55 protein-coding genes (1 of these 55 running past the window's edge) are annotated in these 56,739 nt (G+C 60.5%); 42 read left to right on the top strand and 13 right to left on the bottom strand.

The genetic code is table 11. The features are described 5' to 3' along the window. The 6 genes from lgt to ABNP46_RS18105 form a co-directional block, all read left to right on the top strand. Positions 1-732 carry the 3' portion of a prolipoprotein diacylglyceryl transferase gene (gene lgt, locus ABNP46_RS18130; RefSeq protein ID WP_349919667.1) on the top strand. Its footprint begins 105 nt before the window's first position, so 732 of the gene's 837 nt are visible here — the last part of the coding sequence; the start codon falls outside the window, past its left edge; the stop codon is at positions 730-732. Between the two features lie 91 nt (positions 733-823). Then, positions 824-1,618, top strand: coding sequence for a thymidylate synthase (thyA, locus tag ABNP46_RS18125; RefSeq protein WP_349919666.1), 795 nt, complete (start codon positions 824-826; stop codon positions 1,616-1,618). 276 nt (positions 1,619-1,894) lie between these two features. Continuing rightward, positions 1,895-3,085 carry a Na+/H+ antiporter NhaA gene (nhaA, locus tag ABNP46_RS18120; protein ID WP_349919665.1) on the top strand — a complete coding sequence of 397 codons (1,191 nt, stop codon included), beginning with the start codon at positions 1,895-1,897 and terminating at the stop codon, positions 3,083-3,085. Further along, positions 3,082-3,486, top strand: coding sequence for a hypothetical protein (locus ABNP46_RS18115; RefSeq protein ID WP_349919664.1), 405 nt, complete (start codon positions 3,082-3,084; stop codon positions 3,484-3,486). Before nhaA ends, ABNP46_RS18115 begins: the two co-directional genes overlap by 4 nt. Continuing rightward, positions 3,473-4,405, top strand: coding sequence for a transcriptional activator NhaR (nhaR, locus tag ABNP46_RS18110; RefSeq protein ID WP_349919663.1), 933 nt, complete (start codon positions 3,473-3,475; stop codon positions 4,403-4,405). The genes ABNP46_RS18115 and nhaR overlap by 14 nt, the downstream gene beginning before the upstream one ends. Before the next feature lie 43 nt (positions 4,406-4,448). Then, entirely contained in the window at positions 4,449-4,751 is a 303-nt protein-coding gene (locus ABNP46_RS18105) for an ArsR/SmtB family transcription factor (protein ID WP_349919661.1), read from the top strand. Between the two features lie 49 nt (positions 4,752-4,800). Here the strand turns inward: ABNP46_RS18105 and rpsT are convergent, their stop codons facing one another. Further along, complete coding sequence (rpsT, locus tag ABNP46_RS18100) at positions 4,801-5,064, bottom strand: 30S ribosomal protein S20 (RefSeq protein WP_005308808.1); 264 nt, start codon at positions 5,062-5,064, stop codon at positions 4,801-4,803. 191 nt (positions 5,065-5,255) lie between these two features. Here rpsT and murJ point away from each other — a divergent pair, with 191 nt between their 5' ends. The 12 genes from murJ (at position 5,256) to ABNP46_RS18040 (ending at position 19,162) form a co-directional block, all read left to right on the top strand. Next, positions 5,256-6,815: a murein biosynthesis integral membrane protein MurJ gene (murJ, locus tag ABNP46_RS18095; protein WP_349919659.1), complete on the top strand. Its 1,560-nt coding sequence runs from the start codon at positions 5,256-5,258 to the stop codon at positions 6,813-6,815. A gap of 152 nt (positions 6,816-6,967) precedes the next feature. Further along, the gene (gene ribF / locus ABNP46_RS18090; protein WP_349922557.1) at positions 6,968-7,942 is read left to right on the top strand and encodes a bifunctional riboflavin kinase/FAD synthetase; all 975 of its coding nucleotides are present in this window, start codon (positions 6,968-6,970) and stop codon (positions 7,940-7,942) included. After that, positions 7,942-10,803, top strand: coding sequence for an isoleucine--tRNA ligase (gene ileS / locus ABNP46_RS18085; RefSeq protein WP_349919658.1), 2,862 nt, complete (start codon positions 7,942-7,944; stop codon positions 10,801-10,803). Before ribF ends, ileS begins: the two co-directional genes overlap by 1 nt. Further along, positions 10,803-11,312, top strand: coding sequence for a signal peptidase II (gene lspA / locus ABNP46_RS18080; RefSeq protein WP_349919657.1), 510 nt, complete (start codon positions 10,803-10,805; stop codon positions 11,310-11,312). The genes ileS and lspA overlap by 1 nt, the downstream gene beginning before the upstream one ends. After that, positions 11,309-11,761 (top strand): FKBP-type peptidyl-prolyl cis-trans isomerase, encoded by a 453-nt coding sequence (gene fkpB / locus ABNP46_RS18075; RefSeq protein WP_349919656.1) that lies wholly within the window; start codon positions 11,309-11,311, stop codon positions 11,759-11,761. The genes lspA and fkpB overlap by 4 nt, the downstream gene beginning before the upstream one ends. 79 nt (positions 11,762-11,840) lie before the next feature. After that, positions 11,841-12,776 carry a 4-hydroxy-3-methylbut-2-enyl diphosphate reductase gene (gene ispH, locus ABNP46_RS18070; protein WP_349919654.1) on the top strand — a complete coding sequence of 312 codons (936 nt, stop codon included), beginning with the start codon at positions 11,841-11,843 and terminating at the stop codon, positions 12,774-12,776. A 111-nt stretch (positions 12,777-12,887) separates the two neighbouring features. Continuing rightward, positions 12,888-13,295: a type IVa pilus pseudopilin TppA gene (gene tppA / locus ABNP46_RS18065; protein ID WP_349919653.1), complete on the top strand. Its 408-nt coding sequence runs from the start codon at positions 12,888-12,890 to the stop codon at positions 13,293-13,295. Positions 13,296-13,298: 3 nt separating this feature from the next. Continuing rightward, complete coding sequence (gene pilV / locus ABNP46_RS18060) at positions 13,299-13,859, top strand: type IV pilus modification protein PilV (RefSeq protein ID WP_349919652.1); 561 nt, start codon at positions 13,299-13,301, stop codon at positions 13,857-13,859. Continuing rightward, positions 13,856-14,857 carry a PilW family protein gene (locus tag ABNP46_RS18055; protein WP_349919650.1) on the top strand — a complete coding sequence of 334 codons (1,002 nt, stop codon included), beginning with the start codon at positions 13,856-13,858 and terminating at the stop codon, positions 14,855-14,857. The genes pilV and ABNP46_RS18055 overlap by 4 nt, the downstream gene beginning before the upstream one ends. Next, on the top strand, positions 14,854-15,285 hold the full coding sequence (gene tppD / locus ABNP46_RS18050) for a type IVa pilus pseudopilin TppD (RefSeq protein WP_349919649.1): 432 nt from the start codon (positions 14,854-14,856) through the stop codon (positions 15,283-15,285). Before ABNP46_RS18055 ends, tppD begins: the two co-directional genes overlap by 4 nt. 11 nt (positions 15,286-15,296) lie before the next feature. Beyond that, entirely contained in the window at positions 15,297-18,878 is a 3,582-nt protein-coding gene (locus ABNP46_RS18045) for a pilus assembly protein (protein ID WP_349919648.1), read from the top strand. Further along, the gene (locus ABNP46_RS18040; protein WP_349919647.1) at positions 18,875-19,162 is read left to right on the top strand and encodes a TapY2 family type IVa secretion system protein; all 288 of its coding nucleotides are present in this window, start codon (positions 18,875-18,877) and stop codon (positions 19,160-19,162) included. Before ABNP46_RS18045 ends, ABNP46_RS18040 begins: the two co-directional genes overlap by 4 nt. Positions 19,163-19,175: 13 nt before the next feature. Here ABNP46_RS18040 and ABNP46_RS18035 read toward each other — a convergent pair whose 3' ends face one another. Beyond that, positions 19,176-19,697: a GspH/FimT family pseudopilin gene (locus tag ABNP46_RS18035; RefSeq protein WP_349919646.1), complete on the bottom strand. Its 522-nt coding sequence runs from the start codon at positions 19,695-19,697 to the stop codon at positions 19,176-19,178. Between the two features lie 138 nt (positions 19,698-19,835). Here ABNP46_RS18035 and ABNP46_RS18030 point away from each other — a divergent pair, with 138 nt between their 5' ends. From ABNP46_RS18030 to luxS, 4 genes are read left to right on the top strand one after another with little or no spacing between them, the layout of a single operon-like run. Then, positions 19,836-21,458 (top strand): NAD+ synthase, encoded by a 1,623-nt coding sequence (locus tag ABNP46_RS18030; protein ID WP_349919645.1) that lies wholly within the window; start codon positions 19,836-19,838, stop codon positions 21,456-21,458. 9 nt (positions 21,459-21,467) lie between these two features. After that, positions 21,468-21,806 (top strand): nitrogen regulatory protein P-II, encoded by a 339-nt coding sequence (gene glnB, locus ABNP46_RS18025; RefSeq protein WP_100294159.1) that lies wholly within the window; start codon positions 21,468-21,470, stop codon positions 21,804-21,806. A gap of 26 nt (positions 21,807-21,832) precedes the next feature. Then, positions 21,833-22,456, top strand: a complete 624-nt coding sequence (locus tag ABNP46_RS18020; protein ID WP_434476159.1) for a transglycosylase SLT domain-containing protein — start codon at positions 21,833-21,835, stop codon at positions 22,454-22,456. An 18-nt stretch (positions 22,457-22,474) separates the two neighbouring features. Beyond that, positions 22,475-22,984, top strand: a complete 510-nt coding sequence (luxS, locus tag ABNP46_RS18015; RefSeq protein WP_349919644.1) for an S-ribosylhomocysteine lyase — start codon at positions 22,475-22,477, stop codon at positions 22,982-22,984. A gap of 64 nt (positions 22,985-23,048) precedes the next feature. Here the strand turns inward: luxS and ABNP46_RS18010 are convergent, their stop codons facing one another. After that, complete coding sequence (locus tag ABNP46_RS18010) at positions 23,049-24,071, bottom strand: GGDEF domain-containing protein (RefSeq protein WP_349919643.1); 1,023 nt, start codon at positions 24,069-24,071, stop codon at positions 23,049-23,051. Positions 24,072-24,204: 133 nt separating this feature from the next. Between ABNP46_RS18010 and rnr the strand changes: the two genes are divergently transcribed. From rnr to ABNP46_RS17985, 5 genes are all read left to right on the top strand, one after another. Further along, positions 24,205-26,598: a ribonuclease R gene (rnr, locus tag ABNP46_RS18005; RefSeq protein WP_349919642.1), complete on the top strand. Its 2,394-nt coding sequence runs from the start codon at positions 24,205-24,207 to the stop codon at positions 26,596-26,598. Next, a complete protein-coding gene (rlmB, locus tag ABNP46_RS18000) occupies positions 26,595-27,344 on the top strand; it encodes a 23S rRNA (guanosine(2251)-2'-O)-methyltransferase RlmB (protein WP_349919641.1) in 750 nt (249 codons plus the stop codon). Before rnr ends, rlmB begins: the two co-directional genes overlap by 4 nt. Before the next feature lie 10 nt (positions 27,345-27,354). Continuing rightward, positions 27,355-27,921, top strand: a complete 567-nt coding sequence (locus ABNP46_RS17995) for a Crp/Fnr family transcriptional regulator (RefSeq protein WP_349919639.1) — start codon at positions 27,355-27,357, stop codon at positions 27,919-27,921. A 57-nt stretch (positions 27,922-27,978) separates the two neighbouring features. Beyond that, positions 27,979-28,431 carry a GNAT family N-acetyltransferase gene (locus ABNP46_RS17990; protein ID WP_349919638.1) on the top strand — a complete coding sequence of 151 codons (453 nt, stop codon included), beginning with the start codon at positions 27,979-27,981 and terminating at the stop codon, positions 28,429-28,431. A 100-nt stretch (positions 28,432-28,531) separates the two neighbouring features. Further along, entirely contained in the window at positions 28,532-29,368 is an 837-nt protein-coding gene (locus ABNP46_RS17985; RefSeq protein ID WP_349919637.1) for a DMT family transporter, read from the top strand. A gap of 26 nt (positions 29,369-29,394) precedes the next feature. On the opposite strand, the gene ABNP46_RS17980 is transcribed toward ABNP46_RS17985, so the two are convergent. Then, the gene (locus ABNP46_RS17980) at positions 29,395-30,243 is read right to left on the bottom strand and encodes a hypothetical protein (protein ID WP_349919636.1); all 849 of its coding nucleotides are present in this window, start codon (positions 30,241-30,243) and stop codon (positions 29,395-29,397) included. 104 nt (positions 30,244-30,347) lie between these two features. Beyond that, positions 30,348-31,571 carry an Nramp family divalent metal transporter gene (locus ABNP46_RS17975; protein ID WP_349919635.1) on the bottom strand — a complete coding sequence of 408 codons (1,224 nt, stop codon included), beginning with the start codon at positions 31,569-31,571 and terminating at the stop codon, positions 30,348-30,350. Between the two features lie 235 nt (positions 31,572-31,806). Between ABNP46_RS17975 and rpsF the strand changes: the two genes are divergently transcribed. From rpsF to ABNP46_RS17955, 4 genes are all read left to right on the top strand, one after another. Continuing rightward, positions 31,807-32,193 (top strand): 30S ribosomal protein S6, encoded by a 387-nt coding sequence (gene rpsF / locus ABNP46_RS17970; RefSeq protein WP_349919633.1) that lies wholly within the window; start codon positions 31,807-31,809, stop codon positions 32,191-32,193. A 32-nt stretch (positions 32,194-32,225) separates the two neighbouring features. Then, complete coding sequence (gene rpsR, locus ABNP46_RS17965; protein ID WP_005313392.1) at positions 32,226-32,456, top strand: 30S ribosomal protein S18; 231 nt, start codon at positions 32,226-32,228, stop codon at positions 32,454-32,456. Between the two features lie 49 nt (positions 32,457-32,505). Beyond that, positions 32,506-32,952, top strand: coding sequence for a 50S ribosomal protein L9 (rplI, locus tag ABNP46_RS17960; RefSeq protein WP_349919632.1), 447 nt, complete (start codon positions 32,506-32,508; stop codon positions 32,950-32,952). Between the two features lie 112 nt (positions 32,953-33,064). Beyond that, positions 33,065-33,808 (top strand): ferredoxin--NADP reductase, encoded by a 744-nt coding sequence (locus tag ABNP46_RS17955; RefSeq protein ID WP_349919631.1) that lies wholly within the window; start codon positions 33,065-33,067, stop codon positions 33,806-33,808. Between the two features lie 19 nt (positions 33,809-33,827). Here the strand turns inward: ABNP46_RS17955 and ABNP46_RS17950 are convergent, their stop codons facing one another. Continuing rightward, positions 33,828-34,025 carry a hypothetical protein gene (locus ABNP46_RS17950; RefSeq protein WP_349919630.1) on the bottom strand — a complete coding sequence of 66 codons (198 nt, stop codon included), beginning with the start codon at positions 34,023-34,025 and terminating at the stop codon, positions 33,828-33,830. Between the two features lie 560 nt (positions 34,026-34,585). Between ABNP46_RS17950 and ABNP46_RS17945 the strand changes: the two genes are divergently transcribed. Continuing rightward, entirely contained in the window at positions 34,586-35,578 is a 993-nt protein-coding gene (locus tag ABNP46_RS17945; protein WP_349919628.1) for a Preprotein translocase subunit SecY, read from the top strand. A 94-nt stretch (positions 35,579-35,672) separates the two neighbouring features. Here ABNP46_RS17945 and ABNP46_RS17940 read toward each other — a convergent pair whose 3' ends face one another. Then, positions 35,673-35,840 carry a hypothetical protein gene (locus ABNP46_RS17940; protein WP_349922608.1) on the bottom strand — a complete coding sequence of 56 codons (168 nt, stop codon included), beginning with the start codon at positions 35,838-35,840 and terminating at the stop codon, positions 35,673-35,675. A gap of 56 nt (positions 35,841-35,896) precedes the next feature. Here ABNP46_RS17940 and ABNP46_RS17935 point away from each other — a divergent pair, with 56 nt between their 5' ends. Genes ABNP46_RS17935 through gshA form a run of 4 tightly spaced genes read left to right on the top strand, consistent with a single transcriptional unit; the run spans position 35,897 to position 41,810 of the window. Then, positions 35,897-36,862 carry an NADP-dependent oxidoreductase gene (locus tag ABNP46_RS17935; RefSeq protein ID WP_349919627.1) on the top strand — a complete coding sequence of 322 codons (966 nt, stop codon included), beginning with the start codon at positions 35,897-35,899 and terminating at the stop codon, positions 36,860-36,862. 13 nt (positions 36,863-36,875) lie between these two features. Further along, positions 36,876-37,310 (top strand): YqaA family protein, encoded by a 435-nt coding sequence (locus ABNP46_RS17930; RefSeq protein ID WP_349919626.1) that lies wholly within the window; start codon positions 36,876-36,878, stop codon positions 37,308-37,310. 27 nt (positions 37,311-37,337) lie between these two features. Continuing rightward, on the top strand, positions 37,338-40,151 hold the full coding sequence (locus tag ABNP46_RS17925; protein ID WP_349919624.1) for a M16 family metallopeptidase: 2,814 nt from the start codon (positions 37,338-37,340) through the stop codon (positions 40,149-40,151). A gap of 60 nt (positions 40,152-40,211) precedes the next feature. Next, positions 40,212-41,810, top strand: a complete 1,599-nt coding sequence (gshA, locus tag ABNP46_RS17920; protein WP_349919623.1) for a glutamate--cysteine ligase — start codon at positions 40,212-40,214, stop codon at positions 41,808-41,810. Between the two features lie 47 nt (positions 41,811-41,857). Here the strand turns inward: gshA and ABNP46_RS17915 are convergent, their stop codons facing one another. The 3 genes from ABNP46_RS17915 to aspA all read right to left on the bottom strand — a co-directional run bounded on the left by ABNP46_RS17915 (position 41,858) and on the right by aspA (position 45,605). Beyond that, positions 41,858-42,583 carry a lipopolysaccharide kinase InaA family protein gene (locus ABNP46_RS17915; RefSeq protein ID WP_349919622.1) on the bottom strand — a complete coding sequence of 242 codons (726 nt, stop codon included), beginning with the start codon at positions 42,581-42,583 and terminating at the stop codon, positions 41,858-41,860. A 128-nt stretch (positions 42,584-42,711) separates the two neighbouring features. Beyond that, positions 42,712-44,031, bottom strand: coding sequence for an anaerobic C4-dicarboxylate transporter (locus tag ABNP46_RS17910; RefSeq protein ID WP_349919621.1), 1,320 nt, complete (start codon positions 44,029-44,031; stop codon positions 42,712-42,714). 131 nt (positions 44,032-44,162) lie between these two features. Continuing rightward, positions 44,163-45,605 carry an aspartate ammonia-lyase gene (gene aspA, locus ABNP46_RS17905; protein ID WP_349919620.1) on the bottom strand — a complete coding sequence of 481 codons (1,443 nt, stop codon included), beginning with the start codon at positions 45,603-45,605 and terminating at the stop codon, positions 44,163-44,165. Positions 45,606-46,050: 445 nt separating this feature from the next. Between aspA and ABNP46_RS17900 the strand changes: the two genes are divergently transcribed. Continuing rightward, a complete protein-coding gene (locus ABNP46_RS17900; protein WP_349919618.1) occupies positions 46,051-46,524 on the top strand; it encodes an FxsA family protein in 474 nt (157 codons plus the stop codon). 27 nt (positions 46,525-46,551) lie between these two features. On the opposite strand, the gene ABNP46_RS17895 is transcribed toward ABNP46_RS17900, so the two are convergent. Then, positions 46,552-47,886 (bottom strand): MATE family efflux transporter, encoded by a 1,335-nt coding sequence (locus ABNP46_RS17895; RefSeq protein WP_349922552.1) that lies wholly within the window; start codon positions 47,884-47,886, stop codon positions 46,552-46,554. 241 nt (positions 47,887-48,127) lie between these two features. Between ABNP46_RS17895 and ABNP46_RS17890 the strand changes: the two genes are divergently transcribed. From ABNP46_RS17890 to ABNP46_RS17870, 5 genes are all read left to right on the top strand, one after another. Next, on the top strand, positions 48,128-48,421 hold the full coding sequence (locus tag ABNP46_RS17890; RefSeq protein ID WP_005309514.1) for a co-chaperone GroES: 294 nt from the start codon (positions 48,128-48,130) through the stop codon (positions 48,419-48,421). A gap of 40 nt (positions 48,422-48,461) precedes the next feature. Further along, positions 48,462-50,096, top strand: a complete 1,635-nt coding sequence (gene groL, locus ABNP46_RS17885) for a chaperonin GroEL (RefSeq protein ID WP_349919616.1) — start codon at positions 48,462-48,464, stop codon at positions 50,094-50,096. 146 nt (positions 50,097-50,242) lie between these two features. Beyond that, positions 50,243-50,689 (top strand): molybdopterin-binding oxidoreductase, encoded by a 447-nt coding sequence (locus tag ABNP46_RS17880; RefSeq protein ID WP_434476202.1) that lies wholly within the window; start codon positions 50,243-50,245, stop codon positions 50,687-50,689. A 25-nt stretch (positions 50,690-50,714) separates the two neighbouring features. Continuing rightward, a complete protein-coding gene (locus ABNP46_RS17875; RefSeq protein WP_349919612.1) occupies positions 50,715-52,646 on the top strand; it encodes a putative bifunctional diguanylate cyclase/phosphodiesterase in 1,932 nt (643 codons plus the stop codon). A gap of 59 nt (positions 52,647-52,705) precedes the next feature. Beyond that, complete coding sequence (locus tag ABNP46_RS17870; RefSeq protein WP_349919610.1) at positions 52,706-52,894, top strand: hypothetical protein; 189 nt, start codon at positions 52,706-52,708, stop codon at positions 52,892-52,894. A 60-nt stretch (positions 52,895-52,954) separates the two neighbouring features. On the opposite strand, the gene rluA is transcribed toward ABNP46_RS17870, so the two are convergent. Both rluA and rapA read right to left on the bottom strand, forming a co-directional pair. Beyond that, positions 52,955-53,623 (bottom strand): bifunctional tRNA pseudouridine(32) synthase/23S rRNA pseudouridine(746) synthase RluA, encoded by a 669-nt coding sequence (gene rluA, locus ABNP46_RS17865; protein WP_349919609.1) that lies wholly within the window; start codon positions 53,621-53,623, stop codon positions 52,955-52,957. A gap of 95 nt (positions 53,624-53,718) precedes the next feature. Further along, a complete protein-coding gene (gene rapA / locus ABNP46_RS17860) occupies positions 53,719-56,586 on the bottom strand; it encodes an RNA polymerase-associated protein RapA (protein WP_349919608.1) in 2,868 nt (955 codons plus the stop codon). Positions 56,587-56,739 lie beyond the last annotated feature (153 nt).

The raw sequence follows: 56,739 nt of genomic DNA, 5'->3' as shown, positions 1-56,739 counted from the left end.
GCCTTCGCCATGTGGCTGGCGGGTCGCCGCGCCGATGCGCCGAACAGTGGCTGGACCCGCAACGAGGTCTCTGATCTGCTGTTTTACGGCTTCCTCGGGGTGATCCTGGGGGGGCGCATCGGTTACGTGCTGTTCTACAACTTCGATCTCTTCCTCGCCGATCCTACCTACCTGTTCAAGATCTGGACCGGCGGCATGTCGTTCCACGGTGGCCTCATCGGGGTCATCACCGCCATGATCTGGTTTGCCCACAAGACGAAGCGTCACTTCTTCACTGTGGCCGACTTCGTGGCGCCCCTGATCCCGTTCGGACTGGGGGTGGGCCGCATCGGCAACTTCATGAACGGCGAACTCTGGGGCCGGGTCACCGATGTGCCCTGGGCCATCATCTTCCCGGAGGCGGGCCCCGAGCCGCGCCACCCGTCCCAGCTCTACCAGTTTGCTCTGGAAGGGGTGGTACTCTTCATCATCCTCAACCTGTTCTGGCGCAAGAATCCGCCCCGTGGAGCCATCTCCGGTATGTTCCTGCTGTGTTACGGTCTGTTCCGCTTCCTGGTGGAGTTCGTACGCCAGCCGGACAGCCAGCTCGGCCTCTACTTCCAGGAGATCAGCATGGGCCAGATCCTCTCCACCCCGATGATCATCATCGGCGCCCTGATGATCTGGGTCGCCTACAAGCGGCCACAGCTGTTCGGCAATGGGAGTGGCGGGGTCCGGGAGGCCAAGCAGTGAGCCTCTCCCTGAGTCGGTTTAAGAGTATTGTGCTGCCAGATGTTTGCTGGGTAGCGAAAATGAATGGTGATAGCCGGAAGGAGGCAACGCAATGAGAGCCTATCTCGACCTGATGCAGAAGATCCTGGACGAGGGAACGGTCAAGTCCGATCGCACCGGCACCGGCACCGTTTCCCTGTTCGGTCACCAGATGCGCTTCAATCTGGCCGAGGGCTTCCCCCTGGTCACCACCAAGAAGTGCCACCTGAGATCCATCATCCACGAGCTGCTCTGGTTCCTGAACGGCGACACCAACACCGCCTACCTCAAGGAGCACGGCGTCAGCATCTGGGACGAGTGGGCCGATGAACACGGCGATCTGGGCCCGGTCTACGGCGCCCAGTGGCGCTCCTGGCCGGCGGCCGATGGCACTGTCATCGACCAGATCCAGAAGGCGGTGGACGACATCAAGCACAATCCGGATTCCCGCCGGATCATCGTCTCCGCCTGGAACGTGGGAGAGCTGGACAAGATGGCCCTGGCCCCCTGCCACGCCTTCTTCCAGTTCTACGTGGCGGACGGCAAGCTCTCCTGCCAGCTCTACCAGCGCAGCTGTGACGTCTTCCTCGGTCTGCCGTTCAACATCGCGAGCTATGCCTTGCTGACCCACATGATGGCCCAGCAGTGCGATCTCGAGGTGGGGGACTTCGTCTGGACCGGGGGGGATGTGCATCTTTATTCCAATCACATGGAGCAGACTGCACTGCAACTCAGCCGCGAACCGCGTCCGTTGCCGACCCTGGCGATCAAGCGCAAACCGGCTTCGATCTTCGACTATCGCTTCGAGGATTTCGAGATCCTGGGTTACGACCCCCATCCCGGCATCAAGGCCCCCGTGGCCATCTGACCCTGGCTGAAGGCGCCCGGATGGCGTCATCCCCGCTGGAATCGCATCGACCTGAAAGGCGCCTGACGGCGCCTTTTTTATTGTGTCGCCATCCATATATTTATGCGAAAAACTGAATGGTGACGGAGGATGAAAAGGGAGTAAAAGGGTGCTTATAGCAGACAATGGAGGCTTTGCCTTCGGTTTTTCCGTTGTTTGTGGCAATTAGAAACGATTTTTCATTATACCGTGCCGGCTCTAGACTGAAAAAAATGCAAAATAATGGATAGTCAGACCATGAGTGATGTATTCAAGCGCTTTCTCAAGCTGGAGTCTGCCTCCGGCATCATCCTGATCCTGGCCGCACTGCTGGCCATCGCTCTGGCCAACTCGGGGTTGGCGGAGTATTACCAGAGTTTCCTCAATACGCCGGTGCAGGTGCGCATCGCGGCGCTCGACATCGACAAGCCGCTGCTGCTCTGGATCAACGACGGCTTCATGGCGCTCTTCTTCCTGCTGGTTGGCCTCGAGGTCAAGCGGGAGCTGATGGAGGGGGCACTCTCTTCCCGGGTGCAGGCGACCTTCCCGGCCATTGCCGCCGTGGGGGGCATGCTGGCTCCTGCGCTCATCTACGCCTTCTTCAACTACCACGATGAAGTGACCCGCGCCGGCTGGGCCATCCCGGCGGCCACCGACATCGCTTTCGCCCTCGGGGTGATGGCGCTGCTTGGCAAGCGGGTGCCGACCAGCCTCAAGGTGTTCCTGCTGGCGCTGGCCATCATGGATGACCTCGGCGTCATCATCATCATCGCCCTCTTCTACACCCAGCAGCTCTCTCTGGGCGCGCTGGCGGTCGGTGTCCTGGCGACCCTGACCCTGCTGTGGATGAACCGGCGTGGGGAAGACAGGATCGCGCTCTACATGCTGGTCGGTCTGGTGCTCTGGGTGGCGGTGCTCAAGTCCGGCGTCCATGCGACCCTGGCGGGTGTCATCGTGGGCTTCATGATCCCGCTCAACGGCAAGCGCTACGCCTCCCCCCTCAAGCATCTGGAGCACGCGCTGCATCCCTGGAGCGCCTATCTCATCCTGCCGCTGTTTGCCTTTGCCAACGCCGGGGTGTCGCTGGACGGGATTGGACTCTCCTCCCTGCTGAGCCCGGTGCCGCTCGGCATCATGCTGGGCCTGTTCGTCGGCAAGCCGCTCGGGATCTTCACCATCAGCTGGCTGGCGGTGAAGCTGGGGGTCGCCCAGTTGCCAAGCGGGGTTAATTTCAAGCAAATCTTTGCTGTCAGCATCTTGTGTGGCATTGGCTTCACCATGTCGATGTTTATCGCGTCGCTGGCATTCGAGCATGGCGGATTGGACTACGGTAGCTTCTCTCGCCTCGGGATCTTGGTCGGGTCCACCCTGGCGGCCGTGGTCGGTTATCTCGCCCTGCGGATATCCCTTCCCAATCGGGAGGCGGATCAGAGCACGGAGGGGTTATGAAAAAAACAGTATGGTTGGCCCTGCTGGTGAGCCCGGCGCTCTGGGCAAGCAGTCTGGCGGATTGTCAGCAGGATGCCACATCAGCCAGTTGTTCGGCCTATCTGAACGGAGTGGTCGACAGCGCCCTGATGCTGGGGGACAAGCAGGCCAAGGCCCAGTTTGGCGAGACTTTCAGCGAGCGGGCCCTGAGCAGCCGGGCCGGGGAGAGGGTCAAGAAGTCCAATAAGCGCTATTGCGGTGAGCGGATGCCGAGCCCGGCGGCCCTCAAGCTCAGCCTGCAGCGGCAGTTTGGCGCGAACAAGGTTGACTCGGTCAGCGACATGTATGACATTCTGGCAGTTGAACTCAGCTGCTACCGGAGCCCGCCTGCCGCGGGAACCCCATCGGATGTCACACCTTAACTACAACCATCTCTATTATTTTTGGATGACACAGAAGAAGGGCTCCGTCACACAAGCGGCGGAAGCCCTTTTTCTTACCCCCCAGACCGTCACCGGCCAGATCAAGCTGCTGGAGCAGCGTCTCGGCGGCAAGCTACTGATCCGCAAGGGCCGCTCCCTCGAGGCCACCGAGCTGGGCCAGCTGGTCTTTCGCTACGCCGACAAGATGTTCAGCCTCTCCTACGAGATGCTGGATATCGTCAACTACCGCAAGGAGAGCCAGATCCTGTTCGACGTCGGCATCGCCGACGCCCTCTCCAAACGACTCGCCAGCCGGGTGCTGCTCTCCGTCATCCCGAACGATGGCTCCATCCACCTGCGCTGCTTCGAATCGACCCACGAATTGCTGCTGGAACAGCTGAGTGAGCACAAGCTCGACATGATCCTCTCCGACTGCCCGGTGGACTCCAGCCAGCACGCGGGGCTGCTCTCCAAGCGCCTCGGTGGCTGCGGGGTCAGCTTCTTCTGCAAGGCTCCCCTGCCGGAGAAAGGCTTCCCCGCCTGTCTGGAGGAGCGCAAGTTGCTCATCCCGGGCCGGCGTACCGCCATGGGCCGCCAGCTGACCCAGTGGTTCGAGCAGCAGGGGATCTCCCCCAGCATCCTGGGTGAGTTCGATGACGCGGCCCTGATGAAGGCGTTCGGCTTCTTCAACCAGGGCATCTTCATGGCGCCGACCATCTATCGGGAGGAGATCCTGGAGGGGGAGGAGGTGATACTGCTGGGGGAGACCCAGGATCTGATGGAGGAGTATTACGTCATCTTTGCCGAGCGGATGATCCAGCATCCTGCTGTCAAACGGGTGTGCGAGAGTGATTTCTCCTTCCTGTTTGCCGGAGAAGAGAATCTTTCCACCATCCAGCCGGCGAGCCTGTCGTTCTGACATGGCGCAAGAGCATAGGCAGGCCGTGAAGGGAGAGGCCGGAATGCAACTGGAGGCGATGGCGGCGAATGCCGGTCGTGCGGTGGCCCTGCTCAAGGCGCTGGCCAATGAGCGGCGTCTGTTCATTCTGTGTCAGCTGCTGGAGCGGGAACTGTCGGTGGGGGAGTTGAACGAGCGGCTCGGACTGAGCCAGTCGGCCCTGTCACAGCATCTGGCGGTGCTGCGGCGCGACGAGCTGGTGGCGACACGAAAGGCGGCCCAGACGGTCTATTACTCTCTGCGCAGTCACGAGGTGCGTGCGCTGATCGGCTTGTTGCACGAGTTGTATTGCAGCGAGCCCAAATAAAAAACCGGCCATAAGGCCGGTTTTTTTAGCTTTATGCAGCCGAAGCTGATTAAGCCATAGCTTTGATCTGGGCAGACAGGCGGCTCTTGTGACGAGCAGCTTTGTTCTTGTGGATCAGGCCTTTGGTCGCCATACGATCCATGATCGGCTGAGCAACAGCGAAAGCGGCAGTGGCGGCAGCCTTGTCGCCAGAGGCGATGGCAGCGATCACTTTCTTCAGGTAGGTACGGGTCATGGAACGACGGCTGGCGTTGTGCTGACGACGTTTCTCTGACTGAAGAGCACGCTTCTTAGCAGATTTGATGTTAGCCAAGGTAAAACTCCTAAAACTGTCTTAGCGAGTGTATTGAAAAGGCCCGGAAATATGCCTTCCCAACCACATATTGTCAAATGATTTGTGCAAATAAACACCGCCCCCCGGTGGTGTGTCAGATGGGAGACGGTTAAACTGTCGGCCGATTCTACCAGCATTCTTTTCTTTCCGACAGTTCCAGAGGCCTCGTCTTGAGTAAGAAATTGATCAAATCCGGCATGATAGTGTCCGGAATGACGCTGGCGTCCCGTGTGATGGGCTTGGTGCGTGACGTGGTCATCGCCAATCTGCTCGGTGCCGGGGTTGCCGCAGACGTCTTCTTCTTCGCCAATCGCATTCCCAACTTCTTGCGTCGGCTGTTTGCCGAAGGGGCTTTCAATCAGGCCTTTGTGCCGGTGATGACGGAGTACAAGAAAAACGGTGACGAGCAGGCTGTGCGCGAGTTGCTGGCCGCGGTCGCGGGGACACTCGGCGGCATTGTCACTATAGTGACCCTGCTCGGGGTGCTGGGCTCCGGGGTGCTGACGGCCCTGTTTGGCTGGGGCTGGTTCTGGGACTGGCTGCACGGCGGACCGGCGGCGGAGAAGTTCGAACTCGCGAGCCTGATGCTCAAGATCACCTTCCCCTATCTCTGGTTCATCACCTTCACCGCCATGGCGGGGGCCATTCTCAACACCTTCGGTCGCTTTGCCGTCTCCTCGTTCACGCCGGTGTTTCTCAACATCACCATGATTGCGGCCGCCTGGTGGATTGCCCCCTTGATGGAGCGTCCGGAGATCTCGCTCGCCATCGGTGTCTTCCTCGGCGGCCTGGTGCAGTTCCTGTTCCAGTACCCCTTCCTGCGCCAGATCAACATGCTGGTGTGGCCCAAGTGGGGTTGGAACCACCCTGGGGTGGTCAAGATCCGCACCCTGATGATCCCGGCGCTGTTTGGTGTCTCGGTCAGCCAGATCAACCTGCTGATCAACACCATGCTCGCCTCCTTCCTGGCAACCGGCGCCATCAGCTACCTCTATTACTCGGACAGACTACTGGAGTTTCCCCTCGGCCTGTTCGCTGTGGCCATCAGCACGGTGATCCTGCCGGCGCTCGCCAGGAAGCACGTGGATGCGGATCCGGTGGACTTCTCCCGCACCATGGACTGGGGGGTACGCATGGTGATGCTGCTCGGCCTGCCCGCCATGGTGGGGATCGCCGTGCTGCGCGAGCCCATCTTGCGGGTGCTGTTCATGCGCGGGGAGTTCGGTCTGCACGAAGTGAGCATGTCGAGTGCCAGCCTGCTGGCCTCTACCACCGGGTTGCTCTCCCTGATGCTGATCAAGGTGCTGGCCCCCGGTTACTACGCCCGCCAGGACACCAGGACCCCGGTGCGCATCGGTATCATGGCCATGGTGGCGAACATGGTGTGCAACCTCATCTTCATCTATCCCCTCGGCTACGTGGGGCTGGCGCTCGCCACCGCCTGCTCCGGCACCCTGAATGCGGCTCTGCTGTTCAAGGGGCTCTATGTCCAGAACGTCTATCGCCCTTCCCGCCAGACCGGCGTGTTCTGCCTCAAACTGCTGGCGGCGACCCTGCTGATGGGAGGGCTGCTCGCCTACCTGTCACCGGATCTCGCCCAGTGGGGGGCCTGGAGCATGGGCAAGGCCAGCCTGGAGCTGACCCTGTTGCTCTGCGCAGGCGGTGGCCTCTACGGCATCGTGTTGTTGGCGCTCGGCATTCGACCAAGGCACCTGAAATCGGATAAGTAGTAGGACTTTTAAGGCGCCTTGTATCAGGCCAAGCCTGGCGGAAGGCGGGGTGATGGCCTCCTGGCTGCTGAAATCGGGCCATGAGGGCTGATCCTGCTGGCCGCCTGATATATAATCCGCCGATTTCCATGGCAGCAACGCACAAGGCACTGATGGAGCTTATTCGCGGCATTCACAATATCAAGCCCCGTCACCGGGGCTGTGTATTGACCATAGGCAACTTCGATGGGGTTCATCAGGGACACCATGCGGTGTTGGCCAGGTTGCAGGAAAAAGCCGCCCAGCTAGGCTTGCCCGCCTGCGTCATGCTGTTCGAACCCCAGCCCCTCGAGCTGTTTGCGGGCAGCGCCGCGCCTGCGCGCCTCAGCCGTTGGCGGGAGAAGTACGAAGCGCTCAAGGCCATGCAGATCGATCGCATGCTTTGTGTGCGTTTCACCCACCGTTTCGCCGAGCAGGCGGCCAGTACCTTCATCGAGCAGCTGCTGGTGGAGAAGCTCGGCGTTCACTACCTGGTGGTAGGGGACGATTTTCGCTTCGGCAAGGGGCGGGAAGGGGACTTCCACCTGCTGGAGGCGGCGGGACGCCGCTTTGGCTTCGAGGTGATCAGCACCCAGAGCTTCCAGCTGTCCCGCCAGCGGGTCAGCAGTACCCTGGTGCGCGAGGCCCTCGCGGCCGGCCGCATGGCGGAAGTGGAGTTGATGCTGGGGCGTCCCTACGCCATCAGCGGTCGGGTGGCCCACGGCGACAAGCTGGGGCGCACCATAGGATTTCCCACTGCCAACCTCGCCCTGAAGCGGCAGGTGATCCCGGTCGGTGGCGTGTTCGCGGTGGAAGTGTTATGTTCCGGCAAGACCTTCCCCGGTGTCGCCAATGTGGGTGTACGGCCGACCTTGAGCGGTACACAAGCCAGATTGGAAGTACATCTATTTGATTTTTCTGGTGATCTATATGGTCAGCAGGTCAAGGTGCTGCTTCGCCACAAGCTGCGCGAAGAGCAGAAGTTTGCCTCTTTCACCGCCTTGAAAGAGCAGATCGAACGAGATGCCCTGGCGGCCCGAGCCTGGTTCGGGCTGCCATCATTCAATTTACCCAGCACTCTTTTAGAAAAGAAGGGAACCCAGGACTGATGAGCGACTATAAACACACCCTGAATCTGCCGGAAACCGAGTTTCCGATGCGTGGCGATCTCGCCAAGCGCGAACCCAACATGCTCAAGCGTTGGTACGATCAGGATCTTTACGGCGCCATTCGCCGCGCCAAAGCGGGCAAGCCTTCTTTCATTCTGCATGATGGCCCCCCCTATGCGAACGGCAGCATTCACATCGGTCACTCGGTCAACAAGATCCTCAAAGACATCATCATCAAGTCCAAGGGCATGTCGGGCTTCGACTCCCCCTATGTGCCGGGTTGGGATTGCCACGGTCTGCCCATCGAACTGAAGGTGGAAGGCATGGTCGGCAAGCCGGGGGAGAAGGTCTCCGCCGCCGAGTTCCGCGCCGAGTGCCGCAAATACGCCAAGACCCAGATTGAAGCGCAGAAGACCGACTTCATCCGTCTGGGGGTGCTGGGTGATTGGGAACATCCCTACCTGACCATGGACTTTGGCACCGAAGCCAACATCATCCGCGCCATGGCCAAGATCGTCGCAAACGGTCACCTGCACAAGGGCTCCAAGCCGGTGCACTGGTGTACCGACTGTGGCTCCGCTCTGGCCGAAGCCGAAGTCGAGTACTACGACAAGAACTCCCCCTCCATCGACGTGCGCTTCAAGGCCGTCGACGAGGCTGCCGTGGCGGCCAAGTTCGACTGCCCGCAAGGTCACTTTGGTCGTGGCCCGCTCTCTGCCGTGATCTGGACCACCACCCCCTGGACCCTGCCGGCCAACCGTGCCATCGCCATGCACGCCGATCTGGACTACGCCCTGGTGCAGGTGGACGGTGAGCAGCCTGAGCGCCTGATCCTGGCCGCCGAGCTGGTCAAGGACGTGATGGACCGCGCCGGTATCGAGCAGTTCCACAACCTGGGTTATGCCAAGGGCAGCACCCTGGATCTGCTGCGCTTTAACCACCCCTTCTATCACTACGATGTCCCCGTGGTGCTGGGTGAGCACGTCACTCTGGACGCCGGTACCGGTATCGTCCACACCGCCCCTGGCCACGGTCAGGAAGACTTCGTGGTCGGACAGAAATACGGTCTGGAAGTGGCCAACCCGGTTGGCAGCAACGGCGTCTACCTGCCGGATACCGAACTGTTCGCCGGCCAGCACGTGTTCAAGGCCAACACTGCCGTGGTCGATGTGCTGACCGAGCGCGGCGCCCTGCTGCACCATCAGGTGTTCAACCACTCCTACCCGCACTGCTGGCGTCACAAGACCCCGATCATCTTCCGCGCCACCCCCCAGTGGTTCATCAGCATGGAGCAGAACGGTCTGCGCAAGCGTGCGCTGGAAGAGATCGAGCGTATCGAGACCCAGGGCATTGCCGAACACGGTCAGAGCGGCTGGGTGCCGGCATGGGGCAAGAACCGCATCCAGGCCATGGTCGAGAACCGTCCGGACTGGTGCATCTCCCGTCAGCGGACCTGGGGTGTGCCCATCTCCCTGTTCGTTCATAAAGAGACCCAGCAACTGCACCCGGAATCCGTCCGTCTGATGGAAGAAGTGGCCAAGCTGGTGGAACAGAAAGGCATCCAGGCCTGGTGGGATCTGGACAAGGCCGATCTGCTGGGTGCGGACGCCGACAACTATGAGAAGGTGCCGGATACCCTGGACGTCTGGTTCGACTCTGGTTCTACCCACTCCTCCGTGGTGGATGCCCGTCCCGAGTTCAACGGCAACCCGGCCGACATGTATCTGGAAGGCTCGGATCAGCATCGTGGCTGGTTCATGTCCTCCTTGATGATCGGCGTCGCCATGAAGGACAAGGCTCCGTACAACCAGGTACTGACCCACGGCTTCACCGTGGATGGTCAGGGCCGCAAGATGTCCAAATCCATCGGCAACGTGGTCAGCCCCCAGGACGTGATGAACAAGCTGGGTGCCGACATTCTGCGCCTGTGGGTGGCAAGCACCGACTACACCGGTGAGATGACCGTCTCCGACGAGATCCTCAAGCGCAGCGCCGATGCCTATCGCCGTATCCGCAACACTGCCCGCTTCCTGCTGGCCAACCTGAACGGCTTCAACCCGGCGACCGATATGGTGGCCCCTGCCGACATGGTGGTGGTGGATCGTTGGGCTGTGGGCCGTGCCAAGGCGGTACAGGCCGAGATCGTGGCCGCGTTTGACGAGTACAACTTCCACGGCGTGACCCAGAAGCTGATGCAGTTCTGCTCCATCGAGATGGGCTCCTTCTATCTGGATGTCATCAAGGACAGGCAGTACACCGCCAAGGCCGACAGCCTGGCTCGTCGTTCCTGCCAGAGCGCCCTCTATCACATCGCCGAAGCCATGGTGCGCTGGATGGCGCCCATCATGAGCTTCACCGCCGACGAGATCTGGGCCCTGCTGCCGGGCGAGCGCGGCGAGTTCGTGTTCACCGAGGAGTGGTATGACGGTCTGTTCGGGCTGGAAGCGGGCGAGCAGATGAGTGATGCCTTCTGGGCGGAGATCCTGGCTGTGCGCGGGGAAGTGAACAAGGCGCTGGAAGCCGCCCGTGGCGAGAAGCGCATCGGCGGTTCCCTGCAGGCCGAGCTGACCCTGTTCGCCAAGCCGGAGCTGGCTGCGCGCCTGAACGCCCTGGCCGATGAGCTGCGCTTCGTGCTGCTCACTTCCAAGGCCAAGGTTGCGGTTGCCGAATCAGCACCGGCGGACGCCGTCGCTACCGAGCGCGATGACCTCTGGCTGAGCGTGGCCCAGTCTGCCGCCGCCAAGTGCGACCGCTGCTGGCACCATGTGGAAGACGTGGGCACCATTGCTGGTCACGAAGAGATCTGTGGCCGCTGCGTCACCAACGTCGAGGGTGACGGCGAAACGCGTCAATTTGCCTGATGAACATGACTCAAGACACTCAAAAAACCGGCCTGCGTTGGCTGTGGCTGGCGGTGCTGGCCTTCGTGCTGGACCAGGGGAGCAAGCTCGCCGTGGTCAAGTTGCTGCCATTTGGTTATCCGGGGGTGGAGATCACCCCCTTCTTCAACCTGGTGCATGTCTACAACAAGGGGGCTGCGTTCAGTTTCCTGGCGGATCAGGGGGGCTGGCAGCGCTGGTTCTTCGCGGTGCTGGCGTTTGCCATCTGCGGTCTGCTGATCCACTGGCTGCGCAAGCAGTCGGTGACCCAGCGCTGGAGCGGCATAGCCTACTCCCTCATCATCGGTGGGGCGCTCGGCAACGTGTTCGATCGGCTGGTGCTCGGTCATGTGGTCGATTTTCTCGACTTCTACTGGCAGCGTGCCCATTGGCCGGCGTTCAATCTGGCGGACAGCTTCATCTTCATCGGTGCCGCCATGATAGTGCTGGACGGTTTTCGCAGTGAGAAGAAAAAGGAAGAGGCCGCATGAGCCAGCAGATTGCCGCTGACAGCAGCGTGCTGTTCCACTTTGCCATCAAGCTGGAAGATGGTTCGGTCGCCGACAGCACTGCGCTGCACGGCAAACCGGCTCGTCTGCGGATGGGGGATGGCAGCCTGACGATGAGTTTTGAGCAGTGTCTGCTGGGGCTCAAGCAGGGGGAGACCAAGAGCTTCACCCTGGCACCGGAGCAGGCGTTCGGTCTCTCCAATCCCGACAACATCTACCACCTGGACAGAGCCAAGTTTGGCGCCGATATGGAACCCAAGGTCGGCACCATCATGATCTTCGATCAGCCCAACGGCGGTGAGCTGCCCGGCATCATCCGGGCGGTGGAAGGCATGTCGGTCACTGTCGATTTCAATCATCCCCTGGCGGGTCACACCGTGACCTTCGAGGTGGAGATCCTGGCTGTCGATGACGAGGAGAAAGTTCACTGATGGATATCCTGCTCGCCAACCCCCGTGGCTTCTGTTGTGTTGGGATCGATCGTGCCATCGACATGAGCGAGGTGTGCTGATGGATATCTTGCTAGCTAATCCCCGCGGCTTCTGCGCCGGTGTCGATCGTGCCATCAGCATCGTCGAGAGTGCGCTGGAGAAATTCGGTGCGCCCATCTATGTCCGCCACGAGGTGGTGCACAACCGCTACGTGGTGAACAAGCTGAAAGAGGCGGGGGCCGTCTTCGTCGAGGAGCTCGATGAGGTACCGGACGACAGCATCGTCATCTTCTCCGCCCACGGGGTGGCCAAGACGGTGCGCGAGATGGCCAAGTCCCGCGCCCTCAAGGTGTTCGATGCCACCTGCCCCCTGGTGACCAAGGTACACATGGAAGTCCATCGTGCCAGCCGCAAGGGTTCCGAAGCCGTGCTCATCGGTCATGCCGGCCACCCCGAGGTGATCGGCACCATGGGACAGTACGAGAACCACGAGGGCGGCATGTATCTGGTGGAGACGCCGGACGATGTGGCCAAGCTGCAGGTGAAGAATCCGGACGATCTCTGCTTCGTCACCCAGACCACCCTCAGCGTGGATGAGACCTCGGATGTCATCGACGCCCTGCGCCAGCATTTCCCCAAGATCCAGGGGCCGCGCAAGGATGACATCTGCTACGCCACCCAGAATCGCCAGGATGCGGTACGGGAGATGGCGGGACTGGTGGATGCCATGCTGGTGGTGGGGTCGCGCAACTCCTCCAACTCCAATCGCCTGCGGGAGCTGGCGGAGAAGGTGGGGGCGCGTGCCTATCTGATCGACGACGCGACCATGATCGAACCGGGCTGGCTGGATGGGGTGGAGCGCATCGGGGTGACGGCCGGGGCTTCGGCTCCCGACATCCTGGTACAAAACGTCATCACTCGCCTGCGGGAGCTGGGGGGCAAGATAGTGACCGAACACCCGGGCCGTGAGGAGAACGTGGTGTTCGAGGTGCCGCCCGAGCTTAGAATTATTTGAATTTGGCCAGGATGGCCTAAGAATAAAGCATGAAGTTTCTGATGCCGGGTTTGTCGTTGCGACCAATCCGGCATTAGACTGTCAGGAGTACCAGTCACCTAAGGATGGGACATGATTGGGTTCTATCGAGGCTTTTCCCTCATCGAATTGATGATAGTCGTCGCAATCGTGGCGATTCTTGGCACTATTGCCTATCCCTCCTATCAGCGTTATCTGCTGGTCAGTCACCGTGTTGAAGCCAAAAATATGCTGCTGGATGCCGCCAACAGGCAAGAAAGCTATTTTATGGATTTCAACCAGTACGCCTCCTCTGCGGCTGCGTTGAACGTATCGGATAACTCGGGTTCAGGCCTCTATCATCTGGTTATCTCCGCGGCAGGCAATACATTTACGCTGTTTGCGACGGCATCCGGAGCGCAAGGTTCCGACAGTGATTGTGTCATCTTCTCCATCGATCAGAACGGAACCCGCAGCGCCACCCGGCTCGGCGATACCACCAATAATGCCTGCTGGGATTAGCCGATGAGAGCACAACGTCGTTCTCACATGACCGGATTCAGCCTGCTGGAGGTGATGATAGCCGCGGTGATCCTCTCTTTTGGCCTGCTGGGTCTGGTGGCCATGCAGGCGACGGCCAAGTTTTCCGGTTATGAGGCCCGTCAGCGCACCATCGCCAATTGGCTCGCCAACGATCTCGTGGAGCGTGTGCGGATCAACAAGGACAGCTGGTCTGCCCAGGGCACCGCAGTGGTTTCCAATACGGCCCTGAACCGCCCCTCCTGTGGCAATGACGACGGCACCATGGCGGGCTGCAGTCGCAGCGACAGGCAGGCGCTCGATCTCTACTACTGGCAGCGCTCTCTGGCAGGGGCGGCCGTCTCCGGTGCCGCATCATCCCTGCAGTCCCCCATTGGCTGCGTCATTCGGGGGGCCAACAACAGTTTGACCGTGGGGATCTTCTGGCGTGGCCGCCAGTCCCTCTCCGATGGGGCCACTAATGTCACCGCAGTGCGCGACAGCTGCGGCCTGAGCAATGTCGCAGATCGGCAGAGGCGTCAGTTCGTACTGACGACCACCCTGTGAAATCCCGTGGCTTTACCTTGGTCGAGTGGCTGATCGCCATGTTGATCGGCGTCTTTCTGGTGGGAGGGGGTCTCAGCATCTTCGTGGCTTCCCGTGCCACCACGGAGGACGCCTTCGATCAGAGCGAATTGCAGGAGAATGGCCGCATCGCCATGCGCATGCTGACCCAGGATCTGAAATGGGCCGGTTTCTGGGGGGACTATACGGGCTCTCCCATGGCGACGGGGCAGGGAGTGACGCTGAGTTCCGGCTCGACCGTCCTTGCTGCGGATGATTGTCTGGACAACCTGGGACGAGGCAGTCTGCCCCCTGGCGTAGGGACAAACAGGTCACTCTGGGCAACTCGGATTGATGGCAGCAAGGCGATTGCCGGTGGTGCTTTTGCCTGTATTCCTGTGGCATCGCGTATTGCCAACACGGATGTCATCAGTATCAAGCGGCTGATGGGCCGTCCCCTCACGGATGCAAACGCCGCAGGCAACCGTTTCTATCTTGCGACCAACACTCAGGTAGCACAGATGTTCAAGGGTGGTGAGACCATTCCCAGTGTGACCGCCATGCCTGCGCGTCAATTGTGGGAATATCAGCACATCGTTTATTACCTCTCCCCCAATGCCACCACCAACAGCCCCGAGTTGAGAAAACGGTATCTGACAGCCAATGGCGGCTCCGTGCTGATCGGAGGAGCCATGGCGGAAGGGATTGAAAGACTCAGCATACTGTTTGGCGTTGATGACAGTCCGGTGCCTGATAGCACCATCGACCGCTATGTCGCCAGCAACAATGTTACCGAGCAGGAGTGGAGCGAGGGGCGAGTCGTCGCCGCCAGAGTCTTTGTGCTCGTGCGTTCATTGCAAGCTTCCGGCCGCTACGTCAATAACAATGCCTACCAGGTTGGCGATGTCTCGGTTACGGGTAATGGCGATGGTTTTCGCCGGTTGCTGCTGGAAACCAGCGTGTCACTGCGCAATCCGGCAGTCATGGGGGGAAACTCATGAAGCGTCAACGTGGGGTAGCCCTGATCGTTGCCCTGATTATTTTGGTACCGCTGACCTTGATTGCCGTCGTGGTGATGCAGTCATCGGGCCAGGATCTGAAGATGGCCGGCTCGGCGGCCATCTTCCGGCAGGCGGAACATCGACTCGAAGGGATCATTGAGGCCGCAATGCAGAGCAATAATGTGTCGACGCTGATCTCGAATATGGGGGCCAGTGCGGCCATCACGGTCAACAGCAGCAACGCCTCTGCGGCAGTGGCGCTGACAACGCGAACAGAGACCGTCTGCAAGCGCAAGGTGGAGGCCAGCAGCAGCAACGTCATTCCTGCGTGCAAGTACGTCGAGCTGCAGACCTCGGTGAATTATGGAAAATATGCGAGCCAGTTGAACTGGGTTGCAGGTGTGGAACAGCCACTGCTCACCAAATAGGAGCGAAGGATATGTGGTTACGACAAATTGGAGTCGTCTTGTGCTGGTCCAGCCTGATACTGGTTGCCAATACAACGAGAGCCGATGATACCGAGCTCTTTATCTATGACTTCAACAAAGCCGGTGATTTCAGGCCCAAGGTACTGCTGATATTCGACAACTCGGGCAGTATGGCGGACACCATGGAGCAGATAAAAGAAGCGTATAATCCGGCGACCGTCTATCCCGCACTGAGCAATGACCCCGATACGGCCAATAACAACAAGTTTATCTATTTCTCCACGGACGGCAGTATTCCCGCCATCAACAGCAATAAGCGCTTCTCTGACAAATTCAATGCGTGCGCCACGTCCAAAACACCCCTCGCCAATACGGGATATTTTCAGTCCCAGATGTGGAGCTATGAGGTGGAGAGTGGTACACCGCCAGGAAGAGGGCGGGGAGAGTGGTACTCCCTTAGCGGTTATCAGGTGAGCAACATCAGCCTGGTTGACTGCAAGCAGGACGTGACGGCAAGTAATTCGGCCAACCCCTACACCGGGAGTTGGTCTGTTGGCACAGGTTATCCGGTCGATAAAACAAGTAATAATCGCGGGGAGTGGTTTTATACGGCGAACAAGGCCAATGCCGTCAATGCCAGCAATACGGCGGTGACCATTTATTCGGCTAATTATATCCGGTGGTATTATGGCCCAACCGGGTACTCCAAAGAATCTAGGCTGCGTATTGCCAAGGATGCTGTCAAAGGGTTGATATCCTCGACACCGGGTGTCGATTTTGGCTTGGCCATATTCAATACCAACAACAGCAACTCTTCAAATGGCGGGCGAATCGTTCGAGACATATTGGGGAGTGAAGCTACGCTGGCCAATGGTAAAAGTGGCGAGCAGGATTTATTGGATAGAGTGGAGGCCCTGACCGCCAGCACCAATACCCCGCTTTGTGAAACGCTGAGTGAGGCCTACCAATTCTTTGGGGGCAAACAGGTCGTCTATGGGCTGCAAGGCACTCCGAGAGATACCACGGCAGAGAGCCCGGCCGGCACCTATCAAGCCCCGTATGACAACTGCTCCAACAATGGTTATGTCATATATATCACCGATGGTGAGCCGACCCAGGATACCTCATCAGATTCCGTCGTTCAGGGGCTGATCAATACACTTTCAACGGATGAAAAAGCAGCCTATGGTTCGGCCGTATCCTATGGCACAGGAAATAACCGGTCGAGTAGCTATCTGGCCGCACTGGCTGGCTATATGAAGCACAAGGACGTCAATAGCGTCTCTCCAGGTACTCAAACGGTCACTACCTTTACCGTTGGTTTCGGTGATGAAGCTATCAGCGGTGCCGGTAATTTACTGGCCGAAACCGCTCGTCGTGGTGGTGGTGTCTATTACCCGGCAACCAACGCCTCGGCCCTGACCGATGCCCTGAAAGCGTCCCTGCTCGCCATCCTCAGGATCAACACTTCCTTGGTTTCTCCGGCCATCGCCAGCAACAACTTCGACCGGACCCGCAGCCTCAACAATATCTATTACGCCATGTTCGAACCGGATGTGGGTCCAAGGTGGCGGGGCAATCTGAAGAAACTGATGTTCTCCCCCGACGGTTATGTCGCCGACAGCCGTGGCCTGCCTGCCATCAAGTTTGATGGGACCATACTCGACAGCGCCCAGACCTACTGGTCATCAACCAAAGATGGCAACAGGGTTGCAGAGGGAGGGGCGCAGGCCATGTTGGCGGCCAAGAGCAACCGGAATCTCTATGTCATCAACAATGCCCAGACTCGGCTCGATGCTTTGACCAAGGCGAATCTGGTCTCTCAGGCGGGGAGTGAGGCGGCATTGATGACCTTGATGAAAGTCGGCGACTCGGCCGAGCTGGACAAGCTGATCAACTGGACCAAAGGGTTGGATGTGGACGATGAGGACTTTGATACCTCGACCACCCTCCGTAGCCACATCATGGGGGATCCGCTTCATTCCCGTCCGCTGGTACTGAACTACGGGCCCCAGTCAGGCAACATGGCGGATGCGCCAGATTTGCGGATCCTGTTTGGCACGAATGCCGGTTTCTTGCACATGTTCAAGGATATGGGCAACACCATAGACGAGAGCTGGGCCACAATTCCCTATGAGTTTCTGGCCAATCAACAGGCGCTGCGGGTCAATGCCGAGTCAGCTGAGCATCTCTATGGTGTCGACTCTTCACCCGTTGCCCTCATCAAGGATGCCAATCGAAACGGGGTGTTGAAGTCTTCCGAAAACGACTTTGTCTGGGTATTTACCGGGCTGAGGAGTGGTGGCAAGGCTTATTACGCCTTCGATCTGTCTAGTCCCAATACCCCGACCCTGAAATGGCGACTGAACGCCCAGAGCACGGGTTTTGGTGAGTTGGGATTGACCTGGTCGGTCCCCGAGGTGGCTTTTGTCCCCGGAGTGACCGAGCCGGTTCTTATCTTTACGGGGGGGTATGACACCAACAAGAGTGCTCAGGGGTTGGGAACCAATGACAGCATGGGGAGAGGGATCTATATCGTCAATGCTGCAACAGGAGCACTGATCTTCAGTGCAACACCAGCTAACACCCCTGCGACGGATCATTTACAAGTAAGTGGTATGACAGACAGCATGCCTGGCTCGGTGGCGACCCTGGATAGTGACGGGGATGACAAGGTTGATCGCATCTATGTGGGGGATACCGGTGGCAACATCTGGCGGATGGACCTGCCCTCTGCCACCAAGTCGGATTGGCGGGTCTTCAAGTTTGCCAGTCTGGGGTCGGACGTGACGCTGGCAGACGATCGCCGTTTCTTCACCCAGCCCATAGTGGTGAGGACCATCAACAAGCAGGTGACGGCAACGACTTCCGGGGGCAATACGACCTACTCCTATCAAGACCGCCCCTTCGATGCCGTGTTGATCGGTAGCGGTGATCGCAATCGCCCCTCGTCCGAATCGAGCGTCCGCAACGGTTATTTCATGCTGCGTGACTATGACGTCACGCCGCGCACTGCTACGTCACCGGCCAGAACCCCCATTCAGGTCTCCGATCTTTATGATGTCACCAATGATCCGCTCTCGGCCCAGACGACCACTGCCGGAACGTTGGCGGTCAAGGCGGGGATCTCCAGTGCGAAGGGGTGGGCCAACTGGTTGAACGAAGAGGGGGAGAAATCATTGGGGACCGGGGTGGTCTTGCAGGGCAAGCTCTATTTCACCTCTTTCCTGCCCCAGGTGCAGTCATTCCAGCAGTGCACCATCCAGTCCATTGGTGCGGCGCGTCAATACATGGTGGATATGCACTACGGCAGCTCGTTCCGCTACGTCGTGGATCTGGATGGCAATGAGACTCCCGAACGCTATGTCGAGGTGCAAAACAAGGTGGCGGATGATCTGGTGGTCCATGCCGGGGATGATGCCAAGATCCGTATTCTGGGGGGCGGCACAGGGGAAGAGGTCATCCTCAAAGACGAAGGCAATGGTGAGCCTGAGCGTTGCACCGGCAGTGGGGAGTGTGCCCAGGGGGCGGAAGAGGCTGAGATGGATATGTCGCCCAAGAAGATTTACCTGTACGAGGGAGAGGCACAATGAAGTCGCTTAAAAGAGTGATGCTGGCTTTCGTTACTCTGCTGTCAGGAGTTGCGCTGGCGGATGACATGAAGTGCTATGTCGAATTGACCAACGGGCAGAGAGTCGTACTGCACGGAACCGTCAATGACAACAGCCAGCAGGCCGTACAGGAGAAATTCCAGCAGAGGGGTTACGAGGTCAACGGTGCCGTGGTCCCTGTGCTTAAACTGCTGGAGTGTCGTCCTGCGGGAGACAAGTTCCAGTCAAAAGAGGGGATGCGGCAAGATGCTAGCCAACTGCGATAGCAGGCCATACGCATCAGGGGCAAATGATATTGGCCTGGGTTGACTGAGTGGTGCGCCCGGAAGGGGCGATGACCAGATCGACCCGGGCATTGCCTGGGCTGCAGAGATTAAGGGTGGTATTGGTAACAAGGCTGGTTCCATCTGGGATAAATACAGTGGCGCGCTTGGTGGCCTCTGAGCTTTGGTTCGTCGCACTAAAGTTTGTAGGAAAAATATGGCTTCTTGCTAGGAGCTGCTCACCGTTATTCAAAATGCGGTTGCCGTTGCTATCGACGAACACTAGCATTTGGGTCGGGCTGGCGGTGACGCAGCTATCGCTGGCGTTGGCCAGGCAGGCAGTGACGGTTTGCTGATTGTCGACGGCCTGACCGCGAGCGAAGCGCAGATACTTAAGCAGGGTGCGCGATTCAAATTGCAGCGTATTCTCGTTGAGCAGGCTCGACATGGCGGGCGCCCCAATACCGAGCAAGATGACCCCTAGGCTGACGGCGATCATCAGTTCAAGTAGCGTGAATCCTTTCACATCCTTGATCATGGCAAATCTCTCCTTCGATTAGTTACATCTTATCTGCTGGTGGCCAGAACTCCAGCGCAAAGCCCAAGGGTTGGGCTGGCACAGCCAGCGCCTTTTCTTTATCATTCCCCATCATTTTCGAATTCAAGATGCATCGCCATGGCAAAAGCCCTCTCTCTGATGCTTGCCCAGTTAAATCTGACGGTAGGCGCCATCGAAGACAACTGTGACAAGGTGCTGGCCGCGGCCGCCGAGGCGGACGCCCAGGGGGCCGATCTGCTGGTCTGCTCCGAGTTGGCGCTGACCGGTTATCCGCCGGAGGACTTGCTGCTGCGTGCCGATCTGATGCTCCGGGTCGAGGTCGCACTGGCCCGCATCTCTGCCTGGGCTGGCCAGTGCGCGATCCTGGTCGGTCACCCCTGGCGTGAAGAGGGCGCGCTCTACAACGCGGCGTCTCTCTTCGAGCAGGGCAGGCTGGTGGCTCGCTATTTCAAGCAGGATCTGCCGAACTACGGCGTGTTTGACGAGAAGCGCTACTTCACCGCAGGCAGTGAAACCTGCGTGGTCTCTTTCCGTGGTCATCAACTGGGGCTGCTGATCTGCGAGGACCTGTGGCAATCGGGTCCGGCCATGGCGGCCAAGGCTGCCGGTGCCGAGTTGTTGCTGACCATCAATGCCTCACCCTATGATCGTGAAAAACCCTGGATCCGCCATGAGTTGATGACGGAGCGCTGTGCCCAGACCGGTCTGCCACTGGTCTACCTCAATCAGGTGTGTGGTCAGGACGAGCTTATCTTTGACGGTTGCTCCAAGGTGTTCAACGGCCAGGGCGAGCTGACCCACAAGCTGGCACCGTTTGCCGAAGAACTGGCAGTGGTGCGCTTCGAGCAGAACCAGCCGGTGAAGGAGAAGGAGCCTGCGGCGTCCCTCCCGCCATTGGCGGAGATCTATCAGGCGCTGGTGCTGGCGGTGCGCGACTACATCACCAAGAACGGCTTCCAGGGCGCCGTGCTGGGTCTCTCCGGTGGAATTGACTCCGCCTTGACCCTGGCCATTGCGGCCGATGCCATCGGAGCCGACAAGGTGCAGGCGGTGATGATGCCGTTCCGCTACACCGCCCAGATGAGCGTGGAGGATGCCAAGGAGCAGGCCGAGCGGATGGGGGTGGAGTTTGACATCATCTCCATCGAACCCATGTTCGAAGGCTTCATGACCCAGCTGGCGCCGCTGTTTGCCGGTACCGCCCGGGATACCACGGAAGAGAACCTGCAGGCGCGCTGTCGCGGTGTGCTGCTGATGGCGCTCTCCAACAAGCGTCGCCGCATCGTGCTGACCACGGGCAACAAGAGCGAGATGTCCGTTGGCTATGCCACCCTGTACGGTGACATGGCGGGCGGTTTCGACGTGCTCAAGGATGTGCCCAAGACGCTCGTCTTCAAACTGTGCGAATATCGCAATACCCTCGATTATGTGATCCCGCAGCGGGTCATCGATCGTCCGCCTTCGGCAGAGCTGGCACCGGATCAGGTGGATCAGGACAGCCTGCCCCCCTACGACATCCTGGATGCCATTCTCAAGCGCTATGTGGAGGAGGATGCCTCGGTCGCAGAGCTGGTGGCGGAGGGCTTCGAAGAGGCGGTGGTTCGCAAGGTGATCCGGCTGGTGGATCTCAACGAATACAAGCGCCGTCAGGCGGCCGTCGGGCCCCGCATCACGGCCCGCAACTTTGGTAAGGATCGCCGTTACCCCATCACGTCCGGGTTTGGCAAACAGAACTGGTAAGGAGTCACCATGAAGAAGATTGAAGCCATCATCAAACCGTTCAAGCTGGACGATGTACGCGAGGCCCTGGCCGAGATCGGCATCAACGGCATGACGGTGTCCGAGGTCAAGGGATTCGGCCGCCAGAAGGGTCACACCGAGCTCTATCGTGGTGCCGAGTACATGGTGGATTTCCTGCCCAAGGTCAAGCTGGAGCTGGTGGTGCAGGACGAGGATCTCGATGCCTGCCTGGAGGCCATCCAGAACACGGCGCGTACCGGCAAGATTGGCGATGGCAAGATCTTCGTCTGCGAAGTTGAACGTGTTATCCGCATTCGTACTGGTGAAGAGAACGAAGACGCTATTTGATGTTGGATTTGCCTCGAAAGTTTGACATGCGAACAGCGGCTCTGCCGTTGATGGGAAAGCGCTTCGTGGTGGTGCTGGGTCTGCTGATGGGATTGACCGCCTGCAGCACCACGCCGCCAGCCCAGCCGGAGAACCTGTGCCAGATCTTTCGGGAGAAACCGGACTGGCACAAGGCGGCGCTCAAGATGACCGAGCGCTGGGGAACGCCGGTGCACGTGGTGATGGCCATGATGTATCAGGAGTCCTCCTTCGTGCACGATGCCCAGCCACCGATGCAGTATTTCCTCTTCATCCCGACCGGCCGTGCCAGCTCCGCCTATGGCTATGCCCAGGTGAAGGATGATACCTGGGACGACTACAAGCGGGAAACCGGCAACGGCTGGAGCGATCGGGATGATTTCGCCGACGCCATCGATTTCATGGGCTGGTACACTAACAAGGCCCAGCGGCTGAACGGCACCTCCAAGTGGGATGCCTACGGCCAGTACCTCAATTATCACGAAGGCTGGGGCGGCTACCGGCGTGGCAGCTACCGAGCCAAGGGGTGGCTGATGAAGGTCTCCCGCAAGGTAGAGGCCCGTGCCCAGCGCTATGGTGCCCAGTATCGACAATGCAAGGATCAGCTTCCCAGCGGGGGCTGGTTCTCGTAACCACATCAGGAGTCAGAAATGCCGTTATTGGACAGTTTTACCGTCGACCATACCCGCATGGAGGCCCCGGCAGTACGGGTCGCCAAGACCATGCAGACCCCGAACAAAGACACCATCACCGTGTTCGACCTGCGCTTCTGCGTACCGAACCAGGAGATCCTCTCCGAGCGTGGCATCCACACCCTCGAGCACCTGTTTGCGGGTTTCATGCGGGATCACCTCAATGGCAACGGCGTCGAGATCATCGACATCTCCCCCATGGGTTGCCGTACCGGTTTCTACATGAGCCTGATCGGTGCACCGGATGAAGCCCGTGTGGGTGCCGCCTGGAAGGCCGCCATGAGCGACGTGCTGACCGTGCAGGAGCAGGGCAAGATCCCCGAGCTGAACGAATACCAGTGCGGTACCTATGCCATGCACTCCCTGGAGGAGGCGCATGCCATCGCCCGTCAGGTGCTGGAGCGTGGCATCGGCGTCAACCGCAACGACGAACTGGCTCTGCCGGAAGAGAAGCTCAAGAGCCTCTGAGGTCGAGTGGGTTTGTGGAATGAAGAAGGCCGGTCATCTTGACCGGCCTTCTTGTTATGAGGCATCAGGTGGGGAGCGGCATCACCCGGTTGCGGCCGAGCGCCTTGGCCTTGTAGAGCAGCTTGTCGGTGCGTTCGATCAGGGCGTCTGCGCTCTCCTGGCCGCTGTGCTCACCGACGCCGAAGGAGGCGGTGATGTGATCGATACGCCGGCCGGACTTTCTATCCAGAATGGACATCTTCTCGATGGCCCGACGCAGGCTTTCCGCCATCTGGCGGGTCAGCGCCAGGGAGCGGCGGGGGGCCAGCAGGGCAAACTCCTCCCCTCCGAGCCGATAGGCGGTGATCCCCTCCTTGCTCACCTCCCGCAGTCGCTTGCCGAAGATGCGCAGCACCTGATCCCCCAGCAGGTGGCCATACTCGTCGTTGAAGTTCTTGAAGCGATCGATGTCGACCATGATCAACGAGAAGGGCTGACGGCTGCGGATCAGGCTGTCCACCTCCAGATCGAAGGCGCGCCGGTTGAGCAGGCTGGTGAGGGCATCTTCGGTAGCCAGCTTGCGGGTCTCGCTCAGCGCCTCCTTTAACTCCTTGATCTCCTTCTCGGCGCTGCTGAGCTGATTGCGAAAATGCAGGGTGGAGAGGCGCACGTCCCTGGACTCGCGTACCAGCTCCCGCAGTATGGACATGGTGTCATCCAGGCTGAGCCCGTCGTCGTCGATGAGGCTGAGCTTGTCAAAACTCTTGTCGAGCATGGCCTGGAACTGACCGGTATCGACCAGGGCATCCTGCATGGAGTGGCTGAGCTCGTTGGCCATGGCGGCCAGGTTGAGCTTCATGGTCTCCATCTGTTGTTCATCCTGGTTGGCCAGATGCTGGTGATAGAGGCGCTCACAGGTGGTGAGGGAGAAGGTGCCCTGCTGCTTGATCGCCTGATCGACGGCACTGTTGAGCTCGGGCATGTCCCCTGAGACGTAGTTGTACCAGAGATGGTAATTGTTCGGGGTGGTGGGGATTTGATACTTGATCATCAGGGGGACCGCCTGTTTCAAATAGGCGGCGGATTGGGCAAACGAGTCCTTGCTCATGAATTCCGAGTCTCACATACCTGCAAACTGCGGTCAGTATGACAGAGAGATTGGCCAAAAGGCAGTCGATGGATGCCATTAGCTCCCCCCTTCGATATAATGTCTGCGTTATTCCTTATTCAAAGGCCTGCTTATGTCTCAAAAAGATCCTTTCCTCCAACGCGAGGCCGAAAAATACGAAAACCCCATCGCCAGCCGCGAGATGCTGCTGGAGCTCATCAAGGGTCATGAGAAACCCATGTCCCGTGAAGAGCTGGCCAAGGTCCTCAAGCTGACCGAGGAAGAGCCGTTGGAAGCCTTGCGCCGTCGTCTGCGCGCCATGGAGCGTGACGGACAGCTGGTCTTCACTCGCAACCAATGTTACGCCCTGCCGGATCGTCTGAATCTGGTGAAAGGCTATGTGCTCGGCCACAAAGACGGTTTCGGTTTTCTGCGTCCCGAAGGCGGCGGAGCGGATCTCTTCCTGAACAACCGCGAGATGCAGCGTCTGATGCACGGCGACTATGCCCTGGTGCAGCCGACCGAGATCGATCGCAAAGGCCGCCAGGAGGCGCGTCTGGTGCGTCTGCTCAAGTCCCGCGAGGCGGACATCGTCGGTCGTTACTTCGTCGAGAACGGCGTGGGCTTCGTGGTGCCGGATGACAGCCGGATCGGCCAGGACATCATCATCCCGGAAGGGGAGAACAAGGGGGCCCGTCAGAGCCAGGTGGTGGTCGTGCGCATCAACCAGCGTGCCAGCGCCCGCTTCAACGCGGTCGGCACCGTGCTGGAAGTGCTGGGGGAGAACATGGCTCCCGGCATGGAAATCGAGATAGCCCTGCGCACCCACGGCATTCCCCATACCTGGCCGGAAGAGGTGACCAAGGAGATCGCGGGCCTGGGCGAACAGGTGCCGGAGAAGGCCAAAGAGGGTCGCATCGACCTGCGTGCCCTGCCGCTCATCACCATCGACGGGGAAGATGCCCGTGACTTCGATGATGCGGTCTTCTGTGAAGCCAAGCGCGGTGGCGGCTGGCGTCTGTGGGTGGCCATCGCCGACGTGTCTGCCTATGTGCGTCCCGGTACGGCGCTGGATGCCGAGGCCTATCAGCGCGGTAACTCCGTCTACTTCCCGGAATTCGTGGTGCCCATGCTGCCGGAGGTGCTCTCCAACGGCCTCTGCTCCCTGAACCCGCAGGTCGACCGCCTGTGCATGGTGTGCGAGATGACCATCTCCGCCGCCGGCCGCATGTCCGGTTACAAGTTCTACGAAGCGGTGATGAACTCCCACGCCCGCATGACCTACACCAAGGTGGCGGGGATCCTGGATGGCGAGCCCAAGCTGCGTCAGCAGTATGAGCCGCTGATCGGCCACATCGAGGAGCTCAACAACCTCTACAAGGCCCTCAAGCACGCTCGTCACCAACGCGGCGCCGTGGAGTTCGAGAGCGAAGAGACCCGCTTCATCTTCAACGCCCAGCGCAAGATCGACCGTATCGTGCCGCTGGTGCGCAACGACGCCCACAAGATCATCGAAGAGTGCATGATCCAGGCGAACGTGGCGGCCGCCCGCTACATCGAGAAGAACGAGGCCGCCGCCCTGTTCCGTACCCACGATCGTCCGGGTGAAGAGCGCCTGACCGGCTTCCGCGACTTCCTGGCCGAACTGGGCCTGGAGCTCAAGGGGGGTCTCGAGCCCGAGCCGAAGGACTTCGCCGAGCTGGCCGCCAAGTTTGAAGGGCGTCCGGATGCGGAGCTGCTCTCCACCATGTTGCTGCGCTCCATGCGCCAGGCGGTCTATCAGGCCGACAACATCGGTCACTTCGGTCTGGCCCTGAAGTCTTACGCCCACTTCACCTCGCCGATCCGCCGCTATCCGGATCTCATCCTGCACCGCGCTATCAAATACCAGACTGCCAAAGAGCAGCAGGGGAATCTGCGTCACAAGTGGACCCCGAGTGGTGGTTATCACTACCAGCTGGATGAAGTCGATCCCATGGGCGAGCACTGCTCCATGACCGAGCGCCGTGCCGACGACGCCACCCGCGACGTGGCCGACTGGCTCAAGTGCGAGTACATGCTGGATCACGTGGGTGACGAGTTCGACGGCGTCATCGCCAGCGTCACCGGCTTCGGCTTCTTCGTGCGTCTGGCCGAGATCCACATCGACGGTCTGGTGCACGTCAGCACCCTCACCAACGACTACTACCAGTTCGACCCCCTGCACCAGCAGCTGATCGGCGAGAACTTCCGCCGCCGCTACCGTCTGGGTGACAAGGTGCGCGTCAAGGTGATGGGCGTGAATCTGGACGATCGCAAGATCGACTTCGTGATGGTGGAAGAGCCCCTCCAGGCCACCGGCAAGAACGCCAAGGAGATGGCGCGCAAGCAGGCCGAGATCAAGAAGGAGAAGGCCAAGAGCGCCCAGCGTCACGAGAAACGCAAGGAGAGCAAGGATGGCGTCAAGGCCGACAAGGGCGGCCGTGCCAAACCCAGCAACAGACGACCGGGCAAGAAGGCCCGCGACAAGGCCAAGAGCACTAAATGAGTACTGAACTGATCTACGGCATTCACGCTGTCTCCGCGCTGCTCGAGCGCACCCCGGAGCGTTTCATCGAGGTATGGGCCCTCAAGGGCCGCGATGACGACCGGCTGCAACCCTTGCTGGACGAGCTGGAATCCCTCGGCCTCAAGGTGCAGAGCGTGAACCGCAAGACGCTCGACGACAAGGCCGAGGGCAACAATCACCAGGGCATCATGGCCAAGGTGATCGAGGCCCCCAAGCTGGCGGAGCACGATCTGGCCAGCCTGCTGGACGGCCTGGCCGAGCAAAAGGCCCAGCCCTTCCTGCTGGTGCTGGACGGGGTGACCGATCCGCACAACCTCGGCGCCTGCCTGCGTAGCGCCGATGCGGCCGGGGTCCATGCGGTCATCGTGCCGCGGGACAAGGCCACCGGTCTGACCTCTGTAGTGCGCAAGGTCGCCTGTGGCGCCGCCGAGGTGGTGCCGCTTATCCAGGTCACCAACCTGGCCCGCAGCCTGCGCGAGTTGCAGGAGCGCGGTGTCTGGATCGTCGGCACCGCCGGCGAGGCGGATCACGATGTGTTCCAGGCCAAGCTTACCGGCCCCATGGCGCTGGTGATGGGCGCTGAGGGCAAGGGGATGCGTCGCCTGACCCGTGAGCACTGTGATGAACTGGTGAGCATCCCCATGGCGGGGGCCGTCTCTAGCCTGAATGTCTCGGTGGCGACCGGCGTCTGCCTGTTCGAAGCCGTGCGTCAGCGTCGCGGCTGAGTTGGTCGGGATGGACAGACCCCTGTTCAATCTGGATAGGGACATGAATGAGCAGGAGGCCGAGCGCCTCCTCTCTTTTGCCCGCCCGGTGAGGCTCTCACCCCGCGATTGCCTCTGGCAGGCGGGAGCGCGCCCGGATCTGCTGGTCAGGGTGGAGCAGGGATTGCTGCGGGCCAGGGTGGTGCTGGCGGACGGGCGCGAGTACATCAAGGAGTTCTACTGGGAGGGGGATGAGTTCATCGACTTCCACCATCTGCTCTCGGGTGAACCCGCCCGCTACAGCGTGGAGGCGCTGGAGCCCTGTCGCTTGCAGCTGTTCGCGCTGTCAGACCTGCGCACGTTCGCCTGCTGGCCTGCCTGGTATCATCACTTGCTGGCGGTGCAGTTGAGGATCAAGGAGGAAAAGGAGTTGCTGCTGCTGACCGAGAGCCCCCAGGCTCGTTATCAGCACTTCCTGCAGAGCTTCCCCGCGCTGGATGCCAGGGTGCCGGATCATCAGGTAGCCGCCTATCTCGGGATCACCCCCATCAGCCTCAGCCGTATTCGCAAGCGGCTCAAGCATCTTAACCAAGGTTAATGCCGACCCTGTATCTGCAAGAGTATGCTGACGAGCCGGATCGGTAAGGAGTATGTGATGAACTGGAGCCTCAAACCCTGGTGTGAACTCACCACGGACGAGTTGTATGACCTGCTTGCCCTGCGCGCCGAGGTGTTCGTGGTGGAGCAGACTTGTCCCTTCCAGGACTTGGACGGGGTGGATCGCCGGGACGGCGTGCTGCATCTGCTGGGATATGACGGTGAGCATCTGGCGGCCTATGCCCGCATCATGGCCCCCGGCATCGGGGACGAGCAGGGCGCGGCCATCGGCCGGGTGGTCACGTCGCCGCGCTCCCGCGGGGATGGCTTGGGCCACCGCCTGCTGACGGAGGCCGTCAGGGGCTGCGAGGGTCTCTGGCCTGCGCACTCCATCTGGCTTGGTGCCCAGGCCCATCTGCAGGGGTTCTATGGCCGTCACGGCTTCGTGGCGGAAGGGGAAGGTTATCTCGAGGATGACATCCCCCATATGGGAATGCGCAAGGCCCTCTGAGGTTGTTGGTGGGAGTCAAAAGCGTAATCATGCGATGGCTCCCACATTGCCATGGAATAAAGGGCTATGATCCCCGGCCCCGATAGCATGGAATTCTGCTGTGACCCCCACCATCTTCGCGGCCATCTTGCTGGCCGCCCTGCTGCATGCACTCTGGAACGCTCTGGCCAAACGCCAGGCCGCGGGCCGGGTCAGCGTGCTGCTGGTCTCCCTCTGTTCCGGGCTGTTCTGCCTGCCCTTGCTGCCCCTGGTTGGGTGGCCGGCCCCCGCCGAGTATCCCTGGCTGGCACTCTCCATCCTGCTGCACTGCGGCTATTGCCTGTTTCTTGGCCGAGCCTATCGGTTGGGGGAATTTGGCCAGGTCTATCCGCTGGCGCGCGGCAGTGCGCCCCTGCTGACCCTGCTGCTGGGTATTCTGCTGCTGGGGGAGTGGCCCGGGCTGCCGGCGGTGATGGGGGCATTGGTGCTGGTGAGTGGCGTGCTGTTGATGGCCTGGCGCGGTGGCATCAGGCTGGCGCCGACGGCGCTCACCGCCGTGTTGGTGACGGCGCTCTTCACCGCCTCTTATACCCTGTCCGATGGCATGGGGGCCCGCTCGGCCGGCGCGCCGGTGCGCTATACCCTCTGGCTGTTCACTCTGACGGCGCTGGTGATGCCGCTGCTGATGCGTTGGCAGAGCCGCACCTCTCTGCGTAGCCTGGGCCGGGCGGACTGGTCCGCGGGGGCGATCGGCGGGGCTCTGTCGCTGCTTGCCTACGGCATCGTCATCTGGGCCATGACCCAGGCCCCCATCGGATTGGTGGCGGCCCTGCGCGAGAGCAGCGTGCTGTTTGCCATGCTGCTCTCCTGGCTCTGGCTGGGGGAGCGATTGGGCAGGGTCAGGCTGGTGGCTGCTCTGGTGATCCTCGGCGGCATCCTGCTGATCCGCCTCGCCTGAACCACCTCCTGGCCTGCCACCGCCGTTTAAGGGGAGACCCGGCTTTGCAGGGTGAAGCCTTCCTCACGGGGATTTAGCTGCACGCTGACGATGCCAAGCTCCGCCAGGCTGCCGACGTGGGTGCCACCACAGGGGATGGTGACCTCCCTGCCTTCCAGCACACAGTGCCAGTAGCGAGAGTCGATGATGGCCTCGCCAGCCCGTGAACGGCGGATCTCGCCGCCACTCGCCAGCCACTCGGCCAGTTGTGCGTTCACCTGCTGCTCTATGCGGGGCAGTTCAGCCAGCAGCGCCTCGCTGTTGACCCCCTTCTTGCGCAGGCTCTTGCCGATGCGGTATTGCTCCCGGGAGCCTCGCGACTCGACCCGGGAGGACTGGATGGCGAGGCGGTCGAAATCCGGTTGCTCCAGCGCATCCCGCTCGCTCACCTCCTTGCGCCAATAAGGCATCAGCACCCGGTTCAGGGCCAGGGCCACCAGGTGACAGCCGCTGTGGCCCAGACTCAGGGCATGGCGAGCCTCTGCATCGACCTTCAGCTCGACCTCACCGCCGATGGGAAGCGCATGTTGGCCCGCCAGCGGGTGCACCACCACGAAGGCCCAGCCCTCTGCGCCCCGCTTGACCGGGATGGCCTGATCGACGAAGAGTTCTCCTTCCGGGCTGATGGCGCCCATGCGGCAGGGACCCACGACGGCGCGACCGCCTTCCCAGCTGACGGTGCCGACGTCTCCCGGTTGATCGGGCCAGAGGTGGCTCTGGGGATGGAAAGGGGTGAGTTCGGTCACCAGCAGGGTCGGCTCGCCCACCTGGCAATGGACGATTCTGGCCTGCTCGAAATGATGGCCCAGCACGAAGCTGGCGCGGCTATGTTCCATGGATGGCTCCCGCCCGTTGCAAATACAGAGGGGCAGCATACGCCAAAGTGCGGGTGGGCTCATTAACCCGGGTTAATGAGCCCGCCTTGCACTGACGGAATAAATCAGATCATGGAGACCAGCAGATAGGCGTTGAGGCCGATCACCAGGGCGACGATGAGACGGCCCAGCGCCTGGGTGACCGGATGGTTGCGATGCTGGCCCATCAGGGCGCGATCCCCGGTCAGGATCAGCAGGGGGATGAGGGCCAGGGCGATCCCGAAGCTCAGGATCACCTGGCTCAGCACCAGGATCTCCGTGGTGTTGAGCCCCATGGCGATCACCACGAAGGCGGGAGCCATGGTGATAAGCCGGCGCAGCCAGAGCGGGATGCTGAAACGCACGAAGCCCTGCATCACCACCTGACCGGCGAGGGTCCCCACCACGGTGGAGGAGATGCCGGATGCCACCAGAGAGAGGCCGAACAGGGTCGCCGCGGCGGGGCCGAGCAGCGGCGTCAGCGTCTGGTAGGCCGTCTCCAGCTCGGCGACCTGCTGGTTGCCGGTGCCGTGGAAGGCCGCCGCCGCCATGGCCATCATGGCCAGGTTGACGAAGCCGGCGATGGTCATGGCGATGGCCACATCCACCTTGGTAGTGTGCAGGCGCTGGCTGATGGTGCCCTGATCCTGGGTGTGCTGGGTCAGCGCCGAGTGCAGATAGATGACGTGGGGCATCACGGTCGCCCCCAGCACGCCGGCGGCCAGGTAGATGGCATCACTGTTGGGCAGGCCGGGGAAGAGGGCGCCCTCCAGCAGGCTGGGCAGATGAGGGCGGGAGAACACCAGCTCGACGATATAGGCGGCGGCCACAAACAGCAGCAGACCACCCACGGCGAACTCCAGTGGCTTCTGGCCACGGCTCTGGAGCATGAGGATGCCCCAGGTGACCACGGCGGTGATGCAGGCCCCTTCCAGCAGGGTGACCCCGAGCAGCAGCTTGAAGCCCACGGCGGCGCCGATGAACTCGGCGAGGTCCGTGGCCATGGCGATGATCTCCGCCTGTACCCAGTAGGCCCAGACGGCGGGTTTTGGCAGCTTGTCGCGGATGTGCTCCGCCAGGTTCTTGCCGGTGACGATGCCGAGCTTGGCGGAGAGGGTCTGCACCAGCATGGCCATCAGGTTGGCCCAGACCACCACCCATAGCAGTTGATAGCCGAAGGTGGAGCCCGCCTGGATATTGGTGGCAAAGTTGCCCGGATCTATGTAGCCGATGGCGGCGATGAAGGCTGGCCCCAGCAGGGTCAGCTTGAATTTGCGGGCCGGGATGGCCGTGCTCAGCGCGGGTTGCATATCACACCCTCCAGAAAGTCCTGAGGATAGTATGGATCTAAATGATAATTGTTATCAATTGAAGTTTTGCATCAGATCCATCGATAAAAACAAATGTTGACGCCGGTTGCAGTGGGAGAGGCGATTTCGTACAATACGCCGCCCTAGAAAGCAGCGTCAAAACACCACTATGTTCCTTGCCTCCGAGGTCTGGCTGCACCTGGGCAGAGGCTGAATTAATCCGTAAGGAGCTAAAATGCGTCATTACGAAATCGTCTTCATGGTTCACCCGGACCAGAGCGAGCAAGTACCTGGCATGATCGAGCGTTACACCGGCGCCATCACCACCTCCGGTGGTACCATTCATCGCCTGGAAGATTGGGGCCGCCGTCAACTGGCTTACCCGATCGACAAGCTGCACAAGGCTCACTATGTTCTGATGAACGTAGAAGCCGAGCAGGCCGTTATCGATGAGCTGGAAACCAACTTCCGCTTCAACGATGCCGTTATCCGCAACATGATCATGCGCACCAAGCACGCCGTGACTGAAGTTTCTCCGATGGCCAAGGCCAAGGAAGAGCGCTTCACCCGTCGTGACGACGAGCGCCGCGAAGATGCTGTTGAAGCGTCTTCCGAAGAGTAATTCTTAAGATCATTCCATAGAGGATAAAGGCCATGGCACGTTATTTCCGTCGTCGTAAGTTCTGCCGCTTCACCGCCGAGAACGTTACCGAGATCGACTACAAAGATATCGTTACTCTGAAAAACTACGTCACTGAATCTGGCAAGATCGTACCGAGCCGTATCACCGGTACCCGCGCCAAGTATCAGCGTCAGCTGGCACGCGCCATCAAGCGTGCTCGTTACCTGGCTCTGCTGCCGTACACCGATCTGCACAACAAGTAAGAATCGGTCCGGCGCTTACGCCTAACTCAACTTTCATAGAGGAAAGGTAATGCAAGTTATCCTGCTCGATAAGATCGCCAAACTGGGCGGTCTGGGTGACCAAGTTTCCGTTAAAGCTGGTTATGCCCGTAACTACCTGATCCCGCAAGGCAAAGCCGTTATGGCTACCAAGGCCAACATCGAGACCTTCGATGCTCGCCGTGCTGAACTGGAAGCCAAGCTGGCTGCCGGTAAAGCTGCCGCTGAAGAGCGCGCTGCCAAGCTGGGTGAACTGGCTGCCGTTGTCATCGCCTCCAAGTCTGGCGACGAAGGCAAGCTGTTCGGTTCCATCGGTACCCGTGACGTGGCTGAAGCCATCACTGCTGCCGGCGTAGCCGTTGCCAAGAGCGAAGTCCGCATGGGCAACGTTCTGCGTAACACCGGTGAGTACGAAGTTGTTGTTCAGCTGCACGCTGACGTCAAGGCAACCGTACAAATCCAGGTTGTTGCTCTGTAATAGCGTCTCGCTTTGCAGAAAAAACCCGCGCAACTGCGCGGGTTTTTTTATTTTTGAATCCGGCGGGGATCACGGGGTAGAGTGGGGCTCTGTTCCTCTGACGGAGATCCCTATGGCAGCCTGGGTCGAAGGCCGGGTCATCGAGCGCATCGAATGGACACCCACCCTGTTCTCCCTGCGTGTGGCGGCAGAGCTTGCCCCCTACAAGGCGGGTCAATTCACCAAGCTGGCCCTGCAACGGGGCGAGCAACGGGTCCAGCGGGCCTACTCTTTCGTCAATCCTCCCACCACGCCCTACCACGAATTCTATCTGGTGACGATCCCGGACGGGGAGCTGACGCCCTCCCTCGGCGCCCTCCAGCCCGGTGACAGCCTGTTGGTGCAATCCCAGGCCACCGGTTTCCTGACCCTGGACGAGCTTCCCGCCGGGCGAGATCTCTGGCTGCTCTCCACCGGCACGGCCATCGGCCCCTTCCTCGCCATGCTGGCGGAGGGCGAGGTCTTCCGGCGGTTCGAGAACCTGGTGCTGGTGCACGGAGTGCGCAAGGGGGAGGAGCTCACCTATCAGGCCCTCATCACCAGCTTGGTCGAGCAGTACGGCCCCCGATTCCGCTATGTCCCCTTCGTCAGCCGCGAGGCGTGGCCGGGGGCCATGGCAGGGCGGATCCCGGCGGCCATCGATGAGGGCAGTCTGCAGGAGCGGGTGGGGTTGGCGTTTTCCGCCGAGCACAGTCAGGTGATGATCTGCGGCAATCCCGCCATGGTGAAGGAGACCCAGCAATCCTTGCTGGCACTGGGGTTGGCCAAAAACCTGAGACGAGCGCCGGGCAATATCAGCATGGAGAATTACTGGTAGGGATGGGCAGTGTTATGCGCTATTCGTTGATGGTTTCGTGATCCACTCCAGCTGACAACTCTTTCCTTTGCGGTGCGTTGTGCTGCTCGGTGTCGCTCTGGCGTGAGTCTTGCGAAGGGCGCTCCCGATTGGCTGCATTGTCGTGGGCCGGGGGCGCCGCGAAGGCCGCGCCGCTGTTGAGCAGCCTGGAGAGCAGATGGGAAACGGAGTTGCGCATGATGACCTCTCTGGTAGCAGGGGCCTCAGTGTAGGGGGGGCAACCTGAACCAAAGCGGAACAACGTCTGTCGGTGACTTCCGGCAACTTGGTGCAGAAATGGTGGTTAAATGCCTTGAACGCGTCGGCTTCTTGGGTGGCGTCAGAAACGTTGAAGCAATTCAACGGGTTGGCCGAACCGTCTGGGAGGCAGCCTGCTCGGTACGCCCCCGGTCTGCATGAGTTGTGCAGGCTATTCGGAGCAAAGAATGGGAGGCGATGGCCTCCCAGCTGCACTCTGGACGAGCGGCAGGCCGATTGGCGGGAGGGAGGGACTCGCCATGATCAGGGGGACAGATGAAAGGGCGCCGTGTATCCGCGCGTCCCTTGATCATGACGGCATCCGGTGGCTGCCGGATCCCGTCTCCTGGGGACAAGGGGGTGGCTATTTGTCCAATTCGGTCGGGTTCTGCCCATCCGGATGCGGATATGGTGGAAATCCGGGGATCCGCCTTCATTCTGCCCGCTGGCTGACTATAATCGGCAGCCAACTTTTCCTCTGCTTCACATCTTTCGCTCATCATGACGACACAAGCTCCCGCCGCGCTGCGCTACCCCAAGGGGTGGTTCGCGCTCAGCACCGTTTACTCCTTTACCGGCCTGGCCATCCTGGCCTCCATTGTCTTCTCCCTGCTGCTGTTTCTCTCCATCGACGACAACCCCTTGATGAAGTGGCTGTTTGGCGGGCTGGCCATCATCTTCGAGCTGGGCAAGTTCTACGTCTGGTACGAGTACGGGGAGTGCAAGGCGCGCCGGGATCTCGGCGGCGCCTTCTGGTCGCTGCTGTTCTACAGCGTGCTGGCGGCCATCTCCATCGGTGGCAGCATCGGTGGCATCAACAGCGCCACCAACACCATCCTGAGCCAGCAGGCCCGCCACGAGCGGGAAATTGCCCGTTTCGACGAGCAGATCGCCAGCATAGAGCGGCAGATCCAGCTCAACGAAGAGGCGGCTCGCAAGTACATCGAGATGGCGCGGATCTCCAGCGGCGTCAACGGCCTGCAGCAGGCCAACACCAAGCTGAGGCTGAAGCAGGATGCGCTGCGCCAGGAGCGGGATGCCAAGCCCCTCAATGAACAATCTTCCATGCTGGGGCTGATGAGCAGCCTGGCAGACGGGGTGGGCATGAGCATCAGTCAGGTGCAGTTCCTGCTGGTCTGTTTCCTCTCCATCCTGCTCGATGCCTTCGGCGCCTACTTCGTCAGCCTGATCGGGGAGGAGAACCGCTTCCGCCGACTGTGGCAACGACAGCAGCAACCGCGGGAGGCGGAAGTGACCCCGGCCGTGCCTGTCGAGCCCCTGGTCGTCGCCAGACCGGCGCCGGAGCCCGCGCAGGTCGCCAGGGTGAGAAGCCTGCTGGAGAGCGGTGAGTCCAAATGCAGCAAGCGCAGGGTCGCCGAGGCACTGGCCATGCCGCTGGAGGAGGTGGACAGGGTGTTCCAGCATCTGCTGGCAGAAGGGGTGCTGGGGCAGGGCAGCAACCGTCACTATCACCTCAACGTGCAAGCGGGTTGAGCGAGCCACCGGGGGCAATGGCTACGGATGTCATTACCAGACGGGCAAAACAGGAGGCCACCTCAGGGTGGCCTCGTCGTTGCTGGAGGACGGGCTAGTGGGTCAGCACCATCATCAGGCTGAGGAAGGCGGCGAGCCCGCCACCCAGACCGATGATCCAGTAAAACCCCCTGGCCCCCTGTTTGAGCGGGATCCGGAAGTAGAGCAGGAAGGCCCACCAACCCAGAGCCAGCAACAGAGGGATAAGAAACATTCGAGCCATGTGGTCCTCGCTGTTATTCTGTGGATCCTTGATCAATCAACAGGATGGATTGTGCAATGACGCAGCTACAGATTACCGCATTCGGCGCCCCCTCGGTACTCAAGCTCAACCCTTCGCAGGACAGGATCCCCGCAGAGGGAGAGGTGCGGGTGCGCATCTGCTACGCCGGCGTCAATCCCATCGATGCCAAGACCCGGGCCGGGCTCGGCTGGGCGGCGGCCCAGAACAAGGACAACCTGCCCTGGACCCCGGGCTATGACATGGCCGGGGTGGTCGACAAAGTCGGCCCCGGGGTCACCTCCCTCAAGGAGGGGGAACCGGTGTGCGGCATGGTGGGCTTCCCGCTGGCGGCGGGCGCCTATGCCGAATCCATCGTGGTGAGCGAAAGCGAGCTGGTCAAACTCGATGGTGTCAGCCTCAAGCAGGGGGCGGCGCTGCCGCTGGCGGGCCTCACCGCCTGGCAGGGACTGTTCGAGCATGGCGATCTCAAGCGTGGTCAGCGGGTGCTGATCCTGGCCGGTGCCGGGGGGGTCGGCCATCTGGCGGTGCAGTTTGCCAGCGCCTATGGCGCCGAGGTGGTGGTGACCGCCAGCCAGGATAACCACGGCTTCCTGCACGGGATCGGCGCCGACTTCATGGTGGATTACCACGATGTCGACTGGGTTGCCCAGGTCGGCCAGGTGGATCTGGTGCTGGATCTGACGGGGGGCGAGAGTGGCAAGGCGGCCCTTGCCTGCGTCAAACCGGGTGGCCGGCTGGTGACGGTGCCGACCATCACGGCCCAGCTTATCAAGGATGCCGGTGCCGAGCTGGGGGTTGAGGTGAGCGGCATGCTGGTGCACCCCGACAACAAGCAGCTGGCCCAGATGCTTATCCTGCTACGTCAGGGAGATGTGCACATTACCCTGGCCGGCGAGTATACGCTGGCGGAGGGGGCGCTGGCCCATCAGGCCATCGAGGCGGGCCACACCCGTGGCAAGCTGGTGCTGCGCATGCCGGCCGCCGAGCAGTATCCGGCATAAGGGCGACGACGTGATGGAGACCCTGGAAACCGGGCTGGGCTGGCTGTTTCTGAGCGCCTTTACCTCCGCGACTCTGCTGCCCGGCAGCTCGGAAGTGCTGCTCGGGGTGATGGCCAACCAGGGTCAGTGGAGCATGGCCAGCCTGCTGTTCTGGGCCACCCTCGGCAATACGCTGGGGTCGATGACCACCTGGTGGCTCGGCTGGTTGGCCACCTTCAAAAAGAAACCGGAAGATTTTCAAGGCCGTGGGGAACAAAAGGCGCTCGGTTGGCTCAAACTCCATGGTCACTGGTGTCTGCTGCTTGCCTGGATGCCGGTGATAGGCGATGGTCTCTGCCTGCTGGCCGGTTGGCTGCGCCTCTCGTTCTGGCGCTCCCTCATTCTTATCGGGCTCGGCAAATTGTTTCGTTATGCCCTGGTGTTTCTGCTGGCCAAGCAGATCTTCTAGTCTTTTTCGTTCAGTCACGAGGTAACCGTGAAGCAACTCATCCCATTAAGCCTTCTCATGGGCTTTGCCCTGCCGGCGCTGGCCGCCCCGACCCTGGTGTCGGAGCAGGTCAAGCAGGAGGGCAAGCTCGGCATTCCCTATCAGATGTACAAGCTGGACAACGGCCTGACCGTGATCCTGGCACCGGACAAATCGGACCCCTTGGTGCACCTGGATGTCACCTATCACGTGGGATCGTCCCGCGAGACGGTGGGCAAGTCCGGGTTTGCGCACTTCTTCGAGCACATGATGTTCCAGGGCTCCAAGCACGTGGGTGATCAGGAGCACATGCGGATCATCAACGAGGCCGGTGGTGACATGAACGGCACCACCAACAAGGACAGAACCAACTACTACGAGACGGTGCCGGCCAACCAGCTGGAGAAGGTGCTCTGGCTGGAGGCGGATCGCATGGGCTTCCTGCTCGATGCGGTGAGCCAGAAGAAATTCGAGATCCAGCGTGCCACCGTCAAGAACGAGCGGGCCCAGCGCATCGACAACCAACCCTATGGCCTGGTGAGCGAGAAGGTGGGGGAGGCGCTCTATCCGCGCACCCATCCCTACTCCTGGCAGCCCATCGGTTATGTGGAAGATCTGGACAGGGTCGGGGTGGATGACCTCAAGCAGTTCTTCCTGCGCTGGTACGGGCCGAACAACGCGACCCTGACCCTGGGCGGGGACTTTGACAGCAAGCAGGCGCTGGCCTGGATTGAGCAGTACTTCGGATCCATTCCCCGCGGGCCCGATGTGGCCGAGCCGACCCCCAAGCCTGCAACCCTGCCCGAGACCCGCTACGTCACCTTGCAGGACAAGGTGCACCTGCCGCTGCTCTACATCAGCTATCCCACCGTGGCGCTTGGCGATCCCCAGGAGCCGGCGCTGGACATCTTTGCCGACGTGCTCGGCGGCTCTGCCAGCTCCATGCTTTATCAGTCCCTGGTCAAGACCGGCAAGGCCATCGAGGTGGGGGCCGGTCACTCCTGCGAGGAGCTGGCCTGTACCCTGACGGTCTATGCCTATCCGAACCCGGCGGTGGATGGCAGCCTCAAGACCCTCAAGGGGGAAGTGGACAAGGTGATCGCCGATTTCGCCAACCGGGGCGTCAAGCCTGCGGATCTGGAGAAGGCCATCAGCAGCTATCGCTCCTCCGCCATCTGGGGGCTGGACAGCATAGAGGGCAAGGTGAGTCAGCTCGCCATGGGTCAGGTGCTGGCCCAGGATCCCAACTATGTGTTCAAGAACCTGGATGCCATCGCCGCGGTCAAGGCCGATGACGTCAAGGCCGCCTACGACAAGTTCATCGCGGGCAAGCCTTCCGTGGTGCTGAGCGTGGTGCCCAAGGGCAAGACGGACTGGCAGGCCGCCGCCCCCAACTTCAGTCCGGCCAAGCGGGAGCTGCCCGATTACAGCAAGCACGGGGAGCCTCTGGCCCTGCGTCCGGTGAAAGACAGCTTCGATCGCAGCGTGCAGCCCAAGGCTGGCGAGGCGGTCAGCGTCAAGGTGCCGGCCATCTGGCACGGCAAGCTGGACAAGGGCATCGAGATCATCGGCACCCAGAGTGACGAGATCCCCGCCGTCTCCATCATGATCGCCCTGCCGGGCGGTATCCGGGCGGAAGGCAAGGGGGAACTCGGTCTCGCCAGCCTCACCGCCGCCATGCTGGAACAGGGCACGGTGCGCCTCTCCGAGGCCGAGCTCAGCGACGAGTTGCAAAAGCTCGGCGCCAGCATCAGCGTCTCCACCGCCCAGTACAACAGCCTCATCACCATCAGCTCGCTGACCGACAAATTGCCCCAGACCCTGGCCCTGGTGCGCGAGGTGTTCGAACGCCCCGGTATGCGGGAGGCGGATTTCGAGCGACTCAAGGCCCAGATGCTGCAAGGGATGAAGCAGAGCGAACAGCAGCCGGAGTGGCTGGCAGGTCAGGCGTTCCGCGAGCTGGTCTACGGCAAGCAGAACCGGTTGGGTCAACCCAGCAACGGCGTGCTGACCGATGTGGAGAAGCTGACCCTGGCGGATGTGAAGCGCTTCTATCAGGCCTATTACAACCCGACTAATGCCAAGGTGGTGGTGACCGGGGACGTGACCCAGCAGCAGATCGAATCCGAACTCGGCTTCCTGCCGGAGTGGAAGGGCGCCGCGCCCAAGCTTGGGGATCTCAAGCCTCAGGGTGAGCAGGCCAAACCCGGCATCTATCTGGTGGACAAGCCGGGAGCCCCCCAGTCGGTGATCCGCATCGGCCGCCGCGCCATGGCGTTCGACACCACGGGGGATTACTTCGTCGCCAACCTGATGAACTTCAACCTGGGGGGCAACTTCAACAGCCGCATCAACCTCAACCTGCGGGAAGACAAGGGTTACACCTATGGGGCCAGCTCGGGCTTCTCCGCCAACCGCGAGGCGGGGGTCTTCGCCACCGGTGCCAATGTGCGGACCGATGCGACCGTGGATGCGATCCGCCAGTTCCTCAAAGAGATGGATGGCTATCGCGCGAGCGGCCCCACCCCGGTGGAGCTGGCCTATATGCGCAGCGCCGTCTCCCAGCAGGATGCCCTCTCCTACGAGACCCTGGGCCAGAAGGCGGGCTTCCTGCTGCAGATGATCATGTATGACCTGAAACCCGACTATGTGCAGGCCCAGAGTCAGCTGATCAAAACGGTGTCACCCGAGACGCTGAAAGCCAGTGCGGCCCGTTGGTTGAACCCGGCCGACATGGTGATTGTGGTGGTGGGAGACAAGCAAAAGCTTGAAAAACCGCTTGCCGAGCTTCATCTTCCCATCTATCCACTGCAACTGCCCTGACAGGCAGAGCAAAATAATGAGCGCCGCCCCGGCCGGGGCGGCCACACATGAGCCGTGAATATGACTACTACTAGCTTGTCGCTCACCGAGTTGTTGGCTGCCCTTGGCGCCCCCGAGCGGGTCACCGCCCTCAAGGGGATCCGCCGCGGGATAGAGCGTGAATGCCTGCGCATTACCCCCGAAGGCACCCTGGCCCAGACCGATCATCCGAAGAGTCTGGGATCCGCCCTGACCCATGGCAACATCACCACCGACTACTCCGAGAGCCTGCTGGAGTTCATCACCCCGGCCACGGATTCCATCGAGAGCCTGATCGAGCAGCTTGGCGACATCCATCGCCACAGCATCCGTCACATCGGTGACGAGCGGATCTGGCCCCTCTCCATGCCCTGCTTCGTCGGTGACGAGGAGAGCATCCGGCTGGCCCAGTACGGCAGCTCCAACATAGGCCGGATGAAGACCCTCTACCGGCAGGGGCTGAAGAACCGCTACGGCAGCCTGATGCAGGTCATCGCCGGGGTGCACTTCAACTTCTCCATGCCGGACAGCTTCTGGTGCGAATGGCAGGATCTGGTTGGCGAGGGCTGCTGCAGCCAGCGCTTCATCTCCGACAAGTACATGGGGCTTATTCGCAACGTCTACCGCTTCGGCTGGTTGGTGCCCTATCTGTTCGGTGCCTCCCCCGCCATCTGCGACTCCTTCCTCAAGGGCCGCAAGAGCAGCCTGCCGTTCCAGAAGACCGGCAAGGGGACCCTCTATCTGCCTTATGCCACCGCGCTGCGCCTGTCCGATCTCGGCTATACCAACAGCGCCCAGGCGGGCCTCAAGATCCGCCACGACAACCTGCCGGCCTATGTCAGCAGTTTGCGCCGCGCCATCAACACCCATGATCCAGAGTTCGCCAAGATCGGGGTCAAGGTGAACGGGGAGTACCGTCAGCTCAATGACAACGTGCTGCAGCTGGAGAACGAGCTGTATGCGCCCATCCGGCCCAAGCGCACCCCGCGCAGCGGCGAGAAGCCGTCGGATGCGCTGGAGCAACGCGGCATCGAATACATCGAGCTGCGTACCGTGGACGTGAACCCCTTCACGCCGTTCGGCATCGAGGTGGATCAGATCCGCTTCTTCGATCTCTTCCTTGTCTGGTGCCTGCTGCGCCCGTCCCCTGTGCTGACCGACGAGGAGGTGGCGCGCAATCGCCGCAACCAGAACAAGGTGGTGCTGGAGGGTCGTCGTCCCGGCCTCGAACTGGAGGACGAACAGGGCAACCCAATCGGCCTCAAGGAGTTCGGCCTCACGCTGTTTGGCGAGCTGGATCAGGTGGCCGAGCTGCTGGATCGCTGCTGTGGTCGCAATCGCTATCGCGAGACGCTGGCCATGCATCGGGAAAAGCTGCTAAACCCCGAACTTACCTATTCCGCCCGCCTGCTCAAGCAACTGCTGGAAAGCGGCCAGGACAACGGCTGCCTCGGCGACGAGCTGGCGAGCCGCTACCGGGAGGAGATGCTGGCTGGTGAGCTGGAGTACTGGGACGAGGCCTACTTCGCCGGTGAGGCGCGGGATTCGCTGGCCAAGCAGCGGGAGCGTGAGCGCGGTGACAGCCTCTCGTTCGATGACTTCCTGGCAGACTACTTCGGTACCCGCCAGACCACGGTCTGACGCCTGCTTCGCAAGATGAAAAAAGCCGCTCTCTCGAGCGGCTTTTTTTATGGGGCGTTTTTCAGTGCCGCGCGGTGAGCGAGTACCAGCCGCTCCAGTTGGGCCAGCAGGTAGTCACGGTAGCCCTGACCAAACAGCTTGCCGGGCTCCAGGGAGGCGATCAGGGTCTGCCGGCGCTGGCTTTGCAGTAGGGGGAGGCGGCGGACATGGGTATCTATCCAGACGATGGCGCCCGACGGGGCCTGCATCAGGTTGCCGAGGTGCAGATCCCGGTGGTAATAACCCTGTTTGGCCAGCTGGAAGATATCGTTGGCCATCTGGCGCAGCAGAGCGAGCCGGTTCGCCTCGTCGGCACGCTGGAAGTAAGCCTCGCACGACTGGTGATCCTGCAGATATTGCACGGCGAGGAAAGAGCCGAGGGGATTGAGGGGGTTGAGGGCGAGACCGGCGGCCTTGCAGGGCACCACATTGAGCCCGGCCTGACGGATCAGGCGATTGCTGCGCCATTCACGAAAGGCATCGATATGGCCAACCATCCGCTTGCTGAGCAGGTCCCGACAGAACCAGCGCAGGGTCCAGCGGGGGTATTTGTCGGCGACCAGCTTGCAGAGACTGTTGCTGGCGTTGTGATGCCAGAACAGACTGCTGCCCTGCGCCTCGAACTGCCGGGTCTGGGTGCTCTGCTTGAGGGTCCAGCTGTCCAGATGGAGGTCATCATTGACCAGCAGGTAGTAGTGCTTTTGACCGTTAAAGTTGAGTGAGGTCAGTGTCATAGCGCGCTTTTGTAAGTTTTTTCTGATAGTGATTAATTCTCCCCTGCCAAGCCTGACTGGAGCTGAATGAGAGGCTGAAATAGAAAACGGCCCCGCAGGGCCGTTTTAACTTCATCCATGGGACAAGATCAGAGGATCAGGCCGCCGAAGAAGAAGCCAAGGGCGACCGCCATGGCGATGGTGGCCACACCGGGGATGAAGAAGGGGTGGTTGAACACCGCCTTGCCAATCCGGGTGGAGCCGGTGTCATCCATCTCGACCGCCGCCAGCAGGGTGGGGTAGGTCGGCAGCACGAACAGGGCGCTCACCGCGGCGAAGGAGGCGATGGCAGCCAGCGGGCTCACGCCCAGTGCCAGTGCGGCAGGCATCAGCGCCTTGGTGGTCGCACCCTGGGAGTAGAGCAGCATGGAGGAGAAGAACAGCACCACGGCCAGCAGCCAGCTGTACTGGTTCAGCAGGTCACCGGCAAAGGCCTGGATCTCGACCATGTTGCCCTTCACGAAGACGTTGCCGAGCCAGGCGACACCCAGTACGCAGATGCAGGCGGACATACCGGACTTGAAGGTCGGCATGTTGGTGACCTGGGAGGCGTCCAGTTTGCACAGCAGGACCATCAGGGTGGCGGCGGAGAGCATGATGCCCATGATGGCGCCGTCACGGGGGATGGGGGGGCTCGCGATCAGGCCCACGTTGCCGGAGATGGCGGTGGCATAGGCCATGACGGCGACGATGGCGGCGACGAAGATGCCGACGGAGAGCTTGGCATAGGGCTTGAGCTCAATCTGGCTGGAACCGCGCAGTTTGATGAGACCCTTGGCCTTGCGATCCAGATAGACTTCGTCCTGCTCCAGCGGCTTGCCCAGCATGTTGGCCACGAAGGCACCCAGGATACAGGCGATGAAGCTGGACGGGATGCAGATGGCCAGCAGGGTCAGGTAATCCACCCCCAGTGGCTCAAGCATGCCGGAGAAGGCGACCACGGCCGCCGAAATCGGCGAGGCGGTGATGGCGATCTGGGAGGCGACGACCGCGATGGAGAGCGGACGGGAGGGGCGAATGCCTTGCTCCTTGGCCACTTCGGCGATCACCGGCAGGGTGGAGAAGGCGGTGTGACCGGTACCGGCCAGCATGGTCATCAGGTAGGTGACCACGGGCGCGGCGAAGGTGATGTGCTTGGGATTCTTGCGCAGGGCTTTCTCGGCAAGGGAGACCAGGTAGTCCATCCCGCCGGCCAGTTGCATACAGGCGATGGCGCAGATGACGGACGCGATGATCATGATCACGTCCCAGGGCAGGTAGGCGACCAGCTGATCACCCGGGATGGGCATGCCCAGCCCCCAGGTCAGTACCAGTACCCCGAGGCCACCGGCGAAGCCGATGCCGATGCTGCCGATCCGAGCCCCCAGATAGATAGCGGCGAGCACGACAAGTAACTCGATTCCAATCATATTAAACACTCCATAATCCAGTTTTTTTAGGTTTTTATGTGGCAGGAAAGCCAATTCCCGATGGGGCTGGAGAGGCCAATCGGGAACTGACTCTACAACAGGCCGGGGCTAACCCCGGCCTGTTGACTCGCTTATGCAGTGGCTTCGCGGGTGTAGCGCTTGGCCTTGTATTGCGGGTTCATCAGGTTCTCGATGGAGAGGATCTCGTCGAGTTGTTCTGCAGTCAGCAGGCCGCGTTCCAGCACGACTTCACGGACGTTCTTGCCGGTCTGGGCGCAGATCTTGCCGACGATGTCACCTTCATGGTGACCGATGAAGGGGTTCAGGTAGGTCACGATACCGATGGAGTTCAGGACGTGGTTCATGCAGATTTCCGGGTTGGCGGTGATCCCTTCCACGCACTTGACGCGCAGGGAGACACAGGCCTTCTCCATCAGGCTCAGGGATTCGAACATGGCCTGACCGATGACGGGCTCCATGACGTTCAGCTGCAGCTGACCGGCTTCGGCGGCGAAGGTGATGGTGACATCGTTGCCAAACACCTTGAAGCAGGACTGGTTGACCACTTCCGGGATAACCGGGTTGACCTTGGCCGGCATGATGGAAGAACCCGCCTGCATTTCCGGCAGGTTGATTTCCTTCAGGGCAGTACGCGGACCGGAGGAGAGCAGACGCAGATCGTTACAGATCTTGGAGAGCTTCATGGCCAGACGCTTGATGGCGCCGTGCAGCATGACATAGGCGCCGCAGTCGGAGGTCGCTTCAATCAGATCCTCTGCCGGCACGTAGGCACGACCGGTGATCTCGGCCAGACGTTTGATGGCGAGGGCTGAGTACTCGGGCGGCGTGTTCAGGCCGGTACCGATGGCGGTTGCGCCCAGGTTCACTTCCAGCAGCAGTTCCTGACAGCGCTTGATGGATTTGATCTCTTCGCGCAGGGTGACGGCAAAGGCGTGGAACTCCTGACCCAGGGTCATGGGCACCGCATCCTGCAACTGGGTACGACCCATTTTCAGGATGTGCTTGAATTCCTGGGCCTTGGCGTCGAAGGCGGCGATCAGACCTTCTAGGGCGAACAGGGTGGTGTCGGTGCTGTTGACCACGGCGACGCGGAAACCGGTGGGGTAGGCATCGTTGGTGGACTGGCACTTGTTGACATGGTCATTGGGGTTGATGACGTCGTAACGACCCTTCTCCAGACCCATGATCTCGAGGGCGATGTTGGCCAGCACCTCGTTGGTGTTCATGTTGACGGAGGTACCGGCGCCGCCCTGGTAAACGTCGACCGGGAACTGGTCGAAGCATTTGCCGGTGTTCAGCATCAGGTCGCAGGCTTCGACGATCTTGTCGGCGATTTCGGGACGAATGGTGCCCAGCTCACCGTTGGCCAGTGCGGCGGCCTTCTTGGTCAGCACCATGCCACGGACAAATTCGGGAACGTCAGAAATCTTCTGGGAGCTGATCTTGAAGTTCTCGACGGCGCGCAGGGTGTGCACACCGTAGTAGAGATCATTGGAAACTTCTTTGGTGCCCAGCAGGTCTTCTTCAATGCGGACGTTCTTGATGTCGCTCATTGTAATGCCTCAGAAATCAGATAAATGGAAACAATCCTCACCGAGTGGCGCGACTTCCTTACGCACTTTTCATCCTGAAGCACCACACATCGAGTGGGGCGGTTGGGAGCTTGCTGCCCCCGGGTAATCATTGGGGTCGATATTACCTCAATTGAGGTATCTGATATTAGACCTGGATCACTAAATTTGAGCCGACCCTAAATAACTTGTGGTCATTAAACAGATACTGCAATTGTGCGAATTACTGTGACAGAACAGACACTTCAATCCCAGAGATTCAAGAAGATATTTGTCTGAATCCCGATCCGTATCACTCATCAGACTTGAAAAATGTACAGTTGGCCCCATTTCAGTTGTCAGAACCGATAGCAGGCTGGCTGTGCCGGAATCGCTCTCCTCGCCATGGTCCGCCTGGTTCACCCCTTTTACTCGTACCGAGGATCTTATGGGCAAGTTGTTATTGTTATTATTCGGCCTGGTCGTGCTGGAGCTCACCGTGATGATCGAGGTGGGTTCGGTGATCGGCGCCCTGCCAACCGTGGGGCTGCTGATATTGACCGCCGTGCTGGGCTCTTCCCTGGTGCGCAGCGAAGGGATCAAGACCCTGTTCAGTGCCCAGCAGAAGATGCAGCAGGGGGAGATGCCGGGCCGGGAAGTGATGGGGGGCATGATGCTGGCGCTGGCCGGCCTGCTGCTGATCATCCCGGGCTTTGTGACCGATTTCTTCGGCATCCTGCTGTTGCAGCCCTGGTTGCGCAACCGCCTGGCGGACAAGCTGGTGGGCAGCAGCCAGTTCCGGATGCAGATGGGGGGCTTCCAGAACCCGTCATCCCCTTTTGAACCGGGGCAGGGTGAGGGGCCGCAACCGGGCAACCGCGGCGGTAACACCATCGAAGGCGAGTTCGAACGCAAAGAGTAGGTGCGCACATGACACCGGACTGTGTCCTCAGGGGGTTCCTTGATGGCACAGTCCCTCGAAACGGCGATGGGCATAGCCCCAGGCCAGCCCCCCGGCCGCCAGATTGGCCACCAATATCCCCAGATAGATCCCCTGCTCCCCCCCGAGTTTTGCCCCCAGCCAGGCCCCTGGCAGCAAGAACACAAACAGACGCAGACCGTTGAACAGGAAGGAGACCTTGGATGCCCGTACGCCGTTGAGGGCGGACGCCAGCAGCATCACCATGCCCTGAAAGCCGTAACCGATGGGCACCAGATGCAGATAGAGCACGATTAGTCGTGCCACCTGGGGTTGGTCGCTGAACAGGGCGGCGATGAGGGGAGCCGTCAGCCAGATGAAGGCGTACACGGCGAGCTGGAACAGCAGGGCGAAGCGCATGCTGAGCAGCAGGGCCGCCTTGGCTCGCGCTGGATTGCCGGCCCCGCAGTTCTGTGAGACGAAGGGGGCCAGTACCGAGGAGAGCGCCATCATCACGATGAGCAACAAGGCCTCGACTCTGGAGGCGGCACCGTAGGCGGCCACCACCTCGGTGCCCAGACCGGCGAAGATGATCATCAGCACGGCGTTGGCCAAGGGGTTGAGCATGTTGGTGAAGGAGGCGGGCACCGCCACGTGCAGGAGGGCGCGCCAGTGAGCCAGCAGCCGTGGCCGCGGTGAGAGGCGCCATGACAGCAGTCGCTCCCGCTTGCGCAAGATATGCAGGCTGACCAGGGTCGCCATCAGCCAAGAGAGGGAGGTGGCGATGGCGGCACCGCGGATGCCCCATTCGGGGAAGGGGCCTATGCCGAAGATGAGCAGGGGATCCAGCACCCCGTTGACCAGCCCGGCCACCGCCATCACCAGACTCGGGGTCTTGGTGTCGCCGGTGGCCCGGATGGCGGCATTGCCCACCATGGGCAGGGCCAGCAGGGGCACGGTGAGATACCAGATCAGCATGTAGTCATGGATCAGCGAGATGAGGTCGGCACTGGCCCCGAGCAGGGTGAAGAGGGGCGTGATGGTCAGGGCCCCCAGCAGCGCGAGCAGGGTCACCAGCAGGACGGCGAGAAACAGACAATCCGTGGTGATGCGGGCCGCCTCGTCGTGACGTCCCTGACCCAGGGTGTGGCCGAGCAGGGCGGAGAGGCCGGCTCCCAGTCCCATGGCGAGGGAGGTGACCACGAAGGTGACCGGGAAGGTGAAGCTGATGGCGGCGAGGGCCTGCGTGCCCAGCAGGCCGATGAAGAAGGTGTCGACCAGGTTGAATGCCAGGATGGCGACGATGCCGAGGATCATGGGGCCCGTCATGCGCAGCAGCACGGCAGGCATGGGGGCGGTCAGCATGGGATTGGGTCGGCTCACGGGGTCGTCTCTGTTGCTGCAGGGCCAGCACGCCGGCCGCGTCCATTCACCGTCCTGGCTCGGGTCGCTCATCCATCAAGGATGTTCATAGTACGTGAAAAAATTTTTTTTGTATTTGCCCTTGAAGGGCTACCCAATTTGCCCCAGATCAGGGGCATTACAAATTTGGCCGGATGCGGCCATTCCTCAAGCAACACAGAGACTCATTTTGGGAGAGTTATCGATGAAAATTCGTCCACTGCACGACCGCGTCATCATCAAGCGCATCGAAGCTGAAGCCAAATCCGCTGGCGGTATCGTCTTGACTGGCACTGCGGCCCAGAAGTCCACCCGTGGTGAAGTTCTGGCCGTGGGGACTGGTCGCATTCTGGATAATGGCGATGTCAAAGCTCTGGCCGTCAAGGTTGGTGACAAGGTGATTTTCAACGAAGGCTACGGCGTGAAGACCGAGAAGCTGGATGGCCAGGACGTGCTGATCCTGTCCGAGACCGACATCCTGGCGATTGTCGAAGAGTAATTTTCCCCTTTTCCCCGAATTGATTTAAGGACTCAAGAACATGGCAGCTAAAGAAGTTAAGTTTGGTAACGACGCGCGTATCAAGATGCTGGAAGGTGTCAACATTCTGGCTGACGCAGTAAAGGTCACCCTGGGCCCGAAAGGCCGCAACGTGGTACTGGACAAGTCCTTCGGCGCCCCGACCATCACCAAGGATGGCGTCTCCGTTGCCCGCGAGATCGAGCTGGAAGACAAGTTCCAGAACATGGGCGCCCAGATGGTCAAGGAAGTTGCTTCCAAGGCCAACGACGCTGCCGGTGACGGTACCACTACCGCGACCGTACTGGCACAAGCCATCGTCAACGAAGGCCTGAAGGCCGTTGCCGCCGGCATGAACCCGATGGACCTGAAGCGCGGTATCGACAAGGCAGTAGTGGCTGCCGTCGCCGAGCTGCAGGCTCTGTCCACCCCTTGCGCCGACAGCAATGCCATCGCTCAGGTCGGTACCATCTCCGCCAACTCCGACGAGAAAGTGGGCAAGCTGATTGCCGAAGCCATGGACAAAGTGGGCCGTGATGGCGTCATCACCGTCGAAGATGGTCAGGGTCTGGAAGATGAACTGGCTGTGGTAGAAGGCATGCAGTTCGACCGTGGCTACCTGTCTCCTTACTTCGTCAACAAGCCGGAAACCGGCTCCGTCGAGCTGGATGACCCCTTCATCCTGCTGGTGGACAAGAAGGTCTCCAACATCCGTGAAATGCTGCCGGTGCTGGAAGGTGTGGCCAAGGCAGGCAAGCCGCTGATCATCATTGCCGAAGACGTGGAAGGCGAAGCGCTGGCGACCCTGGTGGTCAACACCATGCGTGGCATCGTGAAGGTTGCCGCCGTCAAGGCGCCGGGCTTCGGTGACCGTCGCAAGGCCATGCTGCAAGATATCGCCATCCTGACCGGCGGTACCGTGATCTCCGAAGAGGTGGGCATGGAGCTGGAGAAGGCGACCCTGGAAGATCTGGGCCGTGCCAAGCGCATCGTCATCACCAAAGAGAACACCACCATCATCGATGGCGTGGGTGATGCTGCTCTGATCGAGAGCCGTGTGGCCCAGATCCGTCAGCAGATCGAAGAGACCTCTTCCGATTACGACCGTGAGAAGCTGCAAGAGCGCGTGGCCAAGCTGGCTGGCGGTGTTGCCGTCATCAAGGTTGGCGCTGCCACCGAAGTGGAAATGAAAGAGAAGAAGGCCCGCGTCGACGATGCCCTGCACGCGACTCGCGCCGCCGTGGAAGAAGGCGTGGTTGCCGGTGGTGGTGTGGCACTGGTTCGCGCAGCCGCCAAGCTGGCCGACCTGCGTGGTGACAACGAAGACCAGAACGTAGGTATCAAAGTTGCTCTGCGCGCCATGGAAGCCCCGCTGCGTCAGATCGTCATCAACGCCGGTGAAGAAGCCTCCGTCATCGCCAACGCGGTGAAGAACGGTGAAGGTAACTTCGGTTACAACGCCTATACCGAACAGTACGGCGACATGCTGGCCATGGGTATCCTGGATCCGACCAAGGTGACCCGTTCTGCCTTGCAGTTCGCCTCTTCCATCGCCGGTCTGATGATCACCACCGAGTGCATGGTCACCGAACTGCCGAAGAAAGATGCACCGGCCATGCCTGATATGGGTGGCATGGGCGGCATGGGTATGATGTAATCAACCCATTGTTATCAAACGGCTCGCATTTGCGAGCCGTTTTTTTTAGGACTACTAAACTGGATTTATTGATAGTGCAATCAGCTGAGGTGAGGATGCGCAATTTAGGTTTGATCCCATTACTGTTTTCCCTGTGCCTGCCGACCATGGTGATGGCGGCCCCGGCAGGTCCTGTGATCCTCAAGGTGACGGGGGATGTGAAACCCGTCGACCCGAGCAGTGAGGAGGTGGTATTCGATCTGGCCATGATCAAGGCTCTGCCGCAGCATGAAATCCTGACCAGCAGCCCCTGGGTGGACAAGCCGCATAAATACGTGGGACCCAAGCTGGCGGATGTGATGACGGCGGTGGGTGCCAAGGGCAAGAGCATCACTCTCACCGCCCTGAATAGTTTTCAGATCCGGATCAACTGGGATAAGGTCAAGCAATATGATCCCATTCTGGCGTGGCAGGATGACGGCATGACCATGCGGGTACGTGACAAGGGGCCCCTGTGGTTTATCCTGCCCTTGGATCAATACCCCGAGCTCAAACGGTCAGCCTTCACCGACATGATGATCTGGCAGTTGAGTTCGATCGATATTCAGCAGTAATGACGGTGGCTTGCAGGAGTTCAGGGTGAAAGCGAAGACCAGGGCCTGGCCCTTACTCGGCGTTCTCTATCTATCCATCTTGTTGTTCACGGGAAGCACCTTGTATTGCCTTGTGCAGATACAGAATGCGACCCGGGTGATGGAAAAGTACACCTATGATGTCTCCTGGGCCCTGATGCAACTGCAGCTGGAGTTGGGACGCTTCCTCAATGCGGTCGAGATCTACCATTACGGTGGCATCGACCATGAGGCCCTGCTGCTGCGTTACGACATCCTCTGGAGCCGGACTCCGATCCTCTTGAGCGGCCAGTTGCGCAAAAGCCTGGGGGACAATCAAAAAACGCTGCGGCTGGTCCAGTTGACCGAGAGTAATATTCGGGAAATTGAGCCAAAATTGGCGGATTTGAAGCCTGGAACGCCAGATTATCAGCAGATCCTGATGCGGATAGCCCCCCTGCAAGAGCCTCTCTCCTACTCTCTCGCCTCCGTGATGCAGAACAACATCAACGTCTACACGGGCAATGACAAGCGCTTCGCCCAACTGCGCAATGCGCTGCTGTTCATGGTGCTGGGGCTGGTGATCTCGGTCATTCTGCTCAGTGGCCTGCTGGTGCGCGAGGCCAGGCGGCATTTCAGGGCAGCCCGGGTCGATCCGCTGACCGGCCTCGCCAACCGGCTGGCGCTGCTGGAGAAGATGGAGTCCTACGTCAGCCGGGATACGCCTTTCGGATTGGTACTGGTGGATATCAACGACTTTCGGGATATCAACAGCAAGTTCGGTTACAGCACGGGGGACATCCTGCTGCAGGAGCTGGCAAGGCGCTTGAATGCTCTGTGCGAGAACGGTGAGTGGATCGCCCGCCTCGGGGGAGATCAGCTGGCCATGTTGCAGCGGGAGGGGAGCGATCTGCGCCAGGTCAGGGAGTTGGTGGCGAGGATACTCTATGCCCTCAAGCAGGACATCCTCATCGACAACTATCCCTTCCGGCTGGAAGTCGGCATCGGCATCGCCTTCTTCCCCATGGATAGCAACCAGACCCAGGAGTTGCTCAGCCGGGCCGAACAGGCGCTGTTCCACAGCCGCAAGACCCACGTGCCCTATGTCATTTACGACAACTCTCTGCTCAATGAAACCGCCAGACGCAAGCATCTGGCCTCAGACATGGTGATGGCGCTTGAACACAATGCGCTCGAGCTCTACTACCAGCCCATCGTCAATCTGGAGAGCGGACGCTGCGAGGCGGTGGAGGCACTGCTGCGCTGGCGTCATCCCGAACTCGGTTTCATTCCGCCCAACGAGGTGATCCAGGTGGCGGAAGAGTTCCAGCTGGCGGAGAAGCTCGGCAGCTGGATCCTCAATACCGCCTGCGAGCAGTTGCACAAATGGCAGCATCTGGGACTGGTTGATTTGCAGATGTGCGTCAACATCTCACCAGGGATGTATCAGCGCAATCTTTTGAAACTGGTGGCCAGGGCCCTGATGGATCATCACATCCCCGCGGCCAGCCTGGTGCTCGAGGTGACCGAGGACACCACCATGCGGGAGGTGAAAAATTCGCTGCAGCTGATGCAGGATCTCAATCAGCAGGGGGTTCAACTTGCCCTTGATGACTTTGGTACCGGGTACTCTTCCCTCAGCTATCTGCAGAAGCTGCCGGTGAGCAAGGTGAAGATAGACAGATCCTTCATACAGGGCATAGACACCTCGGTCGAGGCAGCCGAGCTGGTTGCCAATATCTGCCGGATGGGCTCCATGCTGGGCAAGAAGCTGGTGTGTGAGGGGATAGAGACACAGGGCCAGCTCGATGTGCTGCGCGCACTGACGGACATCCATCTCTATGGGCAAGGCTATCTGTTCAGCCGTCCCGAACAGGCGGTGAAGGCCTATCAGACTCTGCTGGAAATGGAAGAGCGCTGGCTGGCCAGGCGTATACCGGACAAGGCATGCCTCATTTGATGGTGAATGACTCATGTTTTGGGAAGGAGAGCCGATAGTGCTTAGGCAGGAGGTACACAATGGACATTTCTAGCACTGCATCCTCGTCATATGGTTCTGCCTTGATGGTGGCCAGCCTGGCGAAAAAACAGCAACTTCAGGAGGGGGAAACCGCCCTGAAACTGCTGCAGACGGCCGCCCAGCCAGCCCAGGCACCGACTCCGTCGGCGACGGGATCATTGGGAAGCAACATCAATATCCACGTCTGACCCTGATAAAAAAGCCCCCATCCATGGATGGGGGCTTTTCTTATTCAACGCCATCAAGGCTTAGCATGAGAAAGGGGCGGGGGCCTCGAAGCTCATACGTTCGCCACTACGGGGGTGGGTGATGGTCAGCATGGCCGCATGCAGGTAGAGATGCGGTGCGGCAGCCAGCGCCTCGGGATGGGCATAGAGGTTGTCCCCGAGGATGGGGTGACCCAGCTCCAGCATGTGTACCCGCAGTTGATGGGAACGGCCCGTGATCGGAGTCAGCTTGATCAGACTGTTGCCATTCTCCACCTTGAGTTTTTCCCACAGCGTCAGGGCATGGCGCCCCTCTTCAAAGTCGACTTTCTGCCTTGGGCGATTGGGCCAGTCCACGCACAACGGCAGATCCACTTGCCCAGAGCTAGCTTCCGGCTCACCCCACACCCAGGCGAGGTAGTGCTTCTCGGTCTCTCGCTCACGGAACTGGCGACTCAGCTCCCGATGGGAATTCGGGGTGAGGGGGATGACGAGCACTCCGGTCGTGGACATGTCGAGCCGATGGGCCGCCGCCGCCTTGGGGTGCTGCTGCTTGACCCTGTGCAGGACGCTGTCTTCATTTTCCGGTCCACGCCCCGGCACGCTGAGCAGGCCGGTAGGCTTGTTGACCACCATGATGTCTCTGTCCTTGAACAGGATGTCGAGCCAGGGTTCCAACGGTGGTGAATATTCAAAAGTAGCGTCTTGCATCTTTCATCCAAGGGGCAGGCCCCATCAGTGACTGAGTTATGGGTGACCACGATAAATAAGGTGCACGGCAGCCGCGATGCACCTTCACTACCTTGTCAGTTATGGGTGACCACGATAAAGCGGATGGCGTCCAGCTTGAGTTGGGTCTGATCGATCAGGTGGTGCAATTCTGCCTGCAGAGTGCGCAGATAATCCAGCTCGCTGTCGCGTACGTTCGGATTGACCGCCTTGAGTGCTTCCAGCCTGTCCAGATCCTGCTGCAGGGTCTGCGCCATCTGTGCCCGAGCCTGGTCGACGATGCCGGCTTTCAGCTCTTCGGCGATGACCTGCCCCTTGCCGATGAGACCGTGGATCACCGGTTGTGACGCCGTCACCAGCTTGCTGCCAAGGTGACGATTGACCGGGGTCAGCTGGCGGTTGAAGGCATCGAATGCCACCTTCTCGCCGAGGTTCTGGCCATTCTTGTCCATCAGCAACCGGATCGGGGTCGGCGGCATGAAACGATAGAGTTGGGGATGAGCGGCAGATTCAGCCACGAAGATCAGCTCCAGCAGGATGGAGCCCACCGGCAGAGCCTTGTTCTTGAGCAGGGCAACCGAGGTCGCGCCAATCTCTGAGCCCAGAATGAGATCGATGCCGCCACGCATGATGGGATGCTCCCAGGAGAGCAGCGCCATGTCGTCCCGCGCCAGGGCGGTGGGGCGATCGAAGGTGATGGTCATGCCATCCTGGGGCAGGCCAGGGAAGCTTGGCACCAGCATGTGATCCCCCGGGGTCAGCACAAGTGCATTCTCCCCTCTGTCGTCCTGATTGACACCGATCTCGTCGAACATCTTGAGGGCGAAAGAGATCATGCCGGTGTCGTCGTCTTCGGCCGCCAGCTTGTCAACCAGCTGCTGGGCAGCGGCCCCGCCGCTGGAGTGGATCTCCAGCAGGCGGTCACGGCCCTGTTCCAGCCTCGCCTTGAGCGGCTCGTGCAGCTCACGGGTCTTGACCAGCAAGGCATCCAGGCCATCCTGGTTATCTTCGTTGGCAGCCAACAGCTCGAACAGCTCATCGCGTACCGCCTCGAAGATGGGGCGAGCGGTGGGGCAGGTCTGTTCGAAGGCATCCAGACCGTCGTGATACCAGCAGAGCAGTGCCCGCTGGGCGGTACCTATCAGATAAGGAACGTGGATCTCGACGGTGTTCTGCTGGCCGATGCGGTCGAGACGACCGATGCGCTGCTCCAGCAGATCCGGGTTGAGGGGCAGATCGAACAGTACCAGGTGGCTGGCGAACTGGAAGTTGCGGCCCTCGGAACCAATCTCGGAGCAGAGCAGCACTTGGGCGCCGCCCTCCGCTTGCGCAAAATAGGCGGAAGCCTTGTCACGTTCGAGGATGGACATGCCTTCATGGAACACGGCGCCACGGATCCCTTCACGGGTCCGCAGCGCCTCTTCCAGTGCGATGGCAGTAGCCGCTTCGGAGCAGATCACCAGCACCTTCTGCTGGCGTGCACCGAGCAGCAGTTCCAGCAGCCAGTCGATACGGGGATCGAACTGGGTCCAGCTGGCGTTGTCTCCCTCGAACTGCTGGAAGATCTTCTCCGGATAGAGATAGCGCAAGGCGCGGGTCTGCAGATCGCCGCCGTTGCCCCCCATCATGCCCATCACCTTGATGGCGGTCTTGTACTGCTCCGGCAGCGGCATGGGATAGACGTTGAGGTGACGTTCGGGGAAGCCCTGAATATTGGCACGACTGTTGCGGAACAGCACCCGGCCGGTGCCGTGCTGATCCAGCAGCTTGCCGACCGCCTGCTGACGGGCGGCGGTATCGGCCAGATCCAGCCCATCAAGCTGGCTGGCGAGGATCCGTCTCGCTTCCTCGCTCAGGTCTCCGCCTGCAAGCAGCTCCTGGGCGGCGCTGGCGACCTGGCCATAGGCCTGCTCCTCGGTGAGGAAGGCGTCGTAGTCGTAGAAGCGCTCGGGGTCGAGCAGACGCAGACGGGCGAAGTGGCTCTGGTGGCCGAGTTGATCCGGGGTGGCGGTCAGCAGCAGCACGCCGGGGACCTGTTCAGCCAGGGCCTCGACCATTTCGTAGGCACGGCTCGGGGTCTCCTCGCTCCACTCCAGATGATGAGCCTCGTCGACAACCAGCAGATCCCATTCGGCTTCCAGTACCTGTTCGAAGCGGCGGCGCTTCTTGCGCAGGAAGTCGAGGCTGCAGATGACCAGTTGTTCCGTTTCGAACGGATTCTCGGCATCGGCGAATGCCTCGATGCAGCGTTCCTCGTCGAACAGGGAGAAGTGCAGGTTGAAGCGGCGCATCATCTCGACCAGCCACTGGTGTTGCAGGGTTTCCGGCAGCAGGATCAGCACGCGCTGGGCACGGCCGGACAGCAGCTGCTGATGGATGATCATGCCCGCTTCTATGGTCTTGCCCAGACCGACTTCATCGGCCAGCAGCACGCGGGGGGCATAACGGTGGCCCACTTCATGGGCAATATAGAGCTGATGAGGGATCAGGCTGACCTTGCCCCCCGCCAGACCACGAGTCGGGTTGCGGCGACGCTGGTGCTGGTTGATCAGGGCATCAAAGCGCAGGGTGAAGCGAGACATGCGATCTATCTGCCCGGCAAACAGGCGATCCTGCGGCTTGTTGAACTTGATGAAGTTGCTGAGAAACACTTCCTTGAGGACGACGGGCTCTTCATTGTCGGTACGGGTGCCGACATATATAAGCAGCCCATCCTTCTCCTGCACCTCTTCGACCAACATGGTCCAGTCTTCGTGACTGACGATCTGATCGCCCACATTGAAGCTGACCCGGGTGACCGGCGCCTCCTCTTTGGCATACATGCGGTTTTCACCGGTAGCCGGAAACATCAGGGTAACCATGCGTCCTTCTACAGCAACGACAGTTCCCAATCCCAGATCCGTCTCTGTATCACTAATCCAACGCTGGCCAAGTGCAAAAGGCATTAAACTCTCCAAAGCCCAAGAGTGTGAAATCGCAAAGGGGCGCTATGTTACCCGAAGGAAGAACCCCGATCATCATGGTTGTGACATCGGGAAAAGCCAATTCGATACAAGTTTGATCTGCCTACATCGATCGCTTGCCAATCTTCCCCAAAC

It is taken from the genome of Aeromonas veronii (assembly GCF_040215105.1).
GTDB lineage: Bacteria > Pseudomonadota > Gammaproteobacteria > Enterobacterales > Aeromonadaceae > Aeromonas > Aeromonas veronii_G.
Note: the sequence above shows the minus strand (reverse complement) of the source record. Positions and strands in the feature narration are given on the sequence as shown.

Coding starts and splice junctions, on each gene's coding strand:
- thyA (WP_349919666.1), top strand. CDS start 824: ATGAGAGCCTATCTCGACCTGATGCAGAAGATCCTGGACGAGGGAACG.
- nhaA (WP_349919665.1), top strand. CDS start 1,895: ATGAGTGATGTATTCAAGCGCTTTCTCAAGCTGGAGTCTGCCTCCGGC.
- ABNP46_RS18115 (WP_349919664.1), top strand. CDS start 3,082: ATGAAAAAAACAGTATGGTTGGCCCTGCTGGTGAGCCCGGCGCTCTGG.
- nhaR (WP_349919663.1), top strand. CDS start 3,473: ATGTCACACCTTAACTACAACCATCTCTATTATTTTTGGATGACACAG.
- ABNP46_RS18105 (WP_349919661.1), top strand. CDS start 4,449: ATGCAACTGGAGGCGATGGCGGCGAATGCCGGTCGTGCGGTGGCCCTG.
- ribF (WP_349922557.1), top strand. CDS start 6,968: ATGGAGCTTATTCGCGGCATTCACAATATCAAGCCCCGTCACCGGGGC.
- ileS (WP_349919658.1), top strand. CDS start 7,942: ATGAGCGACTATAAACACACCCTGAATCTGCCGGAAACCGAGTTTCCG.
- lspA (WP_349919657.1), top strand. CDS start 10,803: ATGAACATGACTCAAGACACTCAAAAAACCGGCCTGCGTTGGCTGTGG.
- fkpB (WP_349919656.1), top strand. CDS start 11,309: ATGAGCCAGCAGATTGCCGCTGACAGCAGCGTGCTGTTCCACTTTGCC.
- ispH (WP_349919654.1), top strand. CDS start 11,841: ATGGATATCTTGCTAGCTAATCCCCGCGGCTTCTGCGCCGGTGTCGAT.
- tppA (WP_349919653.1), top strand. CDS start 12,888: ATGATTGGGTTCTATCGAGGCTTTTCCCTCATCGAATTGATGATAGTC.
- pilV (WP_349919652.1), top strand. CDS start 13,299: ATGAGAGCACAACGTCGTTCTCACATGACCGGATTCAGCCTGCTGGAG.
- tppD (WP_349919649.1), top strand. CDS start 14,854: ATGAAGCGTCAACGTGGGGTAGCCCTGATCGTTGCCCTGATTATTTTG.
- ABNP46_RS18045 (WP_349919648.1), top strand. CDS start 15,297: ATGTGGTTACGACAAATTGGAGTCGTCTTGTGCTGGTCCAGCCTGATA.
- ABNP46_RS18040 (WP_349919647.1), top strand. CDS start 18,875: ATGAAGTCGCTTAAAAGAGTGATGCTGGCTTTCGTTACTCTGCTGTCA.
- ABNP46_RS18035 (WP_349919646.1), bottom strand. CDS start 19,697: ATGATCAAGGATGTGAAAGGATTCACGCTACTTGAACTGATGATCGCC.
- ABNP46_RS18030 (WP_349919645.1), top strand. CDS start 19,836: ATGGCAAAAGCCCTCTCTCTGATGCTTGCCCAGTTAAATCTGACGGTA.
- glnB (WP_100294159.1), top strand. CDS start 21,468: ATGAAGAAGATTGAAGCCATCATCAAACCGTTCAAGCTGGACGATGTA.
- ABNP46_RS18020 (WP_434476159.1), top strand. CDS start 21,833: ATGCGAACAGCGGCTCTGCCGTTGATGGGAAAGCGCTTCGTGGTGGTG.
- luxS (WP_349919644.1), top strand. CDS start 22,475: ATGCCGTTATTGGACAGTTTTACCGTCGACCATACCCGCATGGAGGCC.
- ABNP46_RS18010 (WP_349919643.1), bottom strand. CDS start 24,071: ATGAGCAAGGACTCGTTTGCCCAATCCGCCGCCTATTTGAAACAGGCG.
- rnr (WP_349919642.1), top strand. CDS start 24,205: ATGTCTCAAAAAGATCCTTTCCTCCAACGCGAGGCCGAAAAATACGAA.
- rlmB (WP_349919641.1), top strand. CDS start 26,595: ATGAGTACTGAACTGATCTACGGCATTCACGCTGTCTCCGCGCTGCTC.
- ABNP46_RS17995 (WP_349919639.1), top strand. CDS start 27,355: ATGGACAGACCCCTGTTCAATCTGGATAGGGACATGAATGAGCAGGAG.
- ABNP46_RS17990 (WP_349919638.1), top strand. CDS start 27,979: ATGAACTGGAGCCTCAAACCCTGGTGTGAACTCACCACGGACGAGTTG.
- ABNP46_RS17980 (WP_349919636.1), bottom strand. CDS start 30,243: ATGGAACATAGCCGCGCCAGCTTCGTGCTGGGCCATCATTTCGAGCAG.
- ABNP46_RS17975 (WP_349919635.1), bottom strand. CDS start 31,571: ATGCAACCCGCGCTGAGCACGGCCATCCCGGCCCGCAAATTCAAGCTG.
- rpsF (WP_349919633.1), top strand. CDS start 31,807: ATGCGTCATTACGAAATCGTCTTCATGGTTCACCCGGACCAGAGCGAG.
- rpsR (WP_005313392.1), top strand. CDS start 32,226: ATGGCACGTTATTTCCGTCGTCGTAAGTTCTGCCGCTTCACCGCCGAG.
- rplI (WP_349919632.1), top strand. CDS start 32,506: ATGCAAGTTATCCTGCTCGATAAGATCGCCAAACTGGGCGGTCTGGGT.
- ABNP46_RS17955 (WP_349919631.1), top strand. CDS start 33,065: ATGGCAGCCTGGGTCGAAGGCCGGGTCATCGAGCGCATCGAATGGACA.
- ABNP46_RS17950 (WP_349919630.1), bottom strand. CDS start 34,025: ATGCGCAACTCCGTTTCCCATCTGCTCTCCAGGCTGCTCAACAGCGGC.
- ABNP46_RS17945 (WP_349919628.1), top strand. CDS start 34,586: ATGACGACACAAGCTCCCGCCGCGCTGCGCTACCCCAAGGGGTGGTTC.
- ABNP46_RS17940 (WP_349922608.1), bottom strand. CDS start 35,840: ATGGCTCGAATGTTTCTTATCCCTCTGTTGCTGGCTCTGGGTTGGTGG.
- ABNP46_RS17935 (WP_349919627.1), top strand. CDS start 35,897: ATGACGCAGCTACAGATTACCGCATTCGGCGCCCCCTCGGTACTCAAG.
- ABNP46_RS17930 (WP_349919626.1), top strand. CDS start 36,876: ATGGAGACCCTGGAAACCGGGCTGGGCTGGCTGTTTCTGAGCGCCTTT.
- gshA (WP_349919623.1), top strand. CDS start 40,212: ATGACTACTACTAGCTTGTCGCTCACCGAGTTGTTGGCTGCCCTTGGC.
- ABNP46_RS17915 (WP_349919622.1), bottom strand. CDS start 42,583: ATGACACTGACCTCACTCAACTTTAACGGTCAAAAGCACTACTACCTG.
- ABNP46_RS17910 (WP_349919621.1), bottom strand. CDS start 44,031: ATGATTGGAATCGAGTTACTTGTCGTGCTCGCCGCTATCTATCTGGGG.
- aspA (WP_349919620.1), bottom strand. CDS start 45,605: ATGAGCGACATCAAGAACGTCCGCATTGAAGAAGACCTGCTGGGCACC.
- ABNP46_RS17900 (WP_349919618.1), top strand. CDS start 46,051: ATGGGCAAGTTGTTATTGTTATTATTCGGCCTGGTCGTGCTGGAGCTC.
- ABNP46_RS17895 (WP_349922552.1), bottom strand. CDS start 47,886: ATGCTGACCGCCCCCATGCCTGCCGTGCTGCTGCGCATGACGGGCCCC.
- ABNP46_RS17890 (WP_005309514.1), top strand. CDS start 48,128: ATGAAAATTCGTCCACTGCACGACCGCGTCATCATCAAGCGCATCGAA.
- groL (WP_349919616.1), top strand. CDS start 48,462: ATGGCAGCTAAAGAAGTTAAGTTTGGTAACGACGCGCGTATCAAGATG.
- ABNP46_RS17880 (WP_434476202.1), top strand. CDS start 50,243: ATGGTGATGGCGGCCCCGGCAGGTCCTGTGATCCTCAAGGTGACGGGG.
- ABNP46_RS17870 (WP_349919610.1), top strand. CDS start 52,706: ATGGACATTTCTAGCACTGCATCCTCGTCATATGGTTCTGCCTTGATG.
- rluA (WP_349919609.1), bottom strand. CDS start 53,623: ATGCAAGACGCTACTTTTGAATATTCACCACCGTTGGAACCCTGGCTC.
- rapA (WP_349919608.1), bottom strand. CDS start 56,586: ATGCCTTTTGCACTTGGCCAGCGTTGGATTAGTGATACAGAGACGGAT.